Below are 55,902 nucleotides of genomic sequence, written 5' to 3'. Positions count from 1 at the left end.
GTGAGCTCGACTACCAGGCGCGCCGTGCCGAGAAGACCGGCCCGCTCAAGCTCAACGCCATCGAGCAGATGATGGCCTTCGAGACCGCCAAGGGGTTCGTGGCCGGCAAGGCTGGGCCGCACTACCCCGCGCCCATCGAGGCGATCAAGGCGATCCAGAAGGGCGCCGGCGAGGAGCGGACCCGTGCCCAGGCCATCGAGGCCAAGGCCTTCGCCAAGCTGGCCATGACCGACGTGGCCTTCAACCTGGTCGGCCTGTTCATGAACGATCAGGTGGTCAAGAAGAAGGCCGGCAAGTTCGAGAAGCAGGCCAAGGCAGTCAAGCAGACCGCCGTGCTGGGTGCCGGCATCATGGGCGGCGGCATCGCCTACCAGAGCGCCTCCAAGGGCACGCCGATCCTGATGAAGGACATCAAGGAAGAGGCCGTCGAGCTGGGGCTCAAGGAGTCGCGCAAGCTGTTCGCCAAGCAGGTGGAGCGGAAGAAGCTGACCACCGAGCAGATGGCCGAGAAACTGACCCTGATCCGCCCGACGCTCTCCTACGGCGACTTCGGCCACGTCGACCTGGTCGTCGAGGCGGTGGTGGAGAATCCCAAGGTCAAGGGCGCGGTGCTGAGCGAAGTGGAAGGCCTGGTGAGCGAGGACACCATCCTCACCTCCAACACCTCGACCATCTCGATCACTCGCTTGGCGCAGAACCTCAAGCGTCCCGAGAACTTCTGCGGCATGCACTTCTTCAACCCGGTGCACCGTATGCCGCTGGTCGAAGTCATCCGCGGCGAGAAGACCGGCGACGCCGCCGTGGCCGCAACCGTGGCTTACGCCCGGGCCATGGGCAAGACGCCGATCGTGGTTAACGACTGCCCCGGCTTCCTGGTCAACCGGGTGCTGTTCCCCTACTTCGGCGGCTTCAGCCTGCTGGTGGAGCAGGGCGCCGACTTCCAGCGCGTCGACAAGGTGATGGAGAAGTTCGGCTGGCCCATGGGCCCCGCCTATCTGCTCGACGTGGTGGGCATGGATACCGCGGTGCACGCCAACGAAGTGATGGCGGAGGGCTTCCCGGACCGCATGGCTCGCGACGGCAAGACGGCGATCCAGGTCATGTACGAGAACGAGCGCCTGGGCCAGAAGAACGACAAGGGCTTCTATGCCTACGAGGAGGACCGCAAGGGCAAGCCGAAGAAGGTCAGCGACGACAAGGCCTACGAGCTGGTCAAGCAGGTGGCGGTCGACGAGAAGGAATTCTCCGATGAGGACATCATCGCGCGCATGATGGTGCCGCTTTGCCTGGAGACGGTGCGCTGTCTCGAGGACAACATCGTCGAGACGCCGGCCGAGGCCGACATGGCGCTGATCTACGGCATCGGTTTCCCGCCGTTCCGTGGTGGCGCGCTGCGCTACATCGATGCCATGGGCGTGGCCGAGTTCGTCAAGCTGGCCGATGGCCTGGCCGAGGAGCTGGGGCCGCTCTACGCCCCCACCGACAAGCTGCGCCAGATGGCCGAATCCGGCAAGCGTTTCTATCCCAGCCAGGCCCAGGGCTAATCCACCACGAGCAGGAGGTAAGTTGAAATGAATTTGAATTCGAGAGACATCGTGGTGGTCGACGGCGTCCGTACCGCCATGGCCAAGGCCAAGAACGGCGCCTTCCGCAACGTGCGCGCCGAGAACCTCTCCGCTGCGGTGATGCAGGCACTGTTCGATCGCAATGCCAACCTCGACCCGGCCGAAGTCGACGACGTGATCTGGGGCTGCGTCAACCAGACCCTCGAGCAGTCGATGAACATCGCCCGCAATGCGGCGATCATGACCGGTATTCCGCGTACGGTGCCGGCCCAGACGGTCAACCGCCTGTGCGGCTCCTCGATGACTGCGCTGCACATCGCGGCGGCCAACATCAAGGCCGGCATGGGCGACTTCTACGTCATCGGTGGCGTCGAGCACATGGAGCACGTGCCCATGGCCCACGGCGTCGACGTCAACCCGGCGGCCAGCAAGTATGCCGCCAAGGCCGCCATGATGATGGGCCTGACCGCCGAGCTGCTGGGCAAGATGCACGGCGTCACCCGCGAGGATCAGGACAAGTTCGGCGTGCGTTCGCACCAGCGCGCCGCTGCGGCCAGCGACAAGGGCTTCTTCGACAACGAAATCGTCGGGGTCGAAGGCCACGACGAGCGTGGCTTCCGCCAGCTGGTGAAGCGTGATGAGGTCATCCGCATCGACGCCAGCCTGGAGGACATGGCCAAGCTCAAGCCGGTGTTCGATCCGCGCGGCGGCACGGTGTCTGCAGGCACCTCCTCGGCGCTCTCGGTCGGCGCTTCCGCCATGGCGATCATGAGCTACGAGCGTGCCCGTGCGCTGGGGCTCGAGCCCATTGCCCGGGTGCTCTCCACCGGCGTAGCCGGCTGTGATGCCTCGATCATGGGCTACGGCCCGGTGCCGGCGTCCAAGAAGGCGCTCAAGGCCGCCGGGCTGTCATCCCAGGATATCCAGACCGTCGAGCTCAACGAGGCCTTCGCCGCTCAGGCGATCCCGGTGCTCAAGGACCTGGGCTTCCTCGATGCCATGGATGAAAAGGTCAACCTCAACGGCGGCGCCATCGCCTTGGGTCACCCGCTGGGCTGCTCCGGGTCGCGTATCTGCACCACGCTGCTCAACGTGATGCGCCAGCAGGACACCACCCTGGGACTCGCCACCATGTGTATCGGCATGGGGCAGGGTGTGGCGACCGTTTTCGAACGCCTGAAGTAAACGCCTGAAGCAACGCTTGATGAAGTCAGTACTCCTATGACCGACGGCCCCGTCCGCAAGGACGGGGCCGTCGGCGTTTGTTGCGTCGGCGTTTGTTGCGTCGGCGTTTGTTGCGTTGACGTTTCAGTGTGCGAACAATAAGATTCATTTTGTATACTTCTTTTAATTGCTGCGAGGTGACTCCCGTGGAGCGGCTCAAGAATCTGTTCAAGAAAGCCAAGGCGCAAGACAAGCAGGTCGTTCAGGGCTTCGAGCCTGGCGCACCGACAGGTGCGGAGGTGGATGCCAGCCCTGAAGCAAGTTCCGCCACCGATGCTGACAAGAAGGTCAAGCATGGTCAGCCTGGTACCTGCTGTGGATCATGCAGTAACTGACATCCGTTAACCGCCGCTAGCCACGTCAAACGGGCATGGCTTGGGCATACCCGTTTTTGCACGAGAAAGCCAAGCCTTGGCCGGTGCGCTACAGCACGCCGGCCTCGAGGCCCGCCGCCAGATAGAGACCCAGCTCCTCGACCCGACCGACGAAGCCGTCCTGCCACTCGCCGCGCAGGATCAGCGGCTCCTGCACCCAGCGCCAGCGCAGCCCGGTGACGATGCTTTCCACCGCGCGTCGGGTACCGGTGCCGTCATGGCCGGCGCGAACGTAGAGCGCGCAGGGCAGCCCCTGTTTCTCCTCGAGCACGGGGTAGTAGCTGCGGTCGAAGAAGTCCTTCAGCGCGCCGCTCATGTAGCCGAGGTTCTCGGTGGTGCCGAGCAGAATGGCATCGCAGCTCAGCACGTCGTCCGGGCCGGCCTCGAGCGGGGCCTTGACGGTCACTTCGACGCTATCGATATCCGAGTGCGATGCGCCGTGCTTGGCGGCGTCCCGCAGGCGACGGGTATTGGGCGAGGGCGCGTGGGCCACGATCAGCAGACGTTTCATGTTTGACAGTCTAACGGCTTTTTCCGACGCTGTTTCGGCACCTTCCGTATTCGTCAGGCAGGAGGAAACACGCACATGGCCTTTGCTCTTTCGAACATACAACTGGAAAGTTCCGCCTTCGAGGCCCACGGGGCCATCCCTACCAAGCATACCGGCGAGGGCGACGATGTTTCGCCAGCACTGAGCTGGCGCGATGCTCCCGAGGGTACCAAGGGATACGCGATCGTCTGCCATGATCCCGATGCGCCCCTCGTCCAGCACGGCAGCTACGGCTTCGTGCACTGGCTGCTCTACAACCTGCCGGGTTCGACCACGTCGCTTGGCGAAGGCAGCAGCGACGGCACCCGTGGCAAGAACGATTTCGGCAAGGTCGGTTACGCCGGCCCCATGCCGCCGGAAGGGCACGGCGTGCACCACTACTACTTCTGGGTGCTGGCGCTGGACAAGCCCACCGACCTGCCCGAGGGGCTGGGGCTCGGTGAGCTGCTCAAGCAGCTCGAGCCGCACCTGCTCGGTATGAATCGTTTGATCGGCACCTACCAGCGCGGCTGATCCACGCGACGTTCATGGCAGTCAGGGAGGATTGCGATGTTCGACTGGCTTTTCGAGCACGGAGACGATGTCTCCGTGCTGACCGACATCGGCACGTTGATCGTCTGGGTCGTCTATGCCCAGTTGCTCTACTTCAGCTTTCGCCGTCAACGCCGGCCTCGCCTGTTGATCAATAGGGGCAGGAAGAAGGACATCGATGCGCTGTGCATCATCAGCAACATGAGCGCCGAGCCTGTCTTCATCCAGCACGTCGTGGCGGAACTGGAAACGTCCCATGGCGTGGTGCGCGTCGATGTGACCGATCGAACCGAGAGCTATCAGGATGGCGACGAGAATCGCGACCAAGACGCCTCGAATTCTTCGTCAGAGAACTCTCCCATCGTGCGTGACGGTTCTCACCAAGGTCCGCTGGAACCAGGTGGCTTCGTCCATATCGACAGTTTCGATGCCCTTACCCGGCGCCTGGCGCACGACGGTGGGTTCGAGATGGAAGGCCACCAACCCCAGCAAGGGGTGGTGTTTCACTCGCTCACCGTGCGCATCATCTGCATCTATGGTTCCGAAGATCTGCCGATCGGCGCCGAGCGATGCTTCGAGTTCATCGACCGTCAGCCGGGTTGCGGTCTGGTGCCGGCGACCTGGGATACCAAGCGGCTGGCATCGTGGTGGCAGCGAAGACGCCTATGCCGGGAAATCATTCAGTTGAACGACAAGGATGATCTTTCCACCCTGCGCACATCCCGCCCCTGACGACAGTCAGTGGAAGGCTCGCAGTGAAATGTTCTGCTCGATCCGCGCTTACGGTTAATTTTCTTTGCGCAATAGGCGGATACAAACTCGCTTTGCATGCAAACGTTTCCAGGTCTAGGTTGGATCATTACCAGTCCGGATGACTGGCGTTTCGCTTGGATCAAGGAGGAGCATGCGATGAAAAAAGATGTCCAGGACCTGTTTCCGACTCGATTGGAACGCAAGCTGGGAATGTTCGAGCGTATCGACCCGGTGGTATTCACCGATGAGGCGGAGCGTAGCAATGGGCCGCTGAGCGAGGCGCAGGTTCGCGAGTACGAGGAGAAGGGGTTCCTGTCGTTCGAGGGTTTTTTCGACCGCGAAGAGATGGAAGCCTTCATACAGGAACTGCGCGAATACGAGCAGGACGAGGACCTCAAGCTCTCAGAGGGCACCATTCTGGAGCCAGGCCGGGAGGAGATCCGCTCGATCTTCGGCATTCATGAAATCTCGGAGCGCTTCAGCCGCCTGACGCGGGATCCGCGACTGCTGGCGATGGTCGAGCAGCTGCTCGGCAGGGGCATATACATTCACCAGTCGCGAATCAACTACAAGCCCGGCTTCAAGGGCAAGGGCTTCGATTGGCACTCCGACTTCGAGACGTGGCACAGCGAGGATGGCATGCCTCGCATGCGTTCGCTGAGCTGTTCGATCATCCTTACCGACAACGGTGAGTTCAATGGGCCATTGATGCTGATTCCGGGCTCTCACCGCTATTTCGTGCCCTGCGTAGGACGCACGCCAACGGATAACTACAAGGAGTCGCTGAAGAGCCAGGATGTCGGGGTGCCCGACAATGCCAGCCTGCGTGAACTGATGCTCAAGGGTGATATCGAGGCGCCCAAGGGCCCGGCGGGTACGCTGGTGATGTTCGAGTGCAATACCATGCACGGCTCCAACATCAACATGTCGTGCTGGCCGCGCAGCAATCTTTTCTTCGTCTACAACAGCGTCGAGAACGGGCTGATGAATCCGTTCTGCGGCAACCGTCCGCGCCCCGAGTTCCTGGCCAATCGCAGCGACTGGAATCCGCTGAAACCGGTTGGCTGAGCCGCGCCCGCCCTGGGCACACCGCAGATATCGCTCGCATGCGCCATGCCATTCGCCCCGCTTGCGGGGCGAATGCATCAGCATAGCGCCTTGACGCGCAGGCGAACGTAATCGGCCGTCCAGTTGCCATGGCTGTCGCGCAGGTTCGGCGCCAGCAGGGCCAGGGCATCGTTGAGTATCGCATCGCGCAAGTATTCGTCCAGGCCGTGGAGGAAGGGGGCAGCAAAGGTATCGAGCCAGCCGGTCATGCCCGTTGGCAGGCGTGTAGGGCGTGGAATCAGCTCGATGCTCTCGATCGTGAAGCCTACCGCTTCCAGCATTTCGGCGTACTCTTCCACGGTGGGAAAAAACCAGGGAAAACGGGCTCTGCCGCTTATTCCCCGCGCCTGTAGTGCCGCCAGCATGGCGGTGCAGATGGCTGCCACATTGCCATGGCCGCCAAACTCGGCGACGAATCGCCCATTCGGCTTCAGCGCACGGTGGAGGCTGGCCAGGACGGCCTCGTGATTGAGCATCCAGTGCAGGGCGGCGTTGCTGAATACCGCATCGAACTCATGTTCGAAGGGCAGGTTGTGGGCATCCATGACACGAGCGTCGAGGCCTCGCGCCTTGGCGGCGGCGACCATGTCGGGGGATGAGTCGATGCCGACTACGGTGGCGCCCGCTTTCACCAACGTCTCGGTCAGGGCGCCGTCGCCGCAGCCCACATCGAGGATGCGCTCGCCGGGGCGGGGGGCAAGCAGTTTCGCCACCTCGCCGCCCAGGGCGGAGACGAAGTCGGCATTATGCATGTAGGCGGCAGCGTTCCATTGCTGGCCTGGGGCGTTATGTGGAACTTCGGTCATGGTATGCCCCCTCTCTGGTCTTGAGCCTCATTCTCATCCTACTCCATCCCGAGGTTTTCGGCACCGGCAGCCATGCGCTGCCCACGGCTGCACGGAGCGTCACAAGGACAGCTCTCCCCGGGCTGCCAGCTCCTGTGGCAGGAGGGCCGCATAGACGGCGGCATGAATCGGTGTTTCGACGCCAACCGCTCGGCCCAGGCGCACCACCGCACCATTCTGAGACTCCAGCTCGGATGGTTCACCGGCCAGGATGTCACGCTGCATGGAAGAGGTGCTGTCTGCCGGCATGGCATCGATGAACTGCATGGCGCGCGCCACGGCATTGGCGGGGAAGGCAACGCCGTGGCCCTGGGCCACCTGATGAATCTCTTCGAGCATGCGTTCTATCAAGGCGCGTGTTTCGGGCAACTGCCGTGTAATGCCGATGGGAGCCCGGCACAGGCTGCCGATACCGCTCATGGCGCAGATGAAGAGAAACTTGCTCCATTGCGCGACGACGATGTCGTCGGGTATCTCCGCACTGACGCCATGCGCCTTGTCGAATACTGCCTTGAGACGAGCCGTACGCTCGCTGGTGTGATTGTCGCGCTCGCCGAAGCGCACGAAGGGATCTACGCCGGCATGGCGAATGTGTCCCGGTGCTTCGCGCCAGGCCAGGATGCCGCACAGTCCTTCGAGGACCGGTGTCTCGCCGAGTACCTCGGTCAGGATGTCGGCGGCCTCGACGCCGTTTTCCAGCGGCAGGACCAGGGTGTCGGGCCCGACCAGCGGACGGATGGCTTCCGCTGCCTCGCGTACCTGCCACGCCTTGACGGCCACGATTACGCAATCCACCTCTCCCAGCGTGGCAGGATCGTCGGTGGCCTTGACCGGCTTCACCACGATATCGCCCTTGATGCTGCTCACGTGAAGTCCGTCGTGCTGCATGGCGGCCAGATGTCGACCGCGGGCAATGAAAGTGACGTCCTCGCCGGCTTCGGCCAGGCGTGCACCGAAATAGCCGCCGACACCGCCGCTACCCATGATGGCGAACTTCATGCTGTCTCCTTTCCCTTGCAGGTGTAACGAATTGCGGGTGTTACTCGGAGCATAGCGGCAAAGCAGCGATTGGGTGATCTCCAGGCTGCGTCGGCGGGGCTTGCCCTGGATCATGAGCGCCCGTCGTGGCGCTGCACAGGCTGAAGCAAATGAGGCAGACTGAAAACATCGACCAGCCGAAGACAGGCGCCACATGAACGACACTCAACCCAGTAGCGCGGCCAGTGACGAGACTGGCGGAGAAACGGGATTGCCCCTGGCGCTGTGTCGCGTGGCGATCGACACCTATCGCGAAAACGTCGCCTACCTGCACCGCGAGTGCGACCTGTACCGCGCCGAGGGGTTTCAGGCGCTTTCCAAGGTGGAGGTTCGTGCCAATGGCAAGCGGATACTGGCCACGCTGAACGTGGTGGATGACGTGGCCATCGTAGGCCATACCCAGCTCGGCCTTTCCGAGGATGCCTTCGCCCTGCTCGGGGTGGCGGAGGGACATCCGGTCAGCGTCTCGCAGGCAGAGCCACCCGCATCGATCCCGGCCCTGCGGCGCAAGATCGCCGGCGAGCGCCTGACGCGACAGGATTTCCGCGAGATCGTGCAGGACATTGCCGAGCTGCGTTATTCGAAGATCGAACTGACGGCCTTCGTGGTGGCCTGCGAACTGGGCGAGCTGGATCGCGAGGAAGTCTTCTATCTCAGCGACGCCATGGGCAGGGTGGGGCGACGGCTCGACTGGCACGAGCATCCGGTGGTGGACAAGCACTGCATCGGCGGGATACCCGGTAACCGCACCTCCATGCTGGTGGTGCCCATCGTGGCCGCTCATGGGTTGCTGTGTCCCAAAACCTCGTCGCGGGCGATCACTTCGCCATCCGGCACCGCCGATACCATGGAGGTCCTGGCCAAGGTCGAAGTCCCGTTCGACGAGCTGGGTGAGTTAGTGCGTACTCACCGCGGCTGCGTGGCCTGGGGCGGCACCAGCGAGCTGTCGCCGGCCGACGACGTGCTGATCGCGGTGGAGCGTCCGCTCTCCATCGATTCGCCGGGGCAGATGGTGGCCTCAATTCTGTCCAAGAAGATCGCGGCGGGCTCCACCCACCTGCTGCTCGACATCCCGGTAGGGCCGCATGCCAAGGTGCGCAGCATGCCCGAGGCGCGTCGATTGCGTAAGCTGTTCGAGTTCGTGGCGGGGCGCATGGGGCTGGTACTCAACGTGGTGATCACCGACGGCAGCCAGCCGATCGGGCACGGCATCGGCCCGGTGCTGGAAGCCCGCGACGTGATGCGAGTACTCACCAACCATCCCGACGCGCCCATGGACCTGCGTCAGAAATCGCTGCGTCTGGCGGGGAGAATGCTGGAGTTCGATCCCGACATCCGCGGCGGAGACGGCTTCGGTATCGCCCGCGACATTCTCGATTCCGGCCGTGCTCTGGAGAAGATGCAGGCGATCATTCGGGCTCAAGGCGAGAAACCCTTCGATCTCGACCATCTAGAGCTGGCGCCGCACCGCTTCGAAGTACTCGCGCCCCGGGCAGGTGTCGTCATTGGCATCGACAATCTTCGTCTGGCCAGGATCGCGCGTCTGGCCGGCGCGCCCAAGGCCAGGGGCGCGGGGGTCGATCTGCTGGCCCGTATCGGCGATCGTGTAGAAAAGGACCAGCCGCTCTATCGGGTCCATGCGGCCTATCGCAGCGAACATGGCTTCGCTCTTCAGTGCAGTGAGCAGGACAGTGGCTTCGATATCGGCCAACCTGACGAGATACAACGCCTGAACGTGGAGTTCTGATGCAAGTGAGTCTGCTCTATTTCGACGAAGAATCTCCCCCCGCCCAGCGCTTGGCAGCGGCGGTCGGCATCGAAGCGCTGCGCATGGAACGCCACCGCTTTCCCGATGAGGAGCTGTGTTTGCGCCTGCCGGATATCGAGCTGCCTGAATGTCTGGTCGTCTATCGCAGCCTGGACCGACCCAACGAGAAGCTGGTCGAGCTGATGCTGCTGGCTCGCCACGCGCGTGAGCGAGGCGTCAGGCGCCTGGTGCTGGTAGCTCCCTATCTGGCCTACATGCGCCAGGACATCGCCTTCCGCCCGGGCGAACTGGTCAGTCAGCGGTTGGTCGGCGGCTTTCTTGCCGAGCTGTTCGACGCGCTGATCACCGTCGACCCGCACCTGCACCGTATCGAGCGCCTCGAGCAGGCGGTGCCGCTGCGCCAGGCCGTTGCGCTCTCTGCGGCGCCAGCGCTGGCCGAGGCCATCGTCGAACGACGCCGCGATGCGCTGCTGCTGGGGCCCGACGCAGAGTCGGCGCAGTGGGTGGAAAGTGCCGCACGTGCAACGGGGCTGGCGTACGGCGTGTGCACCAAGCAGCGCCATGGCGACCGTGAGGTCGAGATTGCGCTGCCGGAGCTGGCCCTTGCCGGTCGTCGCGTCGTGCTGCTGGACGACATTGCCAGCTCGGGGCGTACCCTGGCCCAGGCGGCGAGACGAGTGCTGGCCGCCGGTGCTGCCGGCGTGGACGTGGCCGTGACGCACGCTCTGTTTGCCGGCGACGCGCTGAGTGTGATTCGTCAGGCCGGGGTGGAAGAGGTCTGGAGCACCGACAGCATTCCCCACCAGAGCAATGCCGTGCTCCTGGCACCGGCGCTGGCAGCGGCCCTCGGGCCGCTGCTCGATGTGGCGTGACGTGGTGCCTGGCGGCCCTGGCGCGCCGGGGCTAGCCATGGGCCGCACAACAGCGTAAAAAACGCAGCAATCCAAGCCAGTGAGAGAGGATGCAATGCCAAGTTCCAGACTGACGGGTGCACTGACGCTACTGCTGTTCCTGTATGGGTGCGCCGGTCCCTCTCGGGCGCCCGCCCCGCAGGAGGCTCCGTCTCCCGAGCAGGTCGAGCCGGCCACCACGCCGCCGCCCGCGGCAGTGAGCGGCACCACGCGGGAAGACCGCTTTTGGGTTCCCCCGCACTTTGCTTCGCAAGACGATGAGATCCACTACTACATCAGCCGTCTGGCCGACAGGCGTTTCATCGACGTGTATGGCGGCGAAGAGCACCCGCGGGTGTGGTACATCGCCGCGGAGCGGCTGGGCCAGATCGGCGAGCCCGCGGTGCCGATGCTGTATGCGCTGATCGACACCCGCAACCAGTACGAACTGATGCTGGTGCTCTATGCGCTGCAGCTGGCGACCCAGGATCCGCAGCTCATGGCCCAGACCGGCGGGGACTACGTGCGCCTGAGCGAAACGCTCAGCGAGAGCGCCAATGCCGACAACCGTGAGATCGCCCAGGCGTGGTGGGAGCGCCATGGCTGGCGCTGGCAATGATGATGCAGCGCGAGTGCCGGGTGGCATCGGTGACCGAGACTGCCTGCGCCGAGGTGTGTTGACGGGCAGTCTTTCACGGCATCTGCTAAGGTCACCGCAACGCCGGGCATGCCTTGCCAAAAGGAGAGCGTTTCAGATGGACCATTACATGCAAGCGGCAATCGATGAGGCCCGCAATGGGCTGGCCGAAGGTGGCATTCCCATCGGCTCGGTGCTGGTGCACCAGGGCGAGATCATCGGGCGTGGGCACAACCGCCGAGTGCAGGCGGGCAGTACGGTGCTGCATGGTGAGATGGATGCGCTGGAGAATGCCGGCAGGCTGCCGGCATCGGTCTATCGCAACTGCACGCTCTACACGACGCTCTCCCCCTGCCCCATGTGCAGCGGGGCGATCCTGCTGTATGGCATACCCCGCGTGGTGATCGGCGAGAATCGCACGTTCCTTGGTGAAGAAGAGCTGCTGCGTTCTCGCGGCGTGGCGGTCGAAGTGCTGCAGCTCGAAGAGTGCATCGAGCTGATGACGCACTTCATCGAGGCGTCTCCCGAACTGTGGAACGAGGATATCGGCGAGTAGGCGCGTCGCTGTCATGAAACTGTCACACAGGATGGTTACCGTTCGCCAGCAGTCACCTGGGTGTCACGCATCCGTCATATTTCCTGCAGAGAGTAAGTGGCCCTTTCATGTCGAAACCACCTCCTTCTTCCAGCGGAACGCAACGTGCAGCACTGGCTCGTGAACCGGTTCGTGAAGTGCCGGCCTGGATGCGCGGCATCTATGCCGGCCTTTGTCTCTATCTCTTTCTGGCGGCCCTGAACGTCCTTGGCGCGGGCCTCGGTACCTTCGGCCGTGCCAGCGACTTTCTGACCCAGCTCTTCGCCTACGGGGAGAACCCCTTCATCGCGCTGCTGGCCGGCGTGCTGGTCACCATGATCGTGCAGAGCTCCTCGTTCACCTCGGCGCTGATCGTGACGCTGGTGGCGAGCGGCGAGATGACGCTCGGCACCGCAGTCTTCGCCATCATGGGCGCCAACATCGGTACCGCGGTGACCGGGGTGATCGTGGCGCTGGCCAACATGCGCATCAAGCGCAACTTCCGGCGCTCCTTCACGGCGGCGCTGATGCACGACTTCTTCAACATTCTCACCGTGCTGGTGGTCTTTCCGCTGGAGTTCGTCAGCGGCCTGTTTCACGAGGCGGGGCGCGGTATCTTCTCGCGGCTGGCGGGCTGGCTGGCCGACCTCATTGGCCTCGACGAGGTGGCACGGCCCAACAGCCCGATCAAGGTCATTACCCAGCCGGTCGTGGATCTCTTCAACCTGATCGGCGGCTGGCTGACACCCACGCCGGCCGCTCAGGGGCTGCTGGTGGCCGGGCTGGGGCTGCTGCTGATGTTCATCGCCCTGATCTTCATGGTGCAGAATCTGCGCGGTGCGCTGCTGCGGCACATGGACGGTCTGTTCCGCACCTACTTCTTTCGCAGCGACCTGCGCGCCTATGGCGTCGGTCTGGTCTCCACCGTGCTGGTGCAGTCGAGCACCATCACCAGTAGCCTGATGGTGCCCCTGGCCGGCGCCGGTGTGGTGCGGCTGCGTCGGGTGCTGCCGTTCATGATGGGGGCCAATCTGGGCACGACCGTGACCAGCGTACTGGCAGCCACCGCCAACCCGGTGGCAGCGGCCATGACCGTGGCGCTGTTCCATGTCATCTTCAATCTGACCGGCACCGCCATCTGGTGGCCGCTGCGCTATATTCCGCTCAAGGTGGCCACCTGGTACGGCAAGCTGGCGGCTCGCCAGACCCGCTATGCCTTCATTTTCCTGATTGGCGTGTTCCTGGTGATCCCCCTGCTGGGAATCGGTGCCGTCGAACTGTTCACGAGCCTGCGCTGAGCGCGGTATTTCAGGAGTTTCCTCGATGTTTCGTCAGCTATTCAGCGCCTTGACCTCAGAAAACACCATCAATCTCGCCTTTGAGGATCTCACCCAGATGCTGCGCGACGGCGCCTGGATGTTCGACCGAGCCAACGAGGTGCTGCACAGCACGGTGCCCGCCGATGAAGTGCGCCAGCCGCTCTACGAGCGCGACCGCAGCATCAATGAACTCGAACGCTCCATTCGACGCAAGGTGCTGCGCCACCTGACGGTCAACCCGGGCCACGACGTGGCGATCTGCCTGGCCTTGATGAGTGTGGCCAAGGACGCCGAGCGGATCGGCGACTACTGCAAGAACGTTTTCGAGGTCGGACATTTCTACCGCGAAGGCTTCCACGTCACCAAGTACCAGGAGCCGCTGGACCGCATCGCCGCCCAGGTGGCGGAGATGTTCGGCATGGTCATCAAGTCGGCGCAGAAATCCGACGAGGCCAGCGCACGCAAGGCACTGGCGCTGGCTCGCGAGGTACGCCCGCACTGCGACCGACTGATCGAGGAGCTGTTCCGCGACGAGGACCGGGTGGAGTTCCACGAGGCCGTGGCCTACTCGCTGCTGGCGCGCCACTACAAGCGCGTGGCGGCCCATCTGGCCAATATTGCCACCGCGGCTCTCGGTCGCCTCGAAGACCTCGACTTCTACTCCGACGAGGACGAATCCGAGGCTTGAGTTGTCAGGCAGGCGGGCAGGCTGTCGCGCAGTGAGCGCGGCACGATACCCAGGTCGGCGAAGGTGCCAACGTCTTCACCGACCGTATTGTCTTCGCTCATCATGAAGACCTGATCGCGGGTCAGCGGGGAGCCGGGCAGCGGCGCTGCCAGCAGGGCGGCCATGTGCCATAGCGGGAAGGGAATGGCCAGCAGCGGGCGTTCGCGCTCCAGCTGTGCCTGCAGCAGGTTCACCGCGTCGCGATAGGGCAGCACGTCCGGGCCGCCCAGCTCGAACAGGCGGCGCTCGGGAGGATTGGCCCCCAGCAGCCTGGCGATGGCTCGGGCGACGTCTACTACGTGCACCGGCTGCAGGCGGGTTTGGCCTTGCCCGAACAGCGGTATTACCGGTAGCCGCGTCAAGCCCGCCAGGCGCGTGATGAAGGCGTCGCCGACGCCGAACATCACGCTGGGGCGCACGATCACCGCCTTGGGGTATTCTTCGATCACCTTCGCCTCCCCGCGTCCTCGTGCCCCGACATAGCGAGAACGCGCCGACGGACTTGCGCCGATGCCGGAGAGCTGGATGAAGGTCTTCACACCAGCCACCCGGGCCAGGCGCGCCATTCGGCCGGCACCCTCGACATGGATGTCGTCGAAGCTCAGCCCGGCGCTCTCCACATAGAGGCTCACGGCATTGACCACGCCGCTGGCGCCTTCGAGCGCCCGCCCGACATCGGCTTCGCTACGGACATCGGTCACCATTGGCTCCAGCGGATCGCCGGGCTCGGCCCAGTCAGGCAGCGTCGGGTGACGGGCCGCGATACGCACGGAGTGCCCTGCTTCGAACAATTCGCGAACGATCCGAGTGCCCAGAAAGCCGGTCCCGCCGAACACTGTGATCGGGGCCTTTGTCATGTCTTCTCCATCTCATCGTTTAGCGCCTGAACCGTCTTGCCGAGGCAAGCCTCACTGGATGGGCAGGGCTCCGTTCTCCTTGATCGTACGGATCGAGAAGCTGCTGTCCACGGCACTCACCGCCGTCAACTGACGAAAGTGCCTTAACCAGCGCTCGAAGGCATCGATATCGGTGGTGATGACCTGCAGCAGGTAATCGAAGTGGCCGGAAACGCTATGGCATTGGATCACTTCCGGCATGTCGCGAACGGCGTGCTCGAAGTGTTCGACCTGTTCCCTCTGGTGCTGGTCGAGGCGCACCTGGACGAAGCTGGTTACCATCAGGTCGAGAAGGGTTTTGTCCAGTTCGGCGCGATAACGCGTGATCAGTCCTGCCTGCTCGAGCCTGCGGATTCGGCGAGCGCACGGAGAAGGAGAGAGGTTCACCAGCTCTGCCAGTTCGGCTGTGGTCAGACGGGCGTCCTGCTGCAGAGCTTCGAGCAGCATGCGGTCGATGCGGTCGAGTTTGAGGTTACGCATGGGTTGCCTCGTCAATGTGGCGTTCAGTGGTTCCTTGGCCGATACCGCTAACCATCATTGCAAGTCTGGCGAATGCGGCCCGTGCTCGCCAGTTTCCAGGCGTATTCGAGACGCAGCCGGAATTTTTCGTCATGAGAAAGATGCTTAGGCGAGAAGGAGAAAGGGAAAGAACAAGCGAAGCGTTGAGAACGCCCAAGGTGTCAGCCATTCATCCTGCATACACTTCATGAGCCGTAGCCGGTAGTTTCAATTGGGTGAATCGTGGTTCAGCAATCAGCCAGGAGGATGTCATGACAGCCTTGAGTCGCGCTCTGCGCGCCTGGCGCGCCGTGGAGAATCGGTGGCGGTCCTGCCCACCTGCTGCACGCGAGACCAGCCGGATCATGGTTCTGGTGGCACTGCTGGCCCTGGGTACCTTGATCGTCTATGTCACCGGCGGGACACGCTATGCCTACCCCTACCTGATGCTGATACCGGTATTGCTGGCAGGCGCCTGGTACACCTGGCGCGGTTCGCTGCTCGTCGCGTTGATGGCCGGCTTGCTGATGGCGGCGATACCGCTGTCAGTGGCCTCGGGAGAAACTCAGGCCGCCCTCAACTGGGTGATCCGCCTGTGTCTGTACCTGGCCATCGGTGCCTTTGCCGGATGCCTGTTCGAGCGGCTGAGGCAGAGTCATCTCGAGGCTGAGCGGGCGTCACGCACCGACCCGCGGGCCGGCCTGCCTAACGAAATCGCCCTGGAGGCAGAGCTATCCCGCTTGCTCAAGGCGCCTCAGCGGCTGGATGGGCGCAGCACGGGGGTCATTCTGATACGCATCGAGGACGTCAGCGAGATCATGGAGGCCTTGGGGGCGGATGCATGCGACGACCTGGTTCTCGCCATCAACCGCCGTCTGGTTCGACTGGGACCCAACCTGCTGGGGTGCTACCGGGTGAGCGGTGCTGAGTTGGCCCTACTGCTCTGGCCGGTCGGGCTCGATGAGCTCAACCGCATCGCCGCCCGTGTCATTGAGCTGGGTGAGGACAACCTGGTGGCCCTCGGTGTGCCGCTGCGGGCTCAACTGGTACTGGGCAGTGCCTTGCACAAGTCTCCCGACGATACGCCTGGCGGCCTCGTGCGTGAGGCACGTATCGCCATGCTGGCCGCGACGGAGAAGCAGCGCTCCCACTGCCACTTTCAGACCGCTTTCGCTCGCCGTGGCGTGCAGAACATCAAGTTGATTGCGCGGGTACGCCGCAGCCTGGCCAGAGGGGAGTTCGAGCTGCACTATCAGCCGAAGCTGCGTCTTGTCGATGGCAAGGTGACGGGCTACGAAGGGCTTATTCGGTGGCGAGACGAGCAGGGCAACCTGATCCCCCCGGGGCTATTCATGCCAAAGGTCGAAAACACCACGCTAATTGCACCGGTCACACGTTTCGTGGCAGCCGAAGCCTGTCGATTTGCGATGACTCAGGACAAGCGGGTCAGCATCAACTTCTCGGTGCGCAACCTGCTGGACGATGCGCTGCTGGAAGAGCTGGGCGAGCATGTCAGACAGTCGGGTATGGAGCCGTCCCGGCTGGAAGTGGAGATCACCGAGAGCGCGCTGGTGCATGATCTCTTTGCCGCCAAGCGGGCCCTGGAGCGTATTCGCAGCTGCGGGATTCGGGTCAGCATCGACGACTTCGGTACCGGTTTTTCCTCCTTCGAGTACCTGCGCCATCTGCCGCTCACGGGACTCAAGATCGATCGTGCCTTCGTCGAAGGTCTGGAGCATGATCGACGGGCGCGCAAACTGATGGCCTGCCTGATCGATGTGGGGCACGCTCTCGATCTCGAGGTGACCGCGGAGGGTGTCGAGACCCAAGAGCAGCATCGTTTACTCAGGGAGATGGGCTGTAACCAGGCCCAGGGCTTTCTCTATTCCAAGGCCCTTTCCGCCGAGGAGGTGTTGGCCTGGCACCGTGAGCGCGAACGACCATCACACAACCAGGTTTCCGCTCTGAGCTGCCGCGGCGCACCAAGCGAAGAGTGAGCCAGCCTCGCTGTCCCCCGACAAACGCCAAACTGGACTCGCCATTCCATAAGATTGGCAGAATTGCACTGCGTTGCGAATAGGAATGATTGCGTTTATTGATGCTATCGGCGCCGAACATGCCGGTATCTCGCTGCTTGCAGTGCCCTTTTCGCCAGCGGGACTTCACATCGAATCCATACAGGACTAAAATGGTCCCAAATGGAGCGATGGCACGACTTCGCATCGTGATACCCAGGAGTCAGGCATGCTGAAGCTTTCCCGGCTGACCGATTACGCTGCGGTGATCCTGGCGCAGATCGCCCGGCATCCCGAGCAGCCCCATGCGGCAACGGAGTTGGCCGAGACCGTGCAGTTGCCGCATCCCACGGTCAGCAAGACCTTGAAGATGCTGGTCAAGGCGGGGCTGCTGGAGTCGCGCCGTGGTGCCCAGGGCGGCTACTCCCTGGCGCGCCCGGCATCGCGTATCACCGCCATCGACATCATCACCGCCATCGAAGGGCCGGTGGCGATGACCGAATGCAGTCACGCCGAAGGCGATTGCGACCTGCTCGCCACCTGCGGCGTGTCGGACAACTGGCAGCGCGTGTCGCTGGCCGTGCGTACCCTGCTCGACAGCGTGACCCTGGCCCATCTGGCCGACAGCGCACCGATCAAGCTGCCCGTACAGCTACCCATACAGAGCGTGAGCCTGGCCGCCGATATGGCCTGAGCCAGCGAACAGAATTCATTACCCGAGGCGAGTACGCTCGCCGGCCCAACCGCCCGGGAGGGGAGAGACCATGGCAAGTCAGGAAATGGAACAGCTAGTCCGCCGCGAATACAAAGAGGGATTCGTGACGGACATCGAGAGCGAGACGGTACCGCCGGGGCTCGATGAGAGCGTCATCGCCTTCATTTCCAACAAGAAGGGCGAGCCCGAGTGGATGCTCGAGTGGCGCCTCAAGGCCTACCATCAGTGGCTCAAGATGAAGGAGCCGTCCTGGGCGCATCTGGACTATCCGCCCATCGACTATCAGGCGATCTCCTACTACAGCGCGCCCAAGCGTCCTGAGGACCGTCCCCAGAGCCTCGATGAGGTCGACCCCAAGCTGCTCGAGACCTACGAGAAGCTGGGCATTCCGCTGCACGAACGCGCCGCTCTGGCCGGGGTGGCGGTAGACGCGGTGTTCGACTCCGTGTCGGTGACCACCACCTTCAAGGAGAAGCTGCACGAGGCGGGAGTGATCTTCTGTTCGATCTCCGAGGCGATCCGCGACTACCCGGAGCTGATCAAGCAGTACCTGGGCACGGTGGTGCCGGTGGCCGACAACTACTTCGCCGCGCTCAATTCGGCGGTGTTCACCGACGGCTCCTTCGTCTTCGTGCCCAAGGGCGTGACCTGCCCGATGGAGCTCTCCACCTACTTCCGCATCAACGCCGCCAACACCGGCCAGTTCGAGCGCACCCTGATCATCTGCGAGGAGGGCGCCCAGGTCTCGTATCTGGAGGGCTGTACCGCGCCGATGCGCGACGAGAATCAGCTTCACGCCGCGGTGGTCGAGCTGGTGGCGCTGGACGACGCCTACATCAAGTACTCCACGGTGCAGAACTGGTACCCCGGCGACGAGGATGGCAAGGGCGGCATCTACAACTTCGTTACCAAGCGCGGCGACTGTCGCGGCGATCGCTCGCGCATCAGCTGGACCCAGGTCGAGACCGGTTCCGCCATCACCTGGAAGTACCCCTCCTGCGTACTGCGCGGCCGCGACAGCATCGGTGAGTTCTACTCCGTGGCGGTGACCAATGGCCGTCAGCAGGCCGATACCGGCACCAAGATGATCCATATCGGTGAGGGCACGCGCTCCTACATCGTTTCCAAGGGCATCTCCGCTGGGCGCAGCAACCAGTCCTACCGCGGGCTGGTCAAGATCGGCCCTCGGGCCAAGGGCGCGCGCAACTTCACCCAGTGCGACTCGCTGCTGATCGGCGACCAGTGTGGCGCGCACACTTTCCCCTACCAGGAGATCGGCAACAGCACCGCGACCATCGAGCACGAGGCGACCACCTCGAAGATCGGTGAGGACCAGCTGTTCTACTGCCAGAGCCGCGGTATTTCCGAGGAGGACGCGGTGAGCATGATCGTCAACGGCTTCTGCAAGGACGTGTTCCAGGAGCTGCCGATGGAGTTTGCCGTGGAGGCCGAGGCGCTCCTGAACGTCACCCTCGAAGGTGCCGTGGGTTAAAGCGCTTTGGCCAAGGAAACGGCTACGTGACGCCTGTACGGCGTTGAGCGCGGATTCGAGAATGCTCATTTACAGTCGTAAACTCCGCTTCTCTCTTCCGCGCTCGCCTTGTCCAGACGCCGCTCGCTCGTTTCGCTGGGCTGGTGGAAATCAATTTTTTCGGGTCGCGTTGGCGGCTCGCCAGAATCGAAAAGGTACTCATGATGCTCGAAGTCAAGGATCTGCACGTCAAGGTGGAAGGCAAGGACATCCTCAAGGGTCTCAACCTGACCATCAACGCCGGAGAAGTGCATGCCATCATGGGCCCCAACGGGGCCGGCAAGTCGACCCTCTCGGCGGTGATCGCGGGCAAGGATGGTTATGAGGTGACCCAAGGCTCGATCACCTTCGAGGGTCAGGACGTGCTGGAGATGGAGGTGGAGGAGCGTGCCCAGGCGGGCCTGCTGCTGGGCTTCCAGTACCCGGTGGAGATTCCCGGGGTGAAGAACATCTACCTGCTCAAGGCGGCTCTCAACGCCCAGCGCGAGGCGCGCGGCGAGGGCGAGGTGCCGGCGCCGGAGTTCATGAAGCTGGTCAAGGAGAAGCTGGCGCAGATGAAGATGGACGCCAGCTTCCTGCAGCGCGCCGTCAACGAGGGCTTCTCCGGCGGCGAGAAGAAGCGCAACGAGATCCTGCAGATGCTGGTGCTGCAGCCCAAGCTGGCCATGCTCGACGAGATCGACTCCGGTCTCGACATCGATGCCATGCGCGTGGTGGCCGACGGCGTCAACTCCCTGCGTGACGAGAAGCGCGCCATTCTACTGGTGACCCATTATCAGCGTCTGCTCGACTACATCGTTCCCGACCGCGTGCACGTGCTGGTCGACGGTCGCATTGCCAAGAGCGGCGATGCCGAGCTGGCCAAGGAGCTGGAATCCCGCGGTTACGACTGGGTCGTGGAGGAGTCCGCTGCATGAGTGAGGTAAACAGCGAAGTGACGACCTTTCTGACGCGCCTCGAAGAGCGCAGCGCCGCGCGCCGTGCCGCACAGGGGGCGGAGCCGACCTGGATCGCCGCCCGGCGTCAGGCCGGGGCGGCTCGCTTCGAGGCTCTCGGCTTCCCCACTCGTCGCGACGAAGCGTGGAAGTACACCGACGTACGCGCCATCGCCCGGGGCGATTTCGCCCTGACCGACAGCGCCGAGTTCTCGCCGGCCTCGGCCGCGGCGATCACGCTGCCCATCGAGGCATACCGGCTGACCTTCGTCGACGGCGTGTTCTCGGCGGCGCTCTCCGATCTGAGCGAGCTGCCCGGCGGGGTGGCGGTTTTGCCTCTTTCACAGGCGCTGGCCGAGAATCACGAGGCGGTGGGTGGCCCTCTGGGACGCCTCACCGGCGTCGATTTTTCGCCGTTCTCGGCGCTCAACACCGCCTTCATGGAGGAGGGCGCCGTGGTGCGCCTGGCGCCAGGCAGCGTGGTGGAGAAGCCAATCTTGCTGCAGTTCCTGTCCCGGGCCAATGCCGCGCCGGTGATGAGCCATCCGCGCATCCTGGTCGAGGCCGGTGCGCGCAGCCAGGCTACGCTGATCGAGCATCACGTCGGTGAGAGCGAGGCGGCCAATTTCACCAACCTGGTGGCCGAACTGATGCTCGACCGCGGTGCGATCCTGACCCACTACAAGCTGCAGGAGGCGCCGCTGGCCGACCTGCACGTGGCCAGCATTCACGTCGAGCAGAACCGCGACAGCCGCTACACCTCGTTCAACCTGAACCTGGGCGGCGGGCTGGTGCGCAACGACCTGATCGGTGAGCTCAACGGCGAGGGGGCCGAGGCCAACTTCTACGGGCTGTTCTACGGTCAGGGGCGTCAGCACATCGACAACCACACCCTGGCCAACCACAACGCCCCGCGTACCTTCTCCAACGAGAACTACAAGGGCATCCTCGACGACCGCGCCCGTGGCGTGTTCAACGGCAAGGTAGTGGTCAAGCGTGACAGCCAGAAGATCGAGGGCTTCCAGAGCAACGCCAATCTGCTGCTCTCCGACCGCGCCGAGATCGACGCCAAGCCGGAACTGGAGATCTACGCCGACGACGTCAAGTGCTCCCACGGCACCACCACCGGCCAGCTCGACGAAGAGGCAATCTACGCGCTGCGCACCCGCGGCATCGATGAGCAGACCGCCCGCGGCCTGCTGACCCTGGCCTTCGCCGGCGAGGTGATGGAGCTGGTCGATCTGGATGCCATCTCCGAACGGGTGGAGCTGGCGGTGGCCGGCAAGCTGCCGGAGCGTTTCAACCTGGCCGGGCTGGTGGAAGCCGCCGTGGCCCTGCACGACGAGTGAGCGAGGAGAGAGCGATGAATCACCTGGCCACCGAGCACGAACTCGACACTCCGGCCTTCGACGTGGCCGGGATTCGCGCCCAGTTCCCGATCCTCGAACGGCAGGTGCACGGCCGGCCGCTGATCTACTTCGACAATGCCGCCACCAGCCAGACGCCGCTGGCGGTGATCGATACCTTTCGCGACTACTACAGCCGCTACAACGCCAACATCCACCGCGGCCTGCATACCCTGGCCGACGAGGCGACGGCGGCCTACGAAGCCACTCGCGAGACAGTGCGCGGCTTTCTGAATGCCGCCGACCGCCGCGAGATCGTCTTCACCCGCGGTACCACCGAGGCGATCAATCTGGTGGCCAATAGTTGGGGCCGGGCCAACCTAAAGGCCGGCGACGAGGTGCTGGTGTCGCTGCTGGAACACCACTCCAACATCGTGCCGTGGCAGCTGCTGGCTAGCCAGCTCGGTATCGTGGTCAAGGTGATCCCGGTGGACGAGCGCGGCGTGCTCGACCTCGATGCCTACCGTGCGCTCTTCACTGAGCGCACCCGGCTGGTGGCGGTCAATCACGTCTCCAACGCCTTCGGCACCGTCAATCCGGTGGGTGAGATGGCGGCCATCGCCCATGAGCACGGCGCCCTGATCCTTGTCGACGGCGCCCAGGCCACGCCGCACCAGACAGTGGACGTGCGCGCCATCGACGCCGATTTCTACGCCTTCTCCGGGCACAAGGTCTACGGGCCCACGGGGGCCGGCGCGCTCTACGGCAAGGCGGCGCTGCTCGAGGCGATGCCGCCGTGGCAGGGCGGCGGCGAGATGATCAAGAGCGTCTCCTTCGAGGTCCCGACCACCTTCGCCGACGTGCCGCATAAGTTCGAGGCGGGCACGCCGGCCATCGCCGAGGTGATCGCCCTGGGCGTGGCGCTGGAGTGGGTGCGCGGTGTGGGGCTCGATGCCATCGGCGCCTGGGAGGCAAGACTGCTGGAGCGGGCCACGGCGGCAGTGTCGCGCATCGACGGGCTGCGCATTCTCGGCACCGCACCCCACAAGGCCGGCGTGCTCTCCTTCGTCGTCGACGGCGCGCACTCCCAGGACATCGCGCTGTTGATCGATCAGCTCGGGGTGGCGATCCGTACCGGCAACCACTGCGCCCAGCCATTGCTGGCGCACTTCGGCGTGACGGCGACCTGTCGGGCTTCGTTTGCCGCCTACAATACGCTGGAGGAGGTCGACGCCTTCGGCGAGGCCCTGGAACGTGTGATCGGAATGGTGCGCTGAGCATGACCAGCATCGAGCAGATAGCGAGCCTGCAGAAGGGGCAGAAGCTGCCGCTGCAGCGCGACGTGGATGTCATCTCGATCCCCTTCGGCAAGACCATCTCGCTGCCCGAGGATAGCGAGGTCACGGTCATGCAGGCCAAGGGCAGCTCGGTCAGCGTCGGGTTCGAGGGCAGGCTCTACCTGATCGAGGGCAGCAACCTCGATGCCCTGGGCCTTGAGCCGCTGCCGCGCCCGACCCTGCCCGAGGATGCCGGCGACGAGGAGATCGAGCAGTTCGTCTGGGACCAGCTGCGGACCTGCTTCGACCCCGAGATTCCGGTCAACATCGTCGATCTGGGGCTGGTCTACGGCTGTCGCATCGAACGGCTGATCAGCGGCGAGCGCATCGTCACCATCCGTATGACCCTGACCGCGCCCGGCTGCGGCATGGGCGACGTGATTGCCGCCGATGCGCGCAACAAGATCCTCGGTGCCCCGCAAATCAGCCGAGTGCATACGGAAATCGTCTTCGATCCGCCCTGGAGCCGTGAGATGATGAGCGATGAGGCCAAGCTGGAACTCGGCATGTTCTAGCGGCTGGCCCTCGCTATCGATGAGGGCCGTCCATCTCCTCGACCGGTGACGGTGAATGCAGGCGCTGCTGTGGAAAACCTTCAAGTTCGTTCTGATGACGCTCGGCGCCGTGCTGCTGCTGGCAGCGCTGCTGTTCGTCTCTGCCAACCTCTGGGTGCTGGGCAAGACTCACTCGCGTATCGAGTATGAGCTACCGCTGTGCGGTCCGGAGCGTGTCGGCATCGTCTTCGGCACTTCGAGCTGGACCCGTAGCGGCGTGCGCAACCCGCATTTCGAGGCGCGCATGAATGCCGCTTCCCGTCTGCTGCGGCTGGGGCGGGTCGAGCATCTGCTACTCTCCGGCGACAACCGTACCCGCCAGTACAACGAACCGATCAGCATGTGGCGCGACCTGCGCCGACAGTACGTGCGCGACGAGGACATGACCCTCGATTACGCCGGATTCAGTACCTTCGATACGCTGGCGCGGGCGCGTGACGTTTTCGGCGTCGAGCAGGCGCTGCTCGTCACCCAGTCGTGGCATCTGCCCCGGGCGCTTTTCATTGCCGACGCGCTGGGGCTCGAAGTGCGCGGCTGCAGTGCGCCTTCACGCCCGGTGGCAGGGCTCTGGCGGTTGCAGGCGAGGGAGTGGATGGCGCGTGCCGCCACCGTGGGGGATCTCTACGTATGGGGACGTGAGCCGTACTTCCTGGGGCCGCTGGAGCCGCTGCAGATCGTCCCGCCGACCTGGCGCCAACTGCTGGATCTCGAGCCCGATCTGGACTTCGATTTCGAGTAGCGGCCCTCTGGGATCAGCGGCGACGCTCTTTCTGCAGCCGGTAGAGTTCGCGGATCAGCGCCCGGCACTCCTTCCAGCACTGCTCCACGACCGGCTCGAGGGGATTCGGCAGGGGGTGGGTATAAAGCGTTGCCAGGGCCTGCATCAACACGCGCTCCTGCTCGAGCAGTTCGCCGATGACGACCTGGCTCTCGTTGCCGACGAAGCTCTTCAGGCGGCTCCACAGCCACATGTAGTCGTCGCGCTCGACATCGGCATCGCGCGGGAGCAGCTTGAGGTGCCGTCTGGCCAGCTCACGGAGCTTCTGCAGGGCCTTGGCGCGCGCCTCGTAGTGCGGCTTGAGCGTTTCACGCAGGGAAGGGCGCAGGCGCTCGAGATTGTCCTGGAAATAGTCGATGCTGTCAGCCAGCGCTTCCAATACGCTGTCCATCGCCACCTGGCGATTGTCGAGAAACATGAGCGGTCACCTCCTCCGGTGACGCAGATTGTGGCGGGGGAAACACTGTTTTGCTACCCCCGCAGGCGAAATAAGTAGCCTTTCTACAAAAACAGGCGCTTTTCTCGCAATTACCCTTTGGGCTTGGGCGGTGCCTTGCGCGAGGCGCTGGCATTCTTCTCGATGTGCTCGATGATCAGCCCGGCGATGTCCTTGCCGGTAGCCGTCTCGATTCCCTGCAGCCCCGGCGAGGAGTTGACCTCCATGATCACCGGCCCGTGATTGGCCCGTAGCAGGTCGACACCGGCGACCCGCAGCCCCATCGCCCTGGCTGCACGAATGGCCGTGGAGCGCTCCTCCGGGGTGATGCGAATCAGGCTGGCCGTGCCGCCGCGATGCAGGTTGGAGCGAAACTCTCCTTCGGCCGCCTGGCGCTTCATCGAGGCGACCACCTTGTCGCCGATGACGAAGCAACGGATGTCGGCGCCGCGGGCCTCCTTGATGTACTCCTGCACCATGATGTTGGCCTTCATGCCCATGAAGGCCTGGATCACCGACTCGGCAGCCTGGTTGGTCTCGGCCAGCACCACGCCGATGCCCTGGGTGCCCTCCAGCAGTTTGATGACCAGCGGCGCGCCCTTGACCATGGTGATCAGGTCGGGAATGTCGTCCGGCGAGTGGGCGAAGCCGGTGATCGGCAGGCCCAGACCCTTGCGCGAAAGCAACTGCAGCGAGCGCAGCTTGTCCCGCGAGCGGGTGATGGCGACCGAGTCGTTGAGAACGTAAGTGCCCATCATCTCGAATTGGCGCAGCACGGCGCAGCCGTAGAAGGTGACCGATGCCCCGATACGGGGTATCACCGCATCGAAGCGCTCGATCTCCTGTCCCTTGTAGTGAATCGAGGGGTGATGGGCGGCAATGCTCATGTAGCAGCGCAGGGTATCGATGACCCGTACCTTGTGGCCGCGCTGTTCGGCGGCTTCCACCAGGCGTCGCGTGGAGTAGAGGTTGCGATTGCGTGACAGCAGCGCGATATGCATCTTGGGCTCCGGACGTATGGCCGAGTGGGTCAGGGTTCGCCGTGCAGGAAGGTGACGCCGGGCGCCACCAGCAGCCGGCGCAGGGCGCGTCGGCCCAGCAGCATGGGGTAGCGCATGTCACTGCGGTCGGTCAGGGTCAGTTCCACCATCATGTCGAGTTCGCCAAGCTGCATCGGCGTGCGAATCACGTAACGCCACTCCTTGTGACCGTTGGAGCTCGTCACCCGCCGACGGTCGTGCAGATGGGTGCGGTGCTGGTGCGGTGGCGACTCCAGCCCGCCGCTGCGCGTCGTGAAGCTGACCCACAGATGGCCATCTTCCTCGAAGATCTCGATATCTTCCGCATGCAGCGCCGAGGTATAGGCGCCGGTATCGATCTTGGCGCAAACGGTCATGCCGATCGTCGGCAGGGTAGCCATCTCGAGGCGGCCGATGACGGCTTTCGGAGTATAGGGCAGTTCCTTCATGACATTATGTCCAGCTATCCATACTCAGTGGCCCAGCTCGGCCAAGCGCTGGCCGATGGGGGTGTCACGCCGCGATTCGCGCAGCACCATCAGCACGGGCAGGCTCAGACGGGGAATCAGCGCCAGGTCGCGTGCGGCAGAGGCGAAGTCGGTGCCTGGCTGCTGCGCCAGTCGCTCGAGGAAACGTGGCAGCCGCTCGCCGTGTTCCAGGTGGTTCCAGCCCCGCGCGGCAATGGCGGCCAGCAGGTCGGGGCCGCAGGCGGCCGGGTCGTCCAGCAGGGCATCGTACCAGGCGCCGGCCAGTGCCGGGCTGGCGCCACCCACGGCGCGTACGCAGGCGCACAGGGTTTCCAGATCGCCGGCTTGGGCTGCCTGATCGCCCCGGTGTCGCAGCGCGGTGGCGAGCCCATCGGCAATGGCCATGTGCTCGAGGCAATAGCACAGTGTCACCAGCACCTCATTGGGCAACTGCGGCAGCGAATCGATCAACGCCTGGGTCGATTCGCTGTCGAGGCGGACGACGAAATCGGCCAGCCCCTGCAAGCCGAGAAACTGCCAGTCTACCGGCTGTTGGCCGCTGAGATAGGCTTCCACCGGCTCCAGATGGGGGCTCGCCGGCTTGTCGAGATCGTAGGTGGCACGTGCATGCAGCATGGCCTGAAAGGGCAGCGATGGCGTGAAGGCCAGCGGGTTGTCGTGCATCAGATTGTCGATTTGTCCCTGATGTTCGGGCTCGCGACCGGCGCGCTCCACGTTGCGCCCCAGAGTGACCAGCAGGCGCTGCAGGAAGGCATCCCGCGGTGCCGCTACCAGTTGCCCCTGCTCGTCCAGCGGCAGTGCCAGAAACCAGATCAGCGGATCGGTTAGGTCACCCAGACGAAAGACGATGCCCAGGCGCGCCTGACCCTGCCAGGGCAGCGGCCAGGCGGTTCCATCGTCCTCCAGGCTTGCCAGGGTCGCCATGGAGCACGGTTCGACCCGGCGCCCCATGTGGTAGAGATGCACATCGGCCCCGGTGCGGAGGAAAAAATCGTGAAGCGAATGAATCGGCTGCATATCGGCTCCCTTTTGAGCGTGCACTCTACCGTGACGGCCGGGGGGTTGTCAGCCACTCGTCGGCGCGGATCGTCGCAATCTGATCAAGAAATGAGCATGCCTGGCGAAGCCCCGTATTCTCTGCTACCGGAGCAGGTTTCCAAAGCTTATCCACAGTCTCTTGCAGCGAATCTGTGAACAGTCCGCTGGCGGTCCTGGCCAGAAGGCGGGGCTGGAGGGATATAATGAAGGTACATTCGCTTCAGGTATTTCGACATGACGGTCCACGATGAGCTCGATGTGGCCTTGCGCCGCCTCGAAGCCACGATGAAAGCCACCAACATGTGGCGCATGAGTGCTCCGACGCCCGACGCGTACGAGAGCCAGCAACCCTTTTGCATCGACACCATGGACCTGCCGCAGTGGCTGCGCTTCGTGTTCATCGCCAGGCTCGATGCACTGATCGAAGCGGAAGCGCCGATGCCGGAGAAGTGCGATGTGGCGCCGGTGCTGGAGACTTACCTGGCGCAGCAGGGAGCGCGCGCCAACGACCGCCTGCTGCTGTGCAAGGCAGTGGAAGAGATCGACCGGTTGGTCACGGATAATTGAGCTGAAAGCAACAGGGTCCGCCAGTCGGCGGACCCTGTTGCGTCAGCGTACTCCTCAGAAACGGTAGCTGATGCCGGCCATGAAGACCCAGGGGTCGACGCTGACCTTGCCGAGGTCGGTACCGCCCAGGCTGACGTCGGTATCGATATCGATGTACCAGGCGGCAGCATTGAGGCCCCAGTTGTCATCCAGGCGCACGTCGAGACCCAACTGGCCTGCCAGGCCCCAGGAGCTGTCGAGATCCAGATTGCCGAGCTCGCTCTTCTCACTGAAGAAATGCGTGTAGTTGAGGCCGATACCGGCATAGGGCTGGAGCTGTGCACCGGTACCTCCCAGGGGGTAGTACTGCACAGTCAGGGTCGGCGGCAGATGCTTGGTGGAAGCAAGATCCTCACCATTCAGCCGAATGTCATGCTTGAACGGCAGCGCCGCCAGCAGCTCGACGCCGAAGTTGTCGTGGAACAGGTAACCCAGGGTGAAGCCCAGGTTGGTGTCGCTGCGAACGTCGACGTCGATGGTGCCGTCCGCAAGGCTGCCGTTGTTGCTCTTGGGGTCGACATGGGCAACGCCCACGCGGGTGATGAAATCGCCCTGGTTGTAGGCGAGCGCCTGGCTGCTGGCCAGCAGTGCTGTCGCGGCGAGGCCGCAAGTGACGAGCGTGGGAAGGACGTGCTTGCGCATGGTCGACTCCTGTCGTTTCAAAGAGGCAGTTGTGAAGCTGCCGTTCAATGAGAGAAGTCTACTCAGCGGCTGCGGGTCGATTCTTGATCCAGGGCAATGGTTGCGATTGAAACTATAACAGGTATTTATAATGCTCCTTTAAGAGGGGTGACCAACAAGAACGCCGGGCCCAGGGGCCCGGCGTTCTTGGCATTGCGTTGCCTTGCTCAGAAGCGGAAGGTTACGCCGCCGCCGATGGTCATCGGGTCCACCTTGACGGTGCCGATAGCTTCCCCCTCGGAGGAGAGGCGCGCATCGACGTCGGCATAGTTGGCAAAGCCGTTGAGCATGAAGTTGTCGGTGATGGCTAGATCGATCCCCACCTGGCCTACGGCGCCGTAGGAGCGACGGGCATCGATGCCCTCGGGCTCGCCGGAGAAGCGGGTGTAGTTGAGGCCCGCACCCACGTAGGGCTGCACGCGGGAGTCGAAGCCGCCCAGCGGGTAGTAGTTGACCAGCAGGTTCACCGGCATGCGGTCGATGGTGCCGAGGTCGGCGCCACCCAGGGCGACGTCATGCTCGAACTTCTCGGAGCTGTTCAGCTCGATACCGATGTTGTCGGTGAACAGGTAGCCGGCGCCGAAGGTGAAGCCCCGTGCCGTGCCGAGATCGAAATCCACGCCACCGGCTTGGCCGTTGTCCGAGCGAACGTCCGACTGAGCGACGCCGCCACGCACGAAGGCGTCGCCAGCGCTGTAGGCCAGGGCTGCCTGGCTGGCGAAGGTAAAGCCAGCAGCGAGAGCTACTACGGGAATCAGGCGAATCGGTTTCATAACAGCGTCCTCCAGTTTTCACTCGAGCCGGAGTCCCGGCAGTGTTGAACGCCTCCAACTATACGAACACTGTTTCTAAAAGTCTTGTTTAAATTTGTTATGGCACTGATTGGCTTGATTGATTGTCGTAATGCCAAGGCTCTCTAATTTCATGAGCGCGCATATGCTGGCGAAGGTAGGCGAGCTGTACAATTATTGCTGTGCTGCATCATGGCGAGACAGAGCACTTGCAGCTAAGCCTTGAATAGGAAAAGCAGGAGGCAGACGATGCGAGTCGAGGTACAGACCCCCCCCATCTGGCTCAATCTCGGCGCGATGCTGTTGGCTGCGGCGCTTGCGCTGTGGTTGCTCGTGCAGCCCGCGCTCATCAGCGGACTGCCCATGGCGCTGAGGCTGCCCGCCATTGCGCTGGGCGTATGGGCCTTGGGAGCGGCATTCATGCAACCGCTGGGGCTTGAGTTGCGGAGCTACTGGCAGCGTCAGGCCACCAGCCCGCCGATCAGCCTGGCGGCCCTGGCCGCCTTCACCTTGCTGGTGGTCGTTCGCGCCCTGTGGCTGGCATGAGGGGTTGCTTGAGCAAGGACGAGAAAGCCGCCCGAGGGCGGCTTTCGTCTACGGTGAGCTACTGCCTGTCGATTACGCTTCGTCGAAGGTGTCGAAGTCGGCTGTGACACGCAGGTCGGGCTCTTCCGTGGCCAGGCTCGCCACCACGATGGCGATGTAGGCAAGGATCACGCCCGGCACGATCTCGTAGAGGTCGAAGATGCCGCCGGACAGCTCGGCCCAGACCACCACGGTCACGCCACCGGTCACGATGCCGGCCAGGGCACCCCACTTGTTCATGCGGCGCCAGTAGAGCGACATGATCAGTGCCGGGCCGAAGGCGGCGCCGAAGCCGGCCCAGGCGTAGGCGACCAGGTCGAGCACGGTGGCATCGGGGTTGAGCGCCAGCAGGTAAGCGACGATGGCGATGGCGATGACGGCGAAGCGGCCGACCCAGACCAGCTCGGTCTGGCTGGCATCCTTGCGGAAGATCGCCTTGTAGAAGTCGTCGGTCAGCGCCGAGGAAGAAACCAGCAGCTGCGAGTCGGCGGTGGACATGATCGCGGCCAGGATGGCGGCGAGCAGGATACCGGCGATCACCGGATGGAAGATCAGATTGACCATTACCATGAACACGGTTTCGCCATCGGCCAGGTCGCGTTGAACGAAGCCGACACCCAGCAGGCCCACGGCCACAGAGCTGATCAGGGCGATGGCGGTCCAGGTCACCGCTATGCGGCGAGCGGCGGGTATGTCACGGTCGCTGCGAATGGCGGCAAAGCGCGCCAGGATGTGCGGCTGACCGAAATAGCCCAGGCCCCAGGCAAGCGAGCTGACGATACCGATGAAGGTCAGCGTCTCACCGGTGGAAGCGTCGCGGAACCAGGCCAGCATGTACTCGCTCTCCGCCGCCAGCGCCGCAGCGGCGCCTGTGGTGCCGCCCAGGTCGCCGAAGGCGATGATCGGCACGATGGCCAGAGCTGCCGCCATCATCAGCCCCTGGATCAGGTCGGTCCAGGAGACCGCCAGGAAGCCGCCGAAGAAGGTGTAGGAGATCACCGCTACGGTGCCGATGGTGACGGCCAGCGTGTAATCGTAGCCGAACACCGTCTCGAACAGCCGTCCGCCGGCGACCAGGCCGGAGCTGGTGTAGAAGAGGAAGAACAGCAGAATGAAGATCGCCGAGATCACCCGTAGCAGCTGCGACTTGTCGCGGAAGCGGTTGGCGAAGTATTCGGGCAGCGTCAGGGCATCGCTGACCTTGAAGCTGTAGAGGCGCAGGCGGCGCGCCACGATCAGCCAGTTGAGCCAGGTGCCGATCAGCAGGCCCACGGCGATCCAACTGGCGGAGATGCCGCTGACATAGGCGGCGCCGGGCAGGCCGAGCAGCAACCAGCCCGACATGTCCGAGGCTCCGGCGGAGATCGCCGAAGTCCAGGGCCCCAACGAGCGCCCGCCAAGGATGTAGTCGGAAAGGTTGGTCGTACGCTTGTAGGCGACGATACCGATGCCAAGCATCAACAAGAGGTACACCACGAAGGTGAAACCGATAGCCATGTTATTCTGAACCATGAGGGGTTCCTTCAAATGTTGTTGTGGTCAATGACGAGCGCGGTTACTCGTCTCCCAGCGCAAGCAGTGACGCGTTACCGCCCAGCGCGGCGGTATTGACGGTCACGGTCTTCTCCGTGGCGAAACGCAGCAGATAGTGCGGTCCGCCCGCCTTGGGGCCGGTACCGGAAAGACCTTGCCCACCGAACGGCTGCACACCCACGACGGCGCCGATGATATTCCGGTTGATGTACACATTGCCAACGCGAATCTTCTGCGCAACGAGCTGTGCAAAGGATTCATTGCGGCTATGTACGCCGAAGGTCAGCCCGTAGCCCCTGGCATTGATCGAGTCGAGCACTTTTTCGATCTCGCTGGCCTTGTAGCGCACCACATGCAGTACCGGGCCGAACTGTTCCCGCTCGAGGGCGTCGATGGCGTCGATGCTGAAGGCCACCGGCGGCACGAAGGTGCCATGCGCGGTGTGGGCCGGATCCAGGCGGGTCTCGGCCAACAGGCGCCCCTCGCCCTTGAGCTTCTCGATATGCGGCAGCAGGTTCTTGCGTGCATCCTCGTCGATCACCGGGCCCACGTCGGTGCCCAGGTCACGGGGATCGCCGACGTGCAACTCGTCCATGGCGCCGCGCAGGATCTCGATGACCCGGTCGGCCACGTCTTCCTGAAGGTAGAGCACGCGCAGCGCGCTGCAGCGCTGGCCGGCACTCTGGTAAGCCGATTGGATCACGTCGGCCACGACCTGCTCCGGCAGGGCGGTGGAGTCGACGATCAGTGCATTCATGCCGCCGGTTTCGGCGACCAGTGCCGGCAGCGGGGCGTTCTCGCGAGCGGCCAGAGCGCGGTTGATGATCTGCGCGGTGTCGGTGCCGCCGGTGAAGACCACCCCGGTGATGCGCGGGTCGGAGGTGAGGACGCTGCCCACGGTGGGGCCGTCGCCCGGCAGCAACTGCACCACGTCGCGGGGCATGCCGGCCTCGTGCAGCAGCTCGATGACACGGTGAGCCACGATAGAGGTTTGCTCGGCGGGCTTGGCCAGCACGCTGTTGCCGGCCACGGCAGCTGCTACCACCTGACCGCAGAAGATCGCGACCGGGAAGTTCCACGGGCTGATGGCGGCGAACACGCCCTTGCCGCCCAGCATCAGGCGGTTCGATTCGCCGGTGGGGCCGGGCAGCTCGAGGGGCTCACCGAACTGCTCTTCGGCGCGCATGGCGTAATAACGGCAGAAGTCCACCGCCTCGCGGATCTCGTCGACGCCGTCGGTGAGCAGCTTGCCGCCCTCGCGGGAGCACAGCGTCATCAGCTCGGCCAGATTCTCTTCCATCAGATCGCCCAGGCGGCGAATGATGGCGGCGCGCTCGGCTACCGGCGTGGCTTCCCAGCGCGGGAATGCGGCCCAGGCGGCATCCACCGCGCGGGCGGCCTGGTCGCGGGTGGTCCACTGCACGCTGCCGACCCGCTGACGGCGGTCATAGGGGCTGAATACCTCGTGCACGTTGGCCGGGTTGCGTTGTACATCGAAGGCCAGCAGGGGGGCGACGTCATAGCTGCGTTCCATGAAGCCCGACATGGCCTTCATCAGCGGTTCGTAATGGCTGCGCACGTTGAGGTTGACTCCCCTCGAGTTGTGTCGTTTTGCGCCGTAGATGTCCTTCGGCAGCGGAATCCGTGGGTTGGAGAAGGTGCGATACTGGCTCAGCGTCTCCACCGGGTGCACGCACAGGGTCTCCACCGGCACCTTGGGGTCGACCAGTTGGTGCACGAACGAGGAGTTGGCACCGTTCTCGAGCAGCCGGCGCACCAGGTAGGGCAGTAGATCCTTGTGCGCTCCCACCGGCGCGTAGATACGGCAATAGGTACCCTTGGGGGCGCGCTTGAGGGCCGCGTCGTAGAGCGCCTCGCCCATGCCGTGCAGGCGCTGGAACTCGAACGGCCGGGTCGCCTCGTCGGCCATCTCGAGGATGGTGCTGATGGTGTGGGCGTTATGCGTCGCGAACTGGGGGAAAATGCGACCGCGGGTCTGGTCGGAGAGCAGGAAACGCGCGCAGACCAGGTAGGCTACGTCGGTGCAGGCCTTGCGGGTATAGACCGGATAGCCCTCGACGCCTAGCTGCTGGGACTCCTTGATCTCGCTGTCCCAGTAGGCGCCCTTGACCAGGCGCACGGGGATCTCGTCGCCTTGACGCTCGGCCAGACGATTGAGGTAGTGCAGCACCGGCAGGGCACGCTTGGAATAGGCCTGCACCACCAGGCCGAAGTGTCCCCAGTCCTTGCAGGCGTCGCTCTCGTAGACGGCACGGAACACTTCCAGCGATAGCTCCAGGCGATCCACTTCCTCGGCGTCGATGGTCAGCGCCACGTTACGCTCGCGGGCCATGGTCACCAATTCGCTTACGCTGCCCACCAGTTCGCGTAGGATTTGCTCGCGACGGCCGAACTCGTAGCGCGGGTGCAGCGCCGAGAGCTTGATCGATACCGAAGGCGCCGGGGTTCGTTCGGTGAGTTTGGTGCTGGTCAGCCCGACCTGCTGGATGGCCTTGGCATAGTCGTCGAAGTAGCGCTTGGCGTCGGCCCGCGTGCGTGCTGCTTCGCCCAGCATGTCGTAGGAGTAGGTATAGCCCTTGTCGAACAGCGGACGGGAGCGCTTCAGCGCCTCGTCGATGTCGCGGCCGAGCACGAACTGCTTACCCATGATTTTCATCGCCTCGTACATGGCGCGGCGGATCACCGGCTCACCCATGCGATTGACCAGGCGGTTGATGAAGCCCGAAGGCTTACCGTCGCGCGGCTTGTCGAGGGTGACCACGTGGCCGGTCATCAGCAACCCCCAGGTGGAGGCGTTGACCAGCCAGGAGTCGCTCTGCCCGACATGGGCCTTCCAGTCGGCGGGACCGAGCTTGTCTTCGATCAGCGCGTCGGCCGTGGCCGTATCGGGAATGCGCAGCATGGCTTCGGCCAGGCACATCAGCATCAGCCCTTCGTGGGTGTCGAGGCTGTACTGCTGCAACAACTGATCGATCGTATCGACGGCGGTATCCATCTCGCGGACTTCGCGCACTAGTTCGGCGGTCTTGCTGGCAATGCGCCGGAAATCCTCGGGATTGGCGCTGAGTACGCTGACTAGCTCCTTGACGAAGGTCTCTTCGTCCACGACGTAATGTTCGCTGATACGCGAGAACAGACTATCGAGATCCTGCTGCCAGGTAGCAGCATTCAGCATGGTATCGGCATTGAGCATAGGAATCCCCCGGGTATCCACCCGTTCCAGAACGGCAAAACGCCATGTGCGTGGCGCTCTGCCCGAACATGGGTGTGTCTTCCTTGACTGTAGGGCCGGTTGAACTGGGCTGCTTGCCAAAAACCGGGAAGGATTTATGAATTTCGCGGCAGAATGCCGCAGTGCCATTGAAGTTTAGACTTAAGTCGTATGTTGTAGTCGGTTGGTGATGTCGAGAGGGGAGGGGCGATCCAGAACGGCGCGCCGGATCTGGCTCGGCGGGCAGCCGAAAGCACTGCGAAACGCATGCGACAGCGCACTCTGATGGGCAAAGCCGGTACTCACCGCAATCTGTGACAATGGCATGCGACTCTCCTCGAGCAGCCGGCGGGCGGCCTCCAGGCGCCGTCGGCGTACGTACTGCCACGGCGACAGGCCGGTTTGCTCACGGAAGCAGCTGCTGAAGTGGGCTTCGCTGAGGCAGGCCTGCCCGGCAAGGTCGGCCACGGAGATCGGTGCCGCCAGGTGCCGGTCGATGAAGCGGTCGAGCTTGGCAAGGTTCAGACGGCGTTTTGCCGGTGGCGACGTTTCTCCGCCGAGTCTGGCGTGCAGGCAGCCGAGAAAGGTCGCGGCCAGGCGGTCGCTCTGTGCCGAGCTCAACCCGTCCTGGCTATCGCCCTGCTCGAGTAGCAGGAAGTCGAGATAGTGCTGGAGCGGCTTGTCCAGGGCGAAGAAGCGCGGTGCGTCGAACAGGCGTGACAGCTCATGATGATAGCCGGTGAGCGAAGGGGCATCTGCCGGAAGGTCGAGGATGAGCTGGCGGTTCTGGCCCTGGCCGACATAGTAGTGAACGTGGTTGGCAGGCACGATGCAGCCGGAAAGGGCAGAGATGGCGCCACCCAGGCCCTCGATTTCGAACTCCGCCCGGCCCTGCAGACCGATCACGATCTGATGAAAGTCATGGGAGTGGTGCTGAGTGGCGGTATCGAGCGGAATCTGGCGTATGACGCTGGACATGAGGGCCTCCCGCATGTGGCTGTCGTAACAGAGCTTACCACATCAATGTTGTGTCAACGCTACGATTCGTTGCGTTGCCTTTCACGCAGCCGCAGGTGGGCATCAAGGTGGTTGCGTAATGCCGTCAGCTCTGCCTGGCCCGTCTTGTTGAGCAGGGGCTTGCCCTGAGCCACTTGCCAGGGGCGACCGTGCTCCTGCATCAAATGCTGGGCGCGCCGTCTCACACCGTCGAGATAGTCGTCGTGGCGAATCGGATAGTTGATCACGACGTTCCACTCGGTCTCACCGACCTGGTTGGCGATCGCCTTGTCGAACAGCTCCAGCAACTGCTCCGGCTCGGTGCGGTAACGGGGCGTACGTGAAAAGAGAAGCACCAGCACCATGCCGCCGATAATGAACAAGCAAACGGCAAAGATGAGCAGGAAGAGAGCCATGTTCGGGCCACGCTGATAAGCTGGGACCGGACTTGCGGCGGTGAGGCATCGGTGCGCAGCCAAGGCCGGTGGGGATGGCATCGCCCCCTGTCATAGACATGCAGTATCAAGCACCTGAAAGGGAACGAGCGTTCGTAGCCGCTGCGTCAGCCGCTGGCGGATGAGCAAAATTGTACCGTCCTGCAGGAAAGCATGGCAAACCGGCCGATCGAGCGCAGTGAGGCTCTCTGTCGCTGCGAGGTATTTGCGTGTCGGCAATCTCTCACCAGGGACGCGTAAATACGGCCCGGCCCATGGCCGGGCTTTTGATGCACAAGGAAACGTTCAGTTTCTCAAGTCTTCTTGATCATGGCGGAAGCCTGGCTATTGTTAATGATAACGAGGCAGGAAGCCCGAACAGAAAGGAACAGGGATGGCCGGGCGAGACAGGACGTCATGCAGGCCAGGGAGTTCTACATTTATCTTGAAATCTTGAATAAAGCAATATATTGGCCCCCAGTATCGGTATTGCTGGGGGCTCGTTCTTTGTGGCTCATCTTTGTGATTTGTTGGCGCGGCTTGCTTGTGGCGCCCTGGATGCAGGACAGAGGTCTTGGTGAGCTGGAGAGGAACCACATCGCTTGAAGCCTGGCGCAGCGCCGGGTTTTTCTTTGCTCATAAGCTGCTCGCGAGCGGAGCGGTTGCCGACATAGGGTGACGATCAGGTGGGGCGGGAGCGATAACTGTAACTCATAGTATACACTTTTGGTCAAAGCGAAACGGAATGAAAATTAAGCTGCAGAAACTTAACGTGCGTTAATTTCTTTGCCTGCCAACGATGGCAGGGTAGACAGCCGTCAGCCAGCGTGGCCAAACAAGACGAACGTCCGGTTGGCCGTGCATTGGCGTTCTTGGGCTGGATGGGAATTTTCAGTCAGGTAAGAGGTGAGCATCCTCGGCGTTCGGCTCATGTCGGTTGAGGCTGTCTGATATACAAGAGGTGCTGTCAAGAATACGCAAATATCACCAGGGAATCGTGAGCGCAGGAGAAGAAAAATGATCAGGCTAATTTGGAAGGCGGGATCGAAACTTCTTGAAGAAAATGGCCCTATTGTTGCAATCGTGTCTTTTATATCTTTCATGTCGTGGATGTTGTTCTGGTCGCATGGAGTTAGTATGAGTGCTGCTGTCGGCCAGGAGCCCGAAATGACCATGTATGAAAAAATCAAGAGCTCCTACTCCGCACAAGCTGCGGAATTGTTGCGAGTCGATGAGGACGTTTTTTTGCGTTCCTTGAGTATTCTCGATGCGCAGCGGTTTTACTGCCTGCTCGCAGAGCACTTCGGCGATGAAGGAAAGAGCTCGCTGCACCCTTCGTATTTATTGCGCTATGAAGCACTATGTAATGTTTTTGCCGATGCAGCAAGCATGGTCGATACTTATGCCGATCGGCTCAGTGGGGGAGGCGGTTTTTACCCGAAGCTGCATGAATTTATGTTTCATTCCCAAAAAAAAGAGCAGGTCATGGGGCCTTTCTTGACTCAGGAGGAGTGCGTAGAGATTGCGGAACGTTTGATACGGCTGGGTGAGCGTGTCTCGCGTTGCAACCCTTACGGTATGTCACGAAGCCCGACACTCTATAGCTCTCTGCAATGATATTGGCTGCTGGATTGTCACCTGTGGGTTGTTGGTTTTTCAGGCGATTCAGTAATCTGAGAGAGGGATAGAATGTTTATAGGCAATGAAAAGACAATCAGAAAAGGTGCTTTTCTTCGCACCATGGTGGTTTGCCTGCTTCTCGCATTGGCCTTGCCTGTCTGGGTTGTGCTTAGTCGAAGTATCGAGGCTTCGGTTGAAAAGAAAGAGCTGGAGCGGGAAGTAAAAACCGATAGAAAAGCCGCCGCGGCATGGGAGGATGCAGAACGGCATGGCCATTTCCGTCAGCAGGCTTTGGCGCTGCTTCAACTTTACAAGGAAATTTGCCACCTGGGTGGGCGCAATGATGTCGTAACTGACGTTGATGGCGCCATTACGGCCGGGCATGTAAACCTGTGCAGTGCTCTTGCCGACGCAGCGGGCAGGCTGAAGGGGGAGCGACCGCTGAGTCTGGGCGCGGGTGTCTTGCCCCAGGCGCTGTTTCACTTCAGTCTGATGCAAGCTGAGAGGGAGCGAGCCATTGGTCCATTCTTTTCACAGGTAGAGTGCTCAGAGGTGGCTGCCAGGCTGGCGCAGTTTGGTGAGCAAGTGACTCCCTGCCTGCCCTACGAGCATTGGCATTACGAATTATTGCTCACTGATAAAGAGAGATAGTCTCTGCTCCCGGGGAGCCCATGTCGTCATGTGTTGTCCCTATCAAGGAGGGGGCATTCGGTCGCGTCGGGCGAAGGATGCGCGCTGGGCAGGACTTGTCGGCTGCCGGAGTGTTAGTCTAGTAGGGCAATGTTCGGTCAGGAGAAAGGCATGAAGGCATGGCGTCGATCCTGTATAAGCCTGATGGCTGCGGTATGGCTGGCGGGTTGTGGCGGCGACGGCAATGGCACACCGGCGGAGGAGGAGGCCGAACTCGAACAGCCGACTGACGTTACCGAGCCGGTGGAAGAACCGGTCGAAGTGGAGCCGCTGGCGGTCGAAATGCACGCCTCGGCTACCCTGCGTAGCGATCGTCGTTTGATGATCGATGGAGAGACCAACCTGCCTGACGAGACGCGGCTGCTGGTGATAGTGGAGCGCGAGTTGAGCGGTGTGCGCTGGCAATCGCGCACCGTGGTCGAAAACGGTGGTTTTGCCACAGGGCCCTTCGGTCCCGGTAGCGGCCTGCCGGATGGCGGCTACCTCATTACCGTCAACCTGGTGGAGGCCAGCGTGCAGCCGCCTGCCGTGCGCGAGCGAATCGGCGATCAAGGGGAGCACTTGGAAGGAGAACTGGTCAGGAGCGCCCGGCATGGGCTGGGGCAGGTGGCCAGCTATTCGCGGCGATATTTGATCGGCAGTGAGCCTCGTCGGACTACCGATCAGGTCGACGTTCTTGAAGTGGAATAAAGGTAGAGTGGCGCCACTCAGGCGCCTTCCATTCGCCAGCGTGCCAGTAGCCGCCCCACGATTTTCTCTGAGGCCTCCAGCGGGGTCGGCAAGGCTCCGACATCATCCTCGCTACGGCACACTGGCTCGCCGTTTTCACTGAGTTCCAACTGGCCGATATACAAGCCGCCGGCACCTTCGATCAGATAGTGTCCCGGCCGGTCGCAGCTTTCCGTGGGGCCGAAAGCAGCGAGGTCGCCATTCTCCAGATAATCGAAACGCTCCCCTGGTGCGGGGGTGACGAGATAGCACTCACCGTCCCAGCTGACACTATTCAAGATCTCCCGGGATAACGCAATACGATTCGAGTTGGTAGCTTGCCAGGGCGCTGGTGGCTGGCCGCGAAGGTAAAGCGGGGTGGTCAGGAGCTGCGTTTCACCTTCGAGCAGTTGCCCCAGTGTACAGCCTAGAGCATCTGCCAGTGCTACCAGCCGCTCATGACCGATCTGCTTGATCGCGCCCGACTCCCAGTACGAGATCGTGACATCCGATACGCCGACCTTTCTGGCAAGTGCAGCCTTGTTGAGATTTGCCTGCAATCTTAATTGCTTGATTCTATTACCCAGTGAGTCCATTGCATCAACCTGAAGACAGAAGAACCAAAGGAAAGTGATTGTCAATGATCCATGTTAAGTGTGCAAATTTGGCAGTTCAACGTTTTACACACCATCCCTGGCCGTGCCGCGAGCGGCAACGGCAATAAACATGCCTGGGGTGACTGGCGTGCTTGGCGGAAGCAAGGCGGCCGGTGCGGCTGCCCCCGTCGTGCCAGGTGCGTATAATGCCGCCATGAGTTTTCCCGACTGGATAAGGACGACATGACCGTACGTACTCGTATTGCGCCGTCACCCACTGGCGATCCCCACGTAGGCACTGCTTACATCGCGCTGTTCAACCTCTGCTTTGCGAGGCAGCACGGTGGGCAGTTCATCCTGCGCATCGAGGATACGGACCGGGTGCGCTCCACGCTCGAGTCCGAGCAGATGATCCTCGATTCCCTGCGCTGGCTGGGGCTCGAGTGGGACGAGGGTCCCGACGTGGGCGGGCCGCATGGTCCGTATCGCCAGAGCGAGCGGGGCGATATCTATGCCGAGCATGCGCGCCAGTTGATCGAGGCCGGGCATGCCTTCAAGTGCTACCGCACCAGTGAAGAGCTGGATGAGCTGAGAGAGGCGCGTAAGGCAAGTGGCCTGCATCTCGCGCTGAAGCCCACTGACCTGGCGCTGCCGGAGGAAGAGGTGGCGCGTCGCGAGCGGGAAGGGTGGCCCTACGTGGTGCGCATGAAGGTGCCGAGCAGCGGTACCTGTGTCATTGATGACATGTTGCGTGGCACCATCGAGGTCGATTGGGCGCAGGTCGACGCTCAGGTGCTGTTGAAGTCGGATGGCATGCCCACCTACCACCTGGCCAACGTAGTGGACGACCACTTGATGGGCATTACCCACGTGCTGCGCGGCGAGGAGTGGATCAATTCGGCGCCCAAGCATCAACTGCTGTATGAGTACTTCGGGTGGGAAATGCCGGTGCTGTGTCACATGCCGCTGTTGCGCAATCCCGACAAGTCGAAGCTCTCCAAGCGCAAGAATCCCACCTCCATCAACTACTACAAGCGTATGGGCTTCCTGCCCCAGGCGGTGATCAACTACCTGGGCCGCATGGGCTGGTCGATGCCGGACGAGCGGGAGAAGTTCTCGCTCGACGAGATGATGGCGCACTTCGACATCCAGCGCGTGTCGCTCGGTGGGCCGGTATTCGACCTGGAAAAGCTCACTTGGCTCAATGGGCTCTACATTCGCGAGGATCTCGACGACAGGGCCTTTCTCAAGGCGCTCATGGAGTGGGCCTTCAACGAAGAGTACGTCGGTCAGATCCTGCCCCAGGTGCGTACCCGGGTAGAGACGCTTTCGCAGGTGGCTCCATTGGCCGGCCACTTCTTCAGCGGCGTTCCGAGCGTCAGTGAGCAGGATTTCGAAGACATCAAGCTGGAGCGCGAAGAGCTCGTCAGGCTGCTGCAGTTCCTCGTGTGGCGCTTCGAGGCGGTGCCGGCCTGGCACAAGGAGGCGCTGCTCGCCGAGGTCAAGCTGCTGGCCGGTTACTTCGGACTGAAGATGAAGGAGTTTCTGGCGCCGGTGTTCATCGCCATCACCGGCTCTGCGGCCAGCACCTCGGTGATGGATGCCATGGCCATTCTCGGTTCCGATGTGACCCGGGCTCGGCTGCGCCATGCCATCGAGGCGCTGGGGGGCGTGTCCAAGAAGCAGGCCAAGCGCTTCGAGAAGGAGTACCGCGACCTGCAATAATCCCCATTTCTTCTTGACGAAGACGGGGTGGATCAGTACTATACGCCCCGTCTTCACGGCACTTGTGGGGCCTTAGCTCAGCTGGGAGAGCGCGACACTGGCAGTGTCGAGGTCAGCGGTTCGATCCCGCTAGGCTCCACCAAACGCCTTGTGCCGATATTTGAACGACATTGCGTCCCATTCGTCTAGTGGTCCAGGACACCGCCCTTTCACGGCGGGAACAGGGGTTCGAACCCCCTATGGGACGCCACTTCTCTCTTGTGGACCCTGGTCTACATCGCTTTGCCCTCAATAAGTCTCGCCCGTTCACGCCTGGGATAGGTTCTCATCTGGGCGGGTCGCTATGCGTGAAAAACCCATTGAAGTTGCCGTTTTTCCAGCTTTTCCGGCTTGACTTGTCCACTTGCACAGTGTGCGGTGCGTGCGCCTGTGCGTAAATCTCCAGATTGTCCATTGGGAAGTGTGCGGCTGCAAAAAATCAATGATTTCAATAGGTTATGATTGATCAAAAAATAGCCAATCTAACTGCAAGCCCCTTCTCATGCCGATTTGATGGTGTTTTCTTGAGGTTGTGAACAGGGTTATCCACAGAATGTGTGGAAAACGTGCCGCCCTTGCCAAAGGCTGGATTCGCTCCGTGAAAAGTGACGGCTGTCAAGAGAAGGTTAGTCCTTTTCTGATGCTTTTCACTTAGAGGTGTCGCGGGTAGGCGACGCCTCCAAGCGTGTTAGGTTGCGTGAGGTGAATCAGTCGTCATGTCCGCGCAGTCTTCGCAGCAGTGAAGAGGTGTCCCAGCGCCCTCCGCCCATTACCTGGACGTCGCCGTAAAACTGATCGACCAAAGCCGTGACGGGTAGTCGTGCCTGCAATCTACGAGCCTGTTCGAGGCAAATGCCCAGATCCTTGCGCATCCAGTCGACCGCGAAGCCGTGCTCGTAAGCATCGGCGATCATGGTCTTGTGGCGGTTCTCCATCTGCCAGGAGCCGGCGGCACCCTTGGATATGACGTCAATCACGCGCTGCTGGTCGAGACCGGCCCGTTCGGCGAAGTGCAGGCCCTCGGCAAGCCCCTGGACCAAACCGGCAATGCAGATCTGGTTGACCATCTTGGTCAACTGGCCGCTGCCGACCGGTCCCATCAGGGTGACGGCTCTGGCGTAGTGGGCGAGGGTGGTCTCGGCGCGAGAGAAATCCGCTTCGTTGCCGCCGCACATGATGGTCAGTGTGCCGTTCTCGGCACCCTGCTGGCCGCCCGAAACGGGGGCGTCGATGAAGCCGATGTTACGTTCGCGGCAGGCGGCGTCGAGCTCCTGGGCGAGATCGGCAGAGGCCGTGGTGTGGTCGACCAGTAGGCTGCCTGTTTGCATGCCCGATAGCGCTCCCTGCTCACCGGTGGTGACCTGCCTGACATCGTCGTCATTGCCGACGCAGACCAAGACGAGATCGGCTCGTTGGGCGGCTTCCGCAGGAGTGGCGTGGTAGCTGCCGCCGAACTGCTCGGTCCAGGCTTTGGCCTTGCCTTCGCTACGGTTGTAGACGCGTACGGTGAGCCCTGCGCGGGCCAGATGTCCGGCCATTGGGTAGCCCATCACGCCCAAGCCGATGAAGGCGACGGTGGAGATTTTCTCTTGCATATGCTGTTCCCTCTTTTGTTGGTGGCAGCCTTGCATCGCCATTTTTCGCGTGGCTGCGTTGTGAAGTGCGAGACGCAGAAAGCCGCCCGAAGGCGGCTTTCCAGTACTTGGCGGCTTTGGCCGCGCTCTGCCGACTTACTTGGCAGGATAGTCGCGCTGCGGGTGGCCGGTGTAGAGCTGGCGCGGACGACCGATCTTGTAGTCGTTGGACAGCATCTCGTGCCAATGGGAGATCCAGCCGATGGTACGCGACACAGCGAAGATCACCGTGAACATGTTGGTCGGAATGCCCATGGCCTTGAGGATGATGCCGGAGTAGAAATCGACGTTGGGATAGAGCTTGCGCTCCACGAAGTACTCGTCTTCGAGTGCGATCTGCTCCAGACGCTTGGCGATCTTGAGCTGCGGGTCGTCGATTCCGAGTTCGGCCAGCACCTCGTCGCAAGTCTCTTTCATCACCTTGGCGCGCGGGTCGAAGTTACGATACACCCGGTGGCCGAAGCCCATCAGCTTGAACGGGTCGTCCTTGTCCTTGGCCTTGTCGATGAAGCGCTGAATGTTCTCTTCGGATTCGTCGCCGATCTCGTCGAGCATTTTCAGCACCGCCTCGTTGGCGCCGCCGTGCGCCGGGCCCCACAGGGCGGCGATTCCAGCGCTGATACAGGCGAAGGGGTTGGCGCCGGTAGAGCCGGCCAGACGCACCGTGGAGGTGGAGGCGTTCTGCTCGTGGTCGGCATGCAGCATGAAGATGCGGTCCATCGCCTTGGCGTAGACCGGGTTGACCTTGTACTCCTCGCACGGGTTGCTGAACATCATGTAGAGGAAGTTCTCTGCATAGCTCAGGTCGTTGCGCGGATAATTGAACGGCTGACCGACATTGTACTTGTAGGACATCGCCGCAATGGTCGGCATCTTGGCGATCAGTCGGATCGCGCTGATGACACGGTCTTCTTCGACGGTGATGTCCAGGTGGTCGTGGTAGAAGGCAGCCAGGCCGCCGACTACGCCGCACAGTATCGACATCGGATGGGCGTCGCGGCGGAAGCCCTTGAAGAAGTTGTTGATCTGGTCGTGGACCATGGTGTGGTTGCGCACCCGCGACTCGAAGTCGGCGTACTGCTCGTCGGTCGGCAGTTCGCCGAACAGCAGGGCGTAGCATAACTCGACGAAGTTGGACTCCTTGGCCAACTGGTCGATCGGATAGCCGCGATGCAGCAGAACACCCTTGGCGCCATCGATGTAGGTGATGGCCGACTGGCATGAGGAGGTGGCCATGAAGCCGGGGTCATAGGTGAACAGGCCTTCGGCACCCAAGCCGCGAACATCGACCACGTCAGGGCCCAGGGTTCCTGAGTAGACGGGAAGCTCGATCGATTTTTCCAGGCCGTCTACCGTCAGTGTCGCTTTCCTGTCAGCCATTCTGGCCTCCTCTCGAAGTCGATTTGGAACGTTAACTCATTATTTCGCAAACCCTGTTGGAGCCCCGGCCCGCGAAAAAAGGTTCGCCCACTATAGAAGCGTTCCCGGGATTGTCAATTAGGCCAAAGCTACCGCATAGTTGTACGTGAGAGCATTTTTCAGATAGCTCTTGTATGAAAAATGATGCTTTGCACCACGAGAGTGCCCATGGGTCGCCGGTTGCGGTGCGATGAGACTGTTTGCCATCCCTGTTGCGACGAGCTTGAACCATGGTCGAGTTAGCGCGGTGGGTATTTGTCACTAGGGGTTCATATCCCTATAATCCACACCGCGCGACTGGCAGGTACTCGTTGTCAATGCCCGTCCCGGCAGCGGCGAGCCCCCTACCTCAAACCACCGCCCGCTCGAGCCTGGTGCCATCGGTTGAAGAGCGAGCCAAGAGAGTGTGTATAGAGCCGTGAATAGCAAACGACCCGTCAACCTAGACCTCACCACGATACAGTTCCCACTTCCCGCCTTGACGTCGATCGCCCACCGTATCACTGGCGTAATCCTGTTCGTTGGCCTGATCTTCGCCTTCTGGGCTCTCGACAAGTCGCTGTCGTCTCCGGAAGGCTTCCTCGCCGTGCGCGACACGCTGGCTAACAACATCTTGGCCAAGCTGATCGCCTGGGGGCTGCTGTCGGCCCTGGCCTTTCACTTCGTTGCCGGCATCAAGCACATGCTGATGGATGCTGGATATGGCGTGACCCTCGAGGGGGGCGTGAAGAAGGCACAGGCCACCGTGGTCATCAGTGCCGTCCTGATCATTCTGGCGGGAGTCTGGGTATGGTAACCAATATCACCAATCTGGGTCGCAGCGGCCTGTCCGACTGGCTGATCCAGCGGGTCTCGGCCGTCATTCTGGCGCTCTACACGGTTTTCATCGTCGCGTATCTGCTGTTCAACCCCGGACTCGATTACGTTACCTGGAGCAATCTGTTTGCCCAGACCTGGATGCGGATCTTCTCCCTGCTGGCCTTTATCTCGCTTGCCGCGCACGCCTGGGTGGGGCTGTGGACCGTGACCACCGATTACCTCAAGTCCACGCCCGTTCGCCTCGGCGCCCAGGTTGTCATCATCCTGGCCGTGTTCGTGTTCCTGGTCTGGGGCATTACCGTTCTGTGGGGAGCCTGATTCATGTCTAACATGCGTACCTTGTCCTTCGACGCCATCATCATCGGCGGTGGCGGCTCCGGCTTGCGCGCGGCGCTCGAGCTGGCCAAGTCCGGCAAGCAGACCGCCGTGCTGTCCAAGGTCTTCCCGACCCGCTCGCACACCGTGTCCGCCCAGGGCGGCATCACCTGCGCCATCGCCTCGGCCGACCCCAACGACGATTGGCGCTGGCACATGTACGACACCGTCAAGGGCGGCGACTACATCACCGACCAGGACGCCGCTGAGTACATGTGCTCCGAGGGGCCCAAGGCGGTCTTCGAACTCGAGCACATGGGCCTGCCGTTCTCGCGTTTCGACAACGGCCGTATCTATCAGCGTCCGTTCGGCGGTCAGTCAAAGAACTTCGGTGAAGGCGGCCAGGCGGCGCGCACCTGCGCGGCGGCCGACCGTACCGGCCACGCGCTGCTGCACACCCTTTATCAGAACAACCTGAAAAACAACACCACCTTCCTCAACGAGTGGTTCGCGGTCGATCTGGTCAAGAACGCCAACGGTGACGTGGTGGGCTGCATCGCCATGTGCATCGAGACCGGCGAAGTGGTGCACGTCAAGTCCAAGGCCACCGTCATGGCTACCGGCGGTGCCGGTCGCATCTATGCTTCCACCACCAACGCCCTGATCAACACCGGCGACGGCATCGGCATGGCGCTGCGCGCCGGCTTCCCGATGCAGGACATGGAGATGTGGCAGTTCCACCCCACCGGTATCTACGGTGCCGGCGTGCTGGTCACCGAGGGCTGCCGCGGTGAGGGTGGCTATCTGGTCAACAAGGATGGCGAGCGCTTCATGGAGCGTTATGCCCCCAACGCCAAGGATCTGGCCGGTCGTGACGTGGTGGCACGCTCCATGGTCATGGAGATCCTCGAGGGCCGCGGCTGCGGCGAGCAGGGCGACCACGTCTACCTCAAGCTCGATCACCTGGGCGAAGAGGTGCTCAACAAGCGCCTGCCCGGTATCAGTGAGCTGTCCAAGATCTTCGCCCATGCCGATCCGGTCAAGGCGCCGATCCCGGTGGTGCCGACCTGCCACTACATGATGGGCGGGATTCCGACCAACGTGCACGGTCAGGCGATCATGCAGGACGCCGACGGCAACGACCGCATCGTCAATGGCCTGTTTGCCTGTGGCGAAGCGGCCTGTGTATCGGTGCACGGCGCCAACCGCCTGGGCGGCAACTCGCTGCTCGACCTGGTAGTGTTCGGTCGTGCGGCCGGCATGTTCATCGAGAGCGCGCTCAACGAGGGTATCGATTACCTCGACGCTTCCGAGTCCGACATCGAGGCGGCCATGAAGCGCATGACCCGCTGGAACGAATCCAGCGGCGGCGAATCCGTGGCAGCTCTCAAGACCGAGCTGCAGAGCATCATGCAGAACTCCTTCGGTGTGTTCCGTCAGGAAGATCACATGCAGGAAGGAGTCAAGAAGCTGGCCGATCTGCGCGGCCGTATCGGCGAAGCGCATCTGGTCGACAAGTCCGGCGCCTTCAACACCGCCCGCGTCGAGGCGCTCGAGCTCGACAACCTGATGGAAGTGGCCGAAGCCACCGCCATCGCGGCCCTGGAGCGTAAGGAGAGCCGCGGCGCCCACTCGCGCTACGACTATCCGGATCGCGACGACGCCAACTGGCTGAAGCACTCCATGTACTTCCCGGCCGAGAAGCGGGTCGGCAAGCGTGACGTCAACTTCAAGCCGAAGACCGTCGACACCTTCGAGCCGAAAGTCCGTACATATTAAGGGGGAGTCACGAGATGCTTCAGGTATCCATTTACCGCTACAACCCGGAAACCGACTCCGCGCCCTACATGCAGGAGTACCAGCTCGACACTCAGGGCCGTGACCTGATGGTGCTGAACGTGCTGGAAATGCTCAAGGCCGAGGACACCACCCTGGCTTTCCGTCGCAGCTGCCGCGAGGGCGTGTGCGGCTCCGACGGCATGAACATGAACGGCAAGAACGGTCTGGCCTGCATCACCTCGCTGTCCGACGTGGTCAAGGACAACAAGCTGGTGCTGCGTCCGCTGCCGGGCCTGCCGGTGGTGCGCGACCTGGTGGTCGACATGGGGCTGTTCTACAAGCAGTACGAGCGCATCCAGCCGTACCTGCAGAACGACACCCCGGCGCCGGCCATCGAGCGCCTGCAGTCGCCGGAGGATCGCGACAAGCTCGACGGGCTCTATGAGTGCATCCTGTGCGCCTGCTGCTCGACCTCCTGTCCCTCGTTCTGGTGGAACCCGGACAAGTTCGTCGGTCCGGCCGGTCTGCTGCAGTCCTACCGTTTCCTGGCTGACTCGCGCGATACCGCGACTCGCGAACGCCTGTCGGAACTCGAAGATCCGTTCAGCGTGTTCCGCTGCCGCGGCATCATGAACTGTGTCGCGGTATGTCCCAAGGGGCTCAATCCCACTCGGGCCATCGGCAAGATCCGTGACATGTTGCTTGCGAATGCCACTTAAATCGTGGCGCGTGGCTTGCTATCATAGCGGCCGCAGTTTGGCCGCGACCTTGTGTCGCGGTCGGTTCGCACAGTAGCGACAGAGCCGGTGCCACAGGTACCGGCTCTTGAGCATGAATTTCAAGGTTTCCGGCCTCGCGGCTGGATCCGCCGGAAGAGAGACGCCCCACCGGCAGGGCACCAGCCAAGCCGCCGCGGCTGGCCCGTGACGGCGCCGACAACACCCCATCAGTGTAGGGTGACCGAGAGATGCAACAAGGCATAATGGAGTTGATGTGGAACAGCTCCCACGTGAGCGGCAGCAACGTTCACTATGTGGAAGCGCTCTACGAGCAATACCTCGCCGACCCAGGTTCCGTGCCCGACGAGTGGCGAACCTACTTCGATCAGCTGCCGAGCGTCGATGGCAGCGCCACCCATGACGTCCCTCTAAGTCCGGTACGTGACCAGTTCCAGCAGCTGGCCCGCGCCCGCCGGACCACGACGGCCGCTGCCGACAGCGGCGAAAACAAGAAGCAGGTCAAGGTGTTGCAGCTGATCAACGCCTACCGCTTCCGGGGACATCAGAAAGCCGATATCGACCCGCTCAAGCTGCGCAGTCAGGCGCCCGTTCCCGACCTCGACCTCTCCTTCCACCAGCTATCTCCGGCCGATCTGGACACCGAGTTCCAGACCGGCTCTTTCTTTCTGGGGATGGACAAGGCACCGCTGCGTGAGATCGTCGAGGCGCTGGAGCACACCTACTGTCGCTCCATCGGCTGCGAGATCATGCATATCGTCGATACCGAGGAGAAGCGCTGGCTGCAGCAGCGCTTCGAGTCGGTTCGCTCGGCACCCAAGTACAGCGACGACGTGCGCAAGCATCTGCTGGAGCGCCTGACCGCCGCGGAGGGCCTGGAGAACTACCTGGCCTCCAAGTATCCCGGCACCAAGCGCTTCGGTCTCGAGGGCGGTGAGGCATTCATCCCGATGATGGACGAGCTGATCCAGCGCGGCGGTGGCTACGGGATCAAGGAGATGGTCATCGGCATGGCCCACCGCGGCCGCCTCAACCTGCTGGTCAACATTCTCGGCAAGAACCCCTCCGAGCTGATCGACGAGTTCGACGGCAAGAAGCTGATCGAGCGCGGCTCGGGCGACGTCAAGTATCACCAGGGCTTCAGCTCCAACGTGATGACGCCGGGTGGCGAGGTGCATCTGGCGCTGGCCTTCAACCCCTCGCACCTGGAGATCGTGTCGCCGGTGGTGGAAGGTTCGGTGCGTGCCCGTCAGGACCGCCGTGACGACTACGAAGGCACCAAGGTCCTGCCGATCAACGTGCATGGCGACGCCGCCTTCGCCGGCCAGGGTGTGGTGATGGAGACATTCCAGATGTCTCAGACCCGCGCCTACAAGACCGGTGGCACGCTGCACATCGTCATCAACAACCAGGTCGGCTTCACCACCTCGCACCCGCAGGACACTCGCTCCACCGAGTACTGCACCGACATCGCCAAGATGGTTCAGGCGCCGATCTTCCACGTCAACGGCGACGACCCGGACGCGGTGTTGCACGCCACCCAGGTGGCACTCGACTACCGTCAGCAGTTCCGCAAGGACGTGGTCATCGATCTGGTCTGCTACCGCCGCCGTGGCCACAACGAGGCCGACGAGCCCTCCGGCACCCAGCCGCTGATGTACCAGAAGATCAAGGATCATCCCTCCTCGCGCACGCTTTACGCGCAGCGCCTGGTGGAGCAGGGCGTGCTCAGCGAGGAAGACGCCCAGGCGATGACCGAGACCTATCGCGAAGATCTGATGGCGGGCAACCACGTCGCCAACGCCCTGGTCCAGGAGCCCAACACCACGCTGTTCGTCGACTGGAAGCCCTATCTCGGTCACGAGTGGAGCGGCTACGCCGACACCAGCGTCGAGATGAAGCGCCTGCAGCGGCTGGCCGCGCGCATGTGCGAGATTCCCGACGGCGTCGAAGTGCAGCGCCAGGTAGCCAAGATCTACGAGGACCGCCGCAAGATGCAGGCCGGCGGTCTGGCGCTGAACTGGGGCTTCGCCGAAACCCTGGCCTACGCCACCCTGCTCGACGAAGGGCATCCGGTGCGTATCACCGGCCAGGACGTGGGCCGCGGTACCTTCTCCCACCGCCATGCGGTGGTGCACAACCAGAAGGACGGCAGCACCTACGTGCCGCTGCAGCATCTGGCCGACGGCCAGCCGCGCTTCACCATCCACGACTCCTTCCTCTCCGAGGAGGCGGTGCTGGCGTTCGAGTATGGCTATGCCACGACGGCGCCCAACGACCTGGTGATCTGGGAAGCGCAGTTCGGCGACTTCTTCAACGGTGCTCAGGTGGTGGTGGACCAGTTCATCTCCTCCGGCGAGACCAAGTGGGGACGGCTGTGCGGCCTGACCATGCTGCTGCCTCACGGCTACGAAGGGCAGGGGCCGGAACACTCCTCGGCGCGCCTGGAGCGCTTCCTGCAGCTGTGTGCCGAGCACAACATGCAGGTGTGCGTGCCCACCACGCCGGCGCAGATCTTCCACCTGCTGCGTCGTCAGGTGATCCGTCCGCTGCGCAAGCCGCTGGTGGTGATGTCGCCCAAGAGCCTGCTGCGTCACAAGGAGGCGATCTCCAGCCTCGACGACCTGGCCAACGGCCACTTCCAGATGGTGCTGCCGGATCAGGGCAACCTCGAGGCCCAGAAGGTGACTCGCGTCATCATGTGTGCCGGCAAGGTCTACTACGACCTGGCGGCATGGCGCGAAGAGAACGGCCGCGACGACACCGCCATCGTGCGTATCGAGCAGCTCTACCCCTTCCCCAAGGAGGAGCTCTTCGAGGCGCTGAAGGCCTACGTCAATCTCGATACCGTGGTGTGGTGTCAGGAAGAGCCGCTCAATCAGGGCGCCTGGTATCCCAGCCAGCACCACATGCGGGCGGTGGCCGACATGCTCAAGAACGGCCTCGGCGGTGAACTCAAGTTCGCCGGGCGTCCGGCATCGGCGGCACCCGCGGCGGGCTACATGTCCGTGCATACCGAACAGCAGCGCCAGTTGGTGGAAGACGCCTTCAACGTCTGAGCGAATCCACCGGGACGTAGAGAACATACAAGGGAAACGACATGGCTACCGATATCAAAGCGCCCACCTTTCCGGAATCCGTTGCCGAAGGCAGCGTGGCTGCCTGGCACAAGAAGGCGGGGGACAGCGTCGAGCGCGATGAGCTGATCGTCGAGATCGAAACCGACAAGGTGGTGCTCGAAGTGGTGGCACCGGAAGCCGGCACCCTCTCCGAGGTGCTGGTGGAAGAGGGCGATACCGTGCAGTCCGAGCAGGTGCTGGGCAAGATCGGTGCTGGCGGCGCCAAGGGCGCCGAGAAGAAGGGCGAGAAGGCCGACGCCAAGGCCGCGCCGCAGAGCGAGGCCAAGGCGGCGCCGGCCGCCGGCGGCAAGTCTCACGAGGTGAAGGCACCGACCTTCCCCGAGTCGATCCAGGAAGGCACCGTGGCCACCTGGCACAAGAAGGTGGGCGAGGCGGTCAAGCGCGATGAAGTGCTGGCCGACATCGAGACCGACAAGGTGGTGCTCGAGGTAGTCGCACCGGCAGACGGCGCCCTGGCCGAGATCAAGGCGGAAGAGGGCAGTCAGGTCGCCTCCGAGGCGGTGCTGGCCATCTTCACCGAGGGTGCGGGCGGTGCCGAGACGGCCGCAGATGTCACGCCGGCCGCTTCCGCCGATGACGGCTCGGGCGACGAGCGGATCGGCGACAAGATCCTGGCCCCGGCGGCACGCAAGATGGTTGCCGAGCACGACCTCGACGTGAGCAAGATCGAAGGCACCGGCAAGGGCGGTCGCATCCTCAAGGAAGACGTGCAGCGCGCCGTTCAGGCCGGCACGGCCAAGAAGAGCGCCGCTCCCGCTGCCGCACCCAAGCAGGCTGCCGCCGCACCGGCCTTCGAGGGTGAGCGTCCCGAGAAGCGCGTGCCGATGAGCCGTCTGCGTCAGACCATCGCCAAGCGTCTGGTCCAGGCTCAGCAGACCGCCGCCATGCTTACCACCTACAACGAGGTGGACATGGGCGCGGTGATGGATCTGCGTGCGCAGTACAAGGACACTTTCCTGAAGGCACACGACGTCAAGCTCGGCTTCATGGGCTTCTTCGTCAAGGCGGCTTCCGAGGCGCTCAAGCGCTTCCCTGACGTCAACGCCTCCATCGACGGCACCGACATCGTCTACCACGGCTATCAGGACATCGGCGTGGCGGTCTCCACCGACCGCGGCCTGGTGGTGCCGGTGCTGCGCGATACCGACAGCATGAAGATCGCCGACGTCGAGAAGGGCATCGTCGACTTCGGCAAGCGGGCGCGTGACGGCAAGCTCGGCATCGAGGAGATGCAGGGCGGCACCTTCACCATCACCAACGGCGGCATCTTCGGCTCGCTGATGTCGACCCCGATCCTCAACCCGCCGCAGACCGCCATCCTGGGCATGCACAAGATCCAGGAGCGCCCCATGGCCGTCAACGGCAAGGTCGAGATCCGCCCAATGATGTACCTGGCCCTGTCATACGACCACCGTATGATCGACGGCAAGGATGCGGTGCAGTTCCTGGTGACCATCAAGGAGCTGCTCGAGGATCCGGCGCGCCTGCTGCTGGATATCTGACGGCGCCGAATCAACGGACTCAAACGCGAACCGATCAACAGGAAGAACCACATGGCCGACAAATTTGATGTGATCGTCATCGGTGCGGGCCCCGGGGGCTACGTGGCCGCCATCCGTGCCGCCCAACTGGGGCTGAAGACTGCCTGCGTCGAGAAATGGGTCAACAAGGAAGGCAAGACCGTTCACGGCGGTACCTGCCTCAACGTGGGCTGCATTCCCTCCAAGGCGCTGCTCGAGACATCCCACAAGTTCGTCGAAGCACGCGATCACTTCGCCGAGATCGGCATCGATCTGGAACCGCCCAAGGCCAACGTGGCCAAGATGCTGGAGTTCAAGAACTCCGTCATCGCCAAGAACGTGGGTGGCATCAGCGCCCTGTTCAAGGCCAACGGCGTCACCGCCATCGACGGCACCGGCAAGGTGACCGGCACCAAGCAGGTCGAAGTCACCGACCACGACGGTGGCAAGACCACCTATGAAGCCGACAACATCGTCATCGCCGCGGGTTCGGTACCGGTGGAAATCCCGCCGACCCCGCTGCACGAGGACATCGTCGTCACTTCCACCGGTGCGCTGGAGTTCACCGAGGTGCCGGGGCGCCTGGGCGTGATCGGCGCCGGCGTCATCGGCCTCGAACTGGGCAGCGTATGGAGCCGTCTGGGCGCCGAGGTGACCGTGCTCGAAGCCATGGACACCTTCCTGCCGATGGTCGATACCGCCATCGCCAAGGAGACCCAGAAGCTGCTCAAGAAGCAGGGCCTGGACATCAAGCTCGGCGCACGCGTTACCGGCTCCGAGGTCAAGGGCAACGAGGTTACGGTCAAGTACAGCGACGGCAAGGGTGAGCAGGAGCAGACCTTCGACAAGCTGATCGTCTGCGTCGGTCGTCGCCCCTACACCAAGGGCGTGGTCGACGAGAACGTCGGCGTAGGCCTCGACGAGCGCGGTTTCATTCACGTCGACGACCAGTGCCGCACCAGCGTGCCCGGCATCTATGCCATCGGTGACTGCGTGCGCGGTCCGATGCTGGCCCACAAGGCTTCGGAAGAGGGCGTGATGGTGGCCGACATCATCGCCGGGCACAAGGCGGAGATGAACTACGACGCCATTCCCAGCGTGATCTACACCTCGCCGGAAGTGGCCTGGGTCGGCTTGAACGAGCAGGAAGCCAAGGCCAAGGGCATTGCAGTCAAGACGGGCTCCTTCCCGTTCTCGGCCAACGGTCGGGCGCTTGCCAACAACGCGCCGGAAGGCATGGCCAAGATCATTGCCGATGCCGAGACCGATCGTATCCTGGGCATGCACATCGTCAGCCAGCATGCCGGTGAGCTGATTGCCCAAGGCGTGATCGCCATGGAATTCGGCTCCAGCGCCGAGGATCTGGCGCTGACCTGCTACGCTCACCCAAGCACCTCCGAGGCGATTCACGAGGCGGCGCTGGCGGTGGACGGTCACGCCATCCACATGGCCAACCGCAAGAAGCGCTAGTCGGGCGAACAGGCAGTACGCAGTAGACGTAACAACGAGCGCCATCCATGGGGATGGCGCGTCGCGCCCGGCCATGTATCGGGCGCGGACGGGGGTAACCCGGCATCGACCGTCGCAGGCGGTGTTTCGCGGTTGCCGTTCGAGTCACATGCAACCAATGGCATGAATCGATGAACCTTCACGAGTATCAAGGCAAGCAGCTGTTTGCCGATTATGGTCTGCCGGTATCCAAGGGCTTCGCAGTCGATACCCCCGAGGAAGCGGCGGAAGCCTGCAGGAAGATCGGTGGTGACATGTGGGTCGTCAAGGCCCAGGTCCACGCCGGTGGCCGCGGCAAGGCCGGCGGTGTCAAGCTGATCAAGAGCCCGGAAGAGGCCAAGGCCTTCGCCGAGCACTGGCTGGGCAAGAACCTGGTGACCTACCAGACCGACGCGAACGGTCAGCCGGTCGCCAAGATCCTGGTGGAGAACTGCACTGACATCGCCAACGAGCTCTACCTGGGCGCTGTGGTCGACCGCACCACTCGTCGCGTGGTGTTCATGGCTTCCACCGAAGGTGGCGTCGAGATCGAGAAGGTCGCCGAGGAAACCCCCGAGAAGATTCTCAAGGCCGAGATCGACCCGCTGGTCGGTGCGCAGCCGTATCAGGCGCGCGAGCTGGCTTTTGCCCTGGGCCTGAAAGGCGACCAGGTCAAGCAGTTCACCAAGATCTTCCTGGGCCTGTCGCGTCTGTTCCACGAGAAGGATCTGGCGCTGCTCGAGATCAACCCGCTGGTGATCACCGAGGAAGGCAACCTGCACTGCCTCGACGCCAAGATCAACCTGGACAGCAACTCCCTGTATCGGCATCCGGACCTGCAGGCGATGCGCGATCCCTCTCAGGAAGACGAGCGTGAGGCCGAGGCAGCTGCCTGGGAACTCAACTACGTGGCCCTGGAAGGCAACATCGGCTGTATGGTCAATGGTGCCGGACTGGCCATGGGCACCATGGACATCATCAAGCTCCATGGCGGCCAGCCTGCCAACTTCCTCGACGTGGGCGGCGGTGCGACCAAGGAGCGCGTTGCGGAGGCCTTCAAGCTGATCCTCTCCGACGACTCCGTCAAGGCCGTGCTGGTCAACATCTTCGGCGGCATCGTGCGCTGCGACATGATTGCCGAGGGCATTATCGGTGCCGTCGAGCAGGTCGGCGTCAACGTACCGGTGGTGGTGCGTCTCGAAGGTAACAACGCCGAGCTGGGTGCCGAGAAGCTGGCCTCCAGTGGTCTGAACATCATCGCTGCCACGAGCCTGACCGATGCGGCTCAGCAGGTTGTCAAGGCAGCGGAGGGCAAGTAATGAGCATC

General features: G+C 62.8%; 53 protein-coding genes and 2 tRNA genes (2 of these 55 cut by a window edge). 37 read left to right on the top strand and 18 right to left on the bottom strand.

Going from position 1 to position 55,902, the window contains the following annotated elements; all coding sequences use genetic code 11:
• The 3 genes from fadB to HOP59_RS13635 form a co-directional block, all read left to right on the top strand.
• Window positions 1–1,544: the 3' portion of a fatty acid oxidation complex subunit alpha FadB gene (fadB, locus tag HOP59_RS13645; RefSeq protein ID WP_234254286.1), read on the top strand. It extends 634 nt beyond the left edge of the window; 1,544 of the gene's 2,178 nt are visible here — the last part of the coding sequence; the start codon falls outside the window, past its left edge; its stop codon occupies window positions 1,542–1,544.
• 27 nt (window positions 1,545–1,571) lie between these two features.
• The gene (fadA, locus tag HOP59_RS13640) at window positions 1,572–2,750 is read left to right on the top strand and encodes an acetyl-CoA C-acyltransferase FadA (RefSeq protein WP_234254285.1); all 1,179 of its coding nucleotides are present in this window, start codon (window positions 1,572–1,574) and stop codon (window positions 2,748–2,750) included.
• A gap of 185 nt (window positions 2,751–2,935) precedes the next feature.
• Entirely contained in the window at window positions 2,936–3,124 is a 189-nt protein-coding gene (locus tag HOP59_RS13635; protein WP_234254284.1) for a CCGSCS motif protein, read from the top strand.
• Between the two features lie 88 nt (window positions 3,125–3,212).
• Here HOP59_RS13635 and HOP59_RS13630 read toward each other — a convergent pair whose 3' ends face one another.
• Window positions 3,213–3,674: a flavodoxin family protein gene (locus HOP59_RS13630; RefSeq protein WP_234254283.1), complete on the bottom strand. Its 462-nt coding sequence runs from the start codon at window positions 3,672–3,674 to the stop codon at window positions 3,213–3,215.
• A 75-nt stretch (window positions 3,675–3,749) separates the two neighbouring features.
• Between HOP59_RS13630 and HOP59_RS13625 the strand changes: the two genes are divergently transcribed.
• The 3 genes from HOP59_RS13625 to thpD all read left to right on the top strand — a co-directional run bounded on the left by HOP59_RS13625 (window position 3,750) and on the right by thpD (window position 6,065).
• On the top strand, window positions 3,750–4,226 hold the full coding sequence (locus HOP59_RS13625) for a YbhB/YbcL family Raf kinase inhibitor-like protein (RefSeq protein WP_234254282.1): 477 nt from the start codon (window positions 3,750–3,752) through the stop codon (window positions 4,224–4,226).
• A 36-nt stretch (window positions 4,227–4,262) separates the two neighbouring features.
• Entirely contained in the window at window positions 4,263–4,976 is a 714-nt protein-coding gene (locus HOP59_RS13620) for a hypothetical protein (protein ID WP_234254281.1), read from the top strand.
• A gap of 177 nt (window positions 4,977–5,153) precedes the next feature.
• On the top strand, window positions 5,154–6,065 hold the full coding sequence (gene thpD / locus HOP59_RS13615; protein ID WP_010627711.1) for an ectoine hydroxylase: 912 nt from the start codon (window positions 5,154–5,156) through the stop codon (window positions 6,063–6,065).
• 77 nt (window positions 6,066–6,142) lie between these two features.
• Here the strand turns inward: thpD and HOP59_RS13610 are convergent, their stop codons facing one another.
• Both HOP59_RS13610 and HOP59_RS13605 read right to left on the bottom strand, forming a co-directional pair.
• Window positions 6,143–6,910: a class I SAM-dependent methyltransferase gene (locus tag HOP59_RS13610; RefSeq protein ID WP_026038033.1), complete on the bottom strand. Its 768-nt coding sequence runs from the start codon at window positions 6,908–6,910 to the stop codon at window positions 6,143–6,145.
• Between the two features lie 99 nt (window positions 6,911–7,009).
• Window positions 7,010–7,948, bottom strand: a complete 939-nt coding sequence (locus tag HOP59_RS13605) for a 2-dehydropantoate 2-reductase (RefSeq protein ID WP_010627713.1) — start codon at window positions 7,946–7,948, stop codon at window positions 7,010–7,012.
• A 193-nt stretch (window positions 7,949–8,141) separates the two neighbouring features.
• Between HOP59_RS13605 and HOP59_RS13600 the strand changes: the two genes are divergently transcribed.
• From HOP59_RS13600 to HOP59_RS13575, 6 genes are all read left to right on the top strand, one after another.
• On the top strand, window positions 8,142–9,734 hold the full coding sequence (locus HOP59_RS13600; protein WP_234254280.1) for a thymidine phosphorylase family protein: 1,593 nt from the start codon (window positions 8,142–8,144) through the stop codon (window positions 9,732–9,734).
• A complete protein-coding gene (locus tag HOP59_RS13595; RefSeq protein WP_234254279.1) occupies window positions 9,734–10,627 on the top strand; it encodes a ribose-phosphate diphosphokinase in 894 nt (297 codons plus the stop codon). Before HOP59_RS13600 ends, HOP59_RS13595 begins: the two co-directional genes overlap by 1 nt.
• A 94-nt stretch (window positions 10,628–10,721) precedes the next feature.
• Complete coding sequence (locus tag HOP59_RS13590; protein ID WP_234254278.1) at window positions 10,722–11,264, top strand: hypothetical protein; 543 nt, start codon at window positions 10,722–10,724, stop codon at window positions 11,262–11,264.
• Between the two features lie 136 nt (window positions 11,265–11,400).
• Window positions 11,401–11,838, top strand: a complete 438-nt coding sequence (locus tag HOP59_RS13585) for a nucleoside deaminase (RefSeq protein WP_086510740.1) — start codon at window positions 11,401–11,403, stop codon at window positions 11,836–11,838.
• A 107-nt stretch (window positions 11,839–11,945) separates the two neighbouring features.
• A complete protein-coding gene (locus HOP59_RS13580) occupies window positions 11,946–13,154 on the top strand; it encodes a sodium:phosphate symporter (RefSeq protein ID WP_026038035.1) in 1,209 nt (402 codons plus the stop codon).
• 25 nt (window positions 13,155–13,179) lie between these two features.
• The gene (locus tag HOP59_RS13575; protein WP_010627719.1) at window positions 13,180–13,863 is read left to right on the top strand and encodes a phosphate signaling complex PhoU family protein; all 684 of its coding nucleotides are present in this window, start codon (window positions 13,180–13,182) and stop codon (window positions 13,861–13,863) included.
• Here HOP59_RS13575 and HOP59_RS13570 read toward each other — a convergent pair.
• Entirely contained in the window at window positions 13,833–14,759 is a 927-nt protein-coding gene (locus HOP59_RS13570; RefSeq protein ID WP_234254277.1) for a complex I NDUFA9 subunit family protein, read from the bottom strand. The two genes, HOP59_RS13575 and HOP59_RS13570, sit on opposite strands and share 31 nt — an antisense overlap.
• A 51-nt stretch (window positions 14,760–14,810) precedes the next feature.
• Window positions 14,811–15,278, bottom strand: a complete 468-nt coding sequence (locus HOP59_RS13565) for an Lrp/AsnC family transcriptional regulator (RefSeq protein ID WP_234254276.1) — start codon at window positions 15,276–15,278, stop codon at window positions 14,811–14,813.
• Window positions 15,279–15,568: 290 nt separating this feature from the next.
• On the opposite strand from HOP59_RS13565, the gene HOP59_RS13560 reads away from it, so the two are divergent.
• From HOP59_RS13560 to HOP59_RS13525, 8 genes are all read left to right on the top strand, one after another.
• The gene (locus tag HOP59_RS13560; RefSeq protein ID WP_234254275.1) at window positions 15,569–17,293 is read left to right on the top strand and encodes a putative bifunctional diguanylate cyclase/phosphodiesterase; all 1,725 of its coding nucleotides are present in this window, start codon (window positions 15,569–15,571) and stop codon (window positions 17,291–17,293) included.
• 247 nt (window positions 17,294–17,540) lie between these two features.
• Window positions 17,541–18,005, top strand: a complete 465-nt coding sequence (locus HOP59_RS13555; protein WP_010627723.1) for an SUF system Fe-S cluster assembly regulator — start codon at window positions 17,541–17,543, stop codon at window positions 18,003–18,005.
• A 70-nt stretch (window positions 18,006–18,075) separates the two neighbouring features.
• Entirely contained in the window at window positions 18,076–19,518 is a 1,443-nt protein-coding gene (sufB, locus tag HOP59_RS13550) for a Fe-S cluster assembly protein SufB (protein ID WP_234254274.1), read from the top strand.
• A gap of 203 nt (window positions 19,519–19,721) precedes the next feature.
• Complete coding sequence (sufC, locus tag HOP59_RS13545) at window positions 19,722–20,474, top strand: Fe-S cluster assembly ATPase SufC (protein WP_234254300.1); 753 nt, start codon at window positions 19,722–19,724, stop codon at window positions 20,472–20,474.
• Window positions 20,471–21,841 carry a Fe-S cluster assembly protein SufD gene (gene sufD / locus HOP59_RS13540; RefSeq protein WP_234254273.1) on the top strand — a complete coding sequence of 457 codons (1,371 nt, stop codon included), beginning with the start codon at window positions 20,471–20,473 and terminating at the stop codon, window positions 21,839–21,841. The genes sufC and sufD overlap by 4 nt, the downstream gene beginning before the upstream one ends.
• Window positions 21,842–21,855: 14 nt before the next feature.
• The gene (locus tag HOP59_RS13535; RefSeq protein ID WP_234254272.1) at window positions 21,856–23,115 is read left to right on the top strand and encodes an aminotransferase class V-fold PLP-dependent enzyme; all 1,260 of its coding nucleotides are present in this window, start codon (window positions 21,856–21,858) and stop codon (window positions 23,113–23,115) included.
• Between the two features lie 2 nt (window positions 23,116–23,117).
• On the top strand, window positions 23,118–23,690 hold the full coding sequence (gene sufT / locus HOP59_RS13530; protein WP_010627728.1) for a putative Fe-S cluster assembly protein SufT: 573 nt from the start codon (window positions 23,118–23,120) through the stop codon (window positions 23,688–23,690).
• A gap of 55 nt (window positions 23,691–23,745) precedes the next feature.
• Complete coding sequence (locus tag HOP59_RS13525; protein ID WP_234254271.1) at window positions 23,746–24,468, top strand: SanA/YdcF family protein; 723 nt, start codon at window positions 23,746–23,748, stop codon at window positions 24,466–24,468.
• Between the two features lie 13 nt (window positions 24,469–24,481).
• On the opposite strand, the gene HOP59_RS13520 is transcribed toward HOP59_RS13525, so the two are convergent.
• From HOP59_RS13520 to HOP59_RS13505, 4 genes are all read right to left on the bottom strand, one after another.
• A complete protein-coding gene (locus HOP59_RS13520) occupies window positions 24,482–24,925 on the bottom strand; it encodes a hypothetical protein (RefSeq protein ID WP_010627730.1) in 444 nt (147 codons plus the stop codon).
• 110 nt (window positions 24,926–25,035) lie between these two features.
• Window positions 25,036–25,944 (bottom strand): 30S ribosomal protein S6--L-glutamate ligase, encoded by a 909-nt coding sequence (rimK, locus tag HOP59_RS13515; protein WP_234254270.1) that lies wholly within the window; start codon window positions 25,942–25,944, stop codon window positions 25,036–25,038.
• Window positions 25,945–25,973: 29 nt separating this feature from the next.
• Window positions 25,974–26,411 (bottom strand): ATP-dependent zinc protease family protein, encoded by a 438-nt coding sequence (locus HOP59_RS13510; RefSeq protein WP_234254269.1) that lies wholly within the window; start codon window positions 26,409–26,411, stop codon window positions 25,974–25,976.
• A 24-nt stretch (window positions 26,412–26,435) separates the two neighbouring features.
• Entirely contained in the window at window positions 26,436–27,467 is a 1,032-nt protein-coding gene (locus tag HOP59_RS13505; RefSeq protein ID WP_234254268.1) for a DUF3549 family protein, read from the bottom strand.
• Between the two features lie 255 nt (window positions 27,468–27,722).
• Here HOP59_RS13505 and HOP59_RS13500 point away from each other — a divergent pair, with 255 nt between their 5' ends.
• Window positions 27,723–28,055 (top strand): YqcC family protein, encoded by a 333-nt coding sequence (locus HOP59_RS13500; RefSeq protein WP_010627734.1) that lies wholly within the window; start codon window positions 27,723–27,725, stop codon window positions 28,053–28,055.
• A gap of 54 nt (window positions 28,056–28,109) precedes the next feature.
• On the opposite strand, the gene HOP59_RS13495 is transcribed toward HOP59_RS13500, so the two are convergent.
• On the bottom strand, window positions 28,110–28,736 hold the full coding sequence (locus HOP59_RS13495; RefSeq protein WP_234254267.1) for an OmpW/AlkL family protein: 627 nt from the start codon (window positions 28,734–28,736) through the stop codon (window positions 28,110–28,112).
• Window positions 28,737–28,942: 206 nt separating this feature from the next.
• Window positions 28,943–29,548, bottom strand: coding sequence for an OmpW/AlkL family protein (locus tag HOP59_RS13490; RefSeq protein WP_234254266.1), 606 nt, complete (start codon window positions 29,546–29,548; stop codon window positions 28,943–28,945).
• 267 nt (window positions 29,549–29,815) lie between these two features.
• Here HOP59_RS13490 and HOP59_RS13485 point away from each other — a divergent pair, with 267 nt between their 5' ends.
• Window positions 29,816–30,112 (top strand): hypothetical protein, encoded by a 297-nt coding sequence (locus HOP59_RS13485; protein ID WP_234254265.1) that lies wholly within the window; start codon window positions 29,816–29,818, stop codon window positions 30,110–30,112.
• 72 nt (window positions 30,113–30,184) lie between these two features.
• On the opposite strand, the gene putP is transcribed toward HOP59_RS13485, so the two are convergent.
• The 4 genes from putP to HOP59_RS13465 all read right to left on the bottom strand — a co-directional run bounded on the left by putP (window position 30,185) and on the right by HOP59_RS13465 (window position 36,328).
• Complete coding sequence (gene putP, locus HOP59_RS13480) at window positions 30,185–31,663, bottom strand: sodium/proline symporter PutP (protein ID WP_010627738.1); 1,479 nt, start codon at window positions 31,661–31,663, stop codon at window positions 30,185–30,187.
• A 43-nt stretch (window positions 31,664–31,706) separates the two neighbouring features.
• Window positions 31,707–34,898 carry a bifunctional proline dehydrogenase/L-glutamate gamma-semialdehyde dehydrogenase PutA gene (gene putA / locus HOP59_RS13475; RefSeq protein ID WP_234254264.1) on the bottom strand — a complete coding sequence of 1,064 codons (3,192 nt, stop codon included), beginning with the start codon at window positions 34,896–34,898 and terminating at the stop codon, window positions 31,707–31,709.
• A gap of 180 nt (window positions 34,899–35,078) precedes the next feature.
• Window positions 35,079–35,894, bottom strand: a complete 816-nt coding sequence (locus tag HOP59_RS13470; RefSeq protein WP_010627740.1) for a helix-turn-helix domain-containing protein — start codon at window positions 35,892–35,894, stop codon at window positions 35,079–35,081.
• Window positions 35,895–35,953: 59 nt separating this feature from the next.
• Window positions 35,954–36,328: a hypothetical protein gene (locus tag HOP59_RS13465; protein ID WP_010627741.1), complete on the bottom strand. Its 375-nt coding sequence runs from the start codon at window positions 36,326–36,328 to the stop codon at window positions 35,954–35,956.
• A 1,035-nt stretch (window positions 36,329–37,363) separates the two neighbouring features.
• Here HOP59_RS13465 and HOP59_RS13460 point away from each other — a divergent pair.
• The 3 genes from HOP59_RS13460 to HOP59_RS13450 all read left to right on the top strand — a co-directional run bounded on the left by HOP59_RS13460 (window position 37,364) and on the right by HOP59_RS13450 (window position 39,346).
• Window positions 37,364–37,963: a hypothetical protein gene (locus HOP59_RS13460; RefSeq protein ID WP_234254263.1), complete on the top strand. Its 600-nt coding sequence runs from the start codon at window positions 37,364–37,366 to the stop codon at window positions 37,961–37,963.
• A 72-nt stretch (window positions 37,964–38,035) separates the two neighbouring features.
• On the top strand, window positions 38,036–38,617 hold the full coding sequence (locus tag HOP59_RS13455; protein WP_234254262.1) for a hypothetical protein: 582 nt from the start codon (window positions 38,036–38,038) through the stop codon (window positions 38,615–38,617).
• Window positions 38,618–38,767: 150 nt separating this feature from the next.
• Window positions 38,768–39,346: a hypothetical protein gene (locus HOP59_RS13450; protein ID WP_010627745.1), complete on the top strand. Its 579-nt coding sequence runs from the start codon at window positions 38,768–38,770 to the stop codon at window positions 39,344–39,346.
• A 17-nt stretch (window positions 39,347–39,363) separates the two neighbouring features.
• Here the strand turns inward: HOP59_RS13450 and HOP59_RS13445 are convergent, their stop codons facing one another.
• On the bottom strand, window positions 39,364–39,960 hold the full coding sequence (locus HOP59_RS13445; RefSeq protein WP_234254261.1) for a helix-turn-helix domain-containing protein: 597 nt from the start codon (window positions 39,958–39,960) through the stop codon (window positions 39,364–39,366).
• A gap of 243 nt (window positions 39,961–40,203) precedes the next feature.
• Between HOP59_RS13445 and gltX the strand changes: the two genes are divergently transcribed.
• From gltX to HOP59_RS13430, 3 genes are all read left to right on the top strand, one after another.
• Window positions 40,204–41,685 carry a glutamate--tRNA ligase gene (gene gltX, locus HOP59_RS13440; RefSeq protein ID WP_010627748.1) on the top strand — a complete coding sequence of 494 codons (1,482 nt, stop codon included), beginning with the start codon at window positions 40,204–40,206 and terminating at the stop codon, window positions 41,683–41,685.
• Between the two features lie 66 nt (window positions 41,686–41,751).
• A tRNA-Ala gene (locus HOP59_RS13435) sits at window positions 41,752–41,827 on the top strand.
• Window positions 41,828–41,859: 32 nt separating this feature from the next.
• A tRNA-Glu gene (locus HOP59_RS13430) sits at window positions 41,860–41,935 on the top strand.
• Between the two features lie 496 nt (window positions 41,936–42,431).
• Here HOP59_RS13430 and HOP59_RS13425 read toward each other — a convergent pair.
• Both HOP59_RS13425 and gltA read right to left on the bottom strand, forming a co-directional pair.
• Window positions 42,432–43,361 carry an NAD(P)-dependent oxidoreductase gene (locus tag HOP59_RS13425; protein WP_422676487.1) on the bottom strand — a complete coding sequence of 310 codons (930 nt, stop codon included), beginning with the start codon at window positions 43,359–43,361 and terminating at the stop codon, window positions 42,432–42,434.
• Between the two features lie 93 nt (window positions 43,362–43,454).
• Entirely contained in the window at window positions 43,455–44,738 is a 1,284-nt protein-coding gene (gene gltA, locus HOP59_RS13420) for a citrate synthase (RefSeq protein ID WP_234254259.1), read from the bottom strand.
• 457 nt (window positions 44,739–45,195) lie between these two features.
• Here gltA and sdhC point away from each other — a divergent pair, with 457 nt between their 5' ends.
• The 9 genes from sdhC to sucD all read left to right on the top strand — a co-directional run.
• Window positions 45,196–45,573, top strand: coding sequence for a succinate dehydrogenase, cytochrome b556 subunit (gene sdhC, locus HOP59_RS13415; RefSeq protein ID WP_026038040.1), 378 nt, complete (start codon window positions 45,196–45,198; stop codon window positions 45,571–45,573).
• Window positions 45,567–45,914, top strand: a complete 348-nt coding sequence (gene sdhD / locus HOP59_RS13410) for a succinate dehydrogenase, hydrophobic membrane anchor protein (protein WP_010627752.1) — start codon at window positions 45,567–45,569, stop codon at window positions 45,912–45,914. Before sdhC ends, sdhD begins: the two co-directional genes overlap by 7 nt.
• A gap of 3 nt (window positions 45,915–45,917) precedes the next feature.
• The gene (sdhA, locus tag HOP59_RS13405; protein ID WP_010627753.1) at window positions 45,918–47,690 is read left to right on the top strand and encodes a succinate dehydrogenase flavoprotein subunit; all 1,773 of its coding nucleotides are present in this window, start codon (window positions 45,918–45,920) and stop codon (window positions 47,688–47,690) included.
• A gap of 14 nt (window positions 47,691–47,704) precedes the next feature.
• Window positions 47,705–48,409, top strand: coding sequence for a succinate dehydrogenase iron-sulfur subunit (locus tag HOP59_RS13400; protein WP_010627754.1), 705 nt, complete (start codon window positions 47,705–47,707; stop codon window positions 48,407–48,409).
• 248 nt (window positions 48,410–48,657) lie between these two features.
• The gene (locus HOP59_RS13395; protein WP_234254258.1) at window positions 48,658–51,486 is read left to right on the top strand and encodes a 2-oxoglutarate dehydrogenase E1 component; all 2,829 of its coding nucleotides are present in this window, start codon (window positions 48,658–48,660) and stop codon (window positions 51,484–51,486) included.
• A 41-nt stretch (window positions 51,487–51,527) separates the two neighbouring features.
• The gene (gene odhB / locus HOP59_RS13390) at window positions 51,528–53,069 is read left to right on the top strand and encodes a 2-oxoglutarate dehydrogenase complex dihydrolipoyllysine-residue succinyltransferase (protein ID WP_010627756.1); all 1,542 of its coding nucleotides are present in this window, start codon (window positions 51,528–51,530) and stop codon (window positions 53,067–53,069) included.
• A gap of 51 nt (window positions 53,070–53,120) precedes the next feature.
• Window positions 53,121–54,557, top strand: a complete 1,437-nt coding sequence (gene lpdA / locus HOP59_RS13385) for a dihydrolipoyl dehydrogenase (protein WP_010627757.1) — start codon at window positions 53,121–53,123, stop codon at window positions 54,555–54,557.
• A 170-nt stretch (window positions 54,558–54,727) separates the two neighbouring features.
• Window positions 54,728–55,894 (top strand): ADP-forming succinate--CoA ligase subunit beta, encoded by a 1,167-nt coding sequence (gene sucC, locus HOP59_RS13380; RefSeq protein WP_010627758.1) that lies wholly within the window; start codon window positions 54,728–54,730, stop codon window positions 55,892–55,894.
• Window positions 55,894–55,902: the start of a succinate--CoA ligase subunit alpha gene (gene sucD, locus HOP59_RS13375; RefSeq protein ID WP_010627759.1), read on the top strand. The gene runs 864 nt beyond the window's last position; only the first 9 of its 873 coding nucleotides appear in the window; its start codon is at window positions 55,894–55,896; its stop codon lies off the right edge, out of view. The genes sucC and sucD overlap by 1 nt, the downstream gene beginning before the upstream one ends.

This window comes from Billgrantia aerodenitrificans (assembly GCF_021404405.1).
Taxonomy (GTDB): Bacteria; Pseudomonadota; Gammaproteobacteria; order Pseudomonadales; family Halomonadaceae; genus Halomonas; species Halomonas aerodenitrificans.
This window is presented reverse-complemented; position numbering and strand designations above follow the sequence as displayed.

Bases quoted from the DNA above. Each gene is read 5' to 3' on its own strand.
- HOP59_RS13445 (WP_234254261.1), bottom strand. From the start codon at position 39,960: ATGGACTCACTGGGTAATAGAATCAAGCAATTAAGATTGCAGGCAAAT.
- HOP59_RS13605 (WP_010627713.1), bottom strand. From the start codon at position 7,948: ATGAAGTTCGCCATCATGGGTAGCGGCGGTGTCGGCGGCTATTTCGGT.
- sufB (WP_234254274.1), top strand. From the start codon at position 18,076: ATGGCAAGTCAGGAAATGGAACAGCTAGTCCGCCGCGAATACAAAGAG.
- HOP59_RS13575 (WP_010627719.1), top strand. From the start codon at position 13,180: ATGTTTCGTCAGCTATTCAGCGCCTTGACCTCAGAAAACACCATCAAT.
- HOP59_RS13595 (WP_234254279.1), top strand. From the start codon at position 9,734: ATGCAAGTGAGTCTGCTCTATTTCGACGAAGAATCTCCCCCCGCCCAG.
- HOP59_RS13525 (WP_234254271.1), top strand. From the start codon at position 23,746: ATGCAGGCGCTGCTGTGGAAAACCTTCAAGTTCGTTCTGATGACGCTC.
- HOP59_RS13590 (WP_234254278.1), top strand. From the start codon at position 10,722: ATGCCAAGTTCCAGACTGACGGGTGCACTGACGCTACTGCTGTTCCTG.
- HOP59_RS13555 (WP_010627723.1), top strand. From the start codon at position 17,541: ATGCTGAAGCTTTCCCGGCTGACCGATTACGCTGCGGTGATCCTGGCG.
- HOP59_RS13520 (WP_010627730.1), bottom strand. From the start codon at position 24,925: ATGTTTCTCGACAATCGCCAGGTGGCGATGGACAGCGTATTGGAAGCG.
- HOP59_RS13570 (WP_234254277.1), bottom strand. From the start codon at position 14,759: ATGACAAAGGCCCCGATCACAGTGTTCGGCGGGACCGGCTTTCTGGGC.
- rimK (WP_234254270.1), bottom strand. From the start codon at position 25,944: ATGCATATCGCGCTGCTGTCACGCAATCGCAACCTCTACTCCACGCGA.
- HOP59_RS13600 (WP_234254280.1), top strand. From the start codon at position 8,142: ATGAACGACACTCAACCCAGTAGCGCGGCCAGTGACGAGACTGGCGGA.
- HOP59_RS13425 (WP_422676487.1), bottom strand. From the start codon at position 43,361: ATGGCGATGCAAGGCTGCCACCAACAAAAGAGGGAACAGCATATGCAA.
- HOP59_RS13585 (WP_086510740.1), top strand. From the start codon at position 11,401: ATGGACCATTACATGCAAGCGGCAATCGATGAGGCCCGCAATGGGCTG.
- HOP59_RS13560 (WP_234254275.1), top strand. From the start codon at position 15,569: ATGACAGCCTTGAGTCGCGCTCTGCGCGCCTGGCGCGCCGTGGAGAAT.
- HOP59_RS13465 (WP_010627741.1), bottom strand. From the start codon at position 36,328: ATGGCTCTCTTCCTGCTCATCTTTGCCGTTTGCTTGTTCATTATCGGC.
- HOP59_RS13400 (WP_010627754.1), top strand. From the start codon at position 47,705: ATGCTTCAGGTATCCATTTACCGCTACAACCCGGAAACCGACTCCGCG.
- HOP59_RS13630 (WP_234254283.1), bottom strand. From the start codon at position 3,674: ATGAAACGTCTGCTGATCGTGGCCCACGCGCCCTCGCCCAATACCCGT.
- HOP59_RS13625 (WP_234254282.1), top strand. From the start codon at position 3,750: ATGGCCTTTGCTCTTTCGAACATACAACTGGAAAGTTCCGCCTTCGAG.
- HOP59_RS13395 (WP_234254258.1), top strand. From the start codon at position 48,658: ATGCAACAAGGCATAATGGAGTTGATGTGGAACAGCTCCCACGTGAGC.
- HOP59_RS13450 (WP_010627745.1), top strand. From the start codon at position 38,768: ATGAAGGCATGGCGTCGATCCTGTATAAGCCTGATGGCTGCGGTATGG.
- sufC (WP_234254300.1), top strand. From the start codon at position 19,722: ATGCTCGAAGTCAAGGATCTGCACGTCAAGGTGGAAGGCAAGGACATC.
- HOP59_RS13580 (WP_026038035.1), top strand. From the start codon at position 11,946: ATGTCGAAACCACCTCCTTCTTCCAGCGGAACGCAACGTGCAGCACTG.
- HOP59_RS13495 (WP_234254267.1), bottom strand. From the start codon at position 28,736: ATGCGCAAGCACGTCCTTCCCACGCTCGTCACTTGCGGCCTCGCCGCG.
- HOP59_RS13460 (WP_234254263.1), top strand. From the start codon at position 37,364: ATGATCAGGCTAATTTGGAAGGCGGGATCGAAACTTCTTGAAGAAAAT.
- sdhD (WP_010627752.1), top strand. From the start codon at position 45,567: ATGGTAACCAATATCACCAATCTGGGTCGCAGCGGCCTGTCCGACTGG.
- sufD (WP_234254273.1), top strand. From the start codon at position 20,471: ATGAGTGAGGTAAACAGCGAAGTGACGACCTTTCTGACGCGCCTCGAA.
- gltA (WP_234254259.1), bottom strand. From the start codon at position 44,738: ATGGCTGACAGGAAAGCGACACTGACGGTAGACGGCCTGGAAAAATCG.
- lpdA (WP_010627757.1), top strand. From the start codon at position 53,121: ATGGCCGACAAATTTGATGTGATCGTCATCGGTGCGGGCCCCGGGGGC.
- putP (WP_010627738.1), bottom strand. From the start codon at position 31,663: ATGGTTCAGAATAACATGGCTATCGGTTTCACCTTCGTGGTGTACCTC.
- sdhA (WP_010627753.1), top strand. From the start codon at position 45,918: ATGTCTAACATGCGTACCTTGTCCTTCGACGCCATCATCATCGGCGGT.
- sucC (WP_010627758.1), top strand. From the start codon at position 54,728: ATGAACCTTCACGAGTATCAAGGCAAGCAGCTGTTTGCCGATTATGGT.
- HOP59_RS13565 (WP_234254276.1), bottom strand. From the start codon at position 15,278: ATGCGTAACCTCAAACTCGACCGCATCGACCGCATGCTGCTCGAAGCT.
- fadA (WP_234254285.1), top strand. From the start codon at position 1,572: ATGAATTTGAATTCGAGAGACATCGTGGTGGTCGACGGCGTCCGTACC.
- HOP59_RS13455 (WP_234254262.1), top strand. From the start codon at position 38,036: ATGTTTATAGGCAATGAAAAGACAATCAGAAAAGGTGCTTTTCTTCGC.
- gltX (WP_010627748.1), top strand. From the start codon at position 40,204: ATGACCGTACGTACTCGTATTGCGCCGTCACCCACTGGCGATCCCCAC.
- sufT (WP_010627728.1), top strand. From the start codon at position 23,118: ATGACCAGCATCGAGCAGATAGCGAGCCTGCAGAAGGGGCAGAAGCTG.
- HOP59_RS13505 (WP_234254268.1), bottom strand. From the start codon at position 27,467: ATGCAGCCGATTCATTCGCTTCACGATTTTTTCCTCCGCACCGGGGCC.
- HOP59_RS13510 (WP_234254269.1), bottom strand. From the start codon at position 26,411: ATGAAGGAACTGCCCTATACTCCGAAAGCCGTCATCGGCCGCCTCGAG.
- HOP59_RS13610 (WP_026038033.1), bottom strand. From the start codon at position 6,910: ATGACCGAAGTTCCACATAACGCCCCAGGCCAGCAATGGAACGCTGCC.
- HOP59_RS13470 (WP_010627740.1), bottom strand. From the start codon at position 35,894: ATGTCCAGCGTCATACGCCAGATTCCGCTCGATACCGCCACTCAGCAC.
- HOP59_RS13620 (WP_234254281.1), top strand. From the start codon at position 4,263: ATGTTCGACTGGCTTTTCGAGCACGGAGACGATGTCTCCGTGCTGACC.
- HOP59_RS13500 (WP_010627734.1), top strand. From the start codon at position 27,723: ATGACGGTCCACGATGAGCTCGATGTGGCCTTGCGCCGCCTCGAAGCC.
- HOP59_RS13490 (WP_234254266.1), bottom strand. From the start codon at position 29,548: ATGAAACCGATTCGCCTGATTCCCGTAGTAGCTCTCGCTGCTGGCTTT.
- putA (WP_234254264.1), bottom strand. From the start codon at position 34,898: ATGCTCAATGCCGATACCATGCTGAATGCTGCTACCTGGCAGCAGGAT.
- odhB (WP_010627756.1), top strand. From the start codon at position 51,528: ATGGCTACCGATATCAAAGCGCCCACCTTTCCGGAATCCGTTGCCGAA.
- thpD (WP_010627711.1), top strand. From the start codon at position 5,154: ATGAAAAAAGATGTCCAGGACCTGTTTCCGACTCGATTGGAACGCAAG.
- HOP59_RS13535 (WP_234254272.1), top strand. From the start codon at position 21,856: ATGAATCACCTGGCCACCGAGCACGAACTCGACACTCCGGCCTTCGAC.
- HOP59_RS13485 (WP_234254265.1), top strand. From the start codon at position 29,816: ATGCGAGTCGAGGTACAGACCCCCCCCATCTGGCTCAATCTCGGCGCG.